We start from the raw sequence: 54,855 nt of genomic DNA on the forward strand, positions 1-54,855 counted from the left end.
GTCGTGAGCTACAACAACGCGACCCGGACAGTGACGCTGAACCCGTCGGTAACCCTGGCGGCGAACCGGACCTACACCATGGCCATATCGTCCGTCCGTGACCTGGCGAACAACCCGTTCCTCTCGCGGAACTGGACCTTCACCACCGGGACGCGGTGATACCTATTAGCCGCTGATCCGAAGTAACCAAGGATGCGGGGACCGCCTGTTGCAGGCGGTCCCCGTTCCGTTGTGCGGTTTGGGGGCCATAATGGCGGTGTGGCTCCCTATCGGCAGAGTCTGAAACTCGCGGCCGCTGCGTCAGTCAGCGCACTGGTGGTTATTGCGTCTGTGGGTTGTGCGCCCTCCCCGGCGGGGGAGCCGCCCTGCTTCCCGCCGGCATACTCGCTGAATCCGTTAGCGGCTAAGCCGGGGGAGAGCGTGACTGTCACAGCGCCGGACGCCGGCTGCAATCCCCGCTACGGCCCTAACGCCCGGATCCAAATCAGCGTGACAGATTCCTCGGGGGCGAAGGTCGTCAACGCCACGTCGGCAATGAACGACGGCGGCGGCTTTTCCTACACGTTCGTCGTCCCCGCCCGGACGGTCGCGGGCGAGGCAGCCGTGACGGCAGTGCCGTACAACATCGACTGGTGCGACGATACCGGCAGGAACAACCGGGCGGCGGGGGCCGCCGTCGATCTCCTGCTGCGGGTCTCGTGTGTATTGCCGGCGAAGGCCTTGACCATAAGCCGCTAGGTCTGCCTCAACTCAACCGGCGGATGGATTCACGCGTGTTTGCGGGCGGATGCTCCTGCCGCTTTGCACTTCGCCCTGATGAAGGACTGGTCCGCCTGTGAAAGCTGGAGTTCGCCGTGCTGGTCCTGGGCGACGTGGCCGCCCGAGACCTGGTGAACCACGTTTGCCACGGTCCGTGGAAGGACAACGCAGCCGGGATTTTCGACGAGCCACTTCCTTGTGGGCTCATCAAGCTCATTCCACCACTGAACAATCGGCCGTTGGGCCATGAGGTGCTCCTCAGATTTGAGACCTTGCATAAATGGACAGCGGCCGCCGGGTTTCGCGCCGTACGGCGCCGCAGGACGTGCAGACATCGGCAAAAAGCATCGCTTACGTACTCATGCCCACCTGCCCTCCATCGCGGCACTGGCCCGTCAACATGTCACTGTCCCGTTCCGGCCACCGCGCTGTGTGGAGGAGGCGTCGACAGGAATTCACGAATTTCTAAAATGGTTAATCAGTAACGAGTGTGGTCCCGATGCCGGGAGGGGTCAAGAGGCATGCGTAACGTCGCGCATCCGCGGCGGCGAAGGCCACTTTCGACGCTCAATCTCTATGCGGGGAACGGCGCGGTGCAGTATCTTTTACAGGCCCGGACGGCCGTGCGGGCGTGCGTTAGCAACGACGCTGCCCCCGCCACAAGGAGTCCCGGATGACACGAAAGGCAATCCGCCCCCTCGTTGATTTCGGTGCCGTAGACCTTGCGACCGCCGGCGGGAAGGGCGCAGCACTGGGTGAACTGCTGCAGCACGGGTTCCCGGTGCCTCCGGGATTCGTCATCACCACGGATGCCTACCGATCGCTGCTCGTCGAGACGGGACTCGGTTCGGCCCTGCACGGCATGGATCACAACATGGCCGACGGCGGCGCCCTCCGCGCGCTGTTCGCCCGCTTTGGCATGCCCGCGGCTTTACGGGCGGAGATTGACGCGGCATACACGGCCCTGGGCAGCGGAGCCGTGGCTGTCCGTTCCAGCGCCACCGCGGAGGATCTGCCCGGGGCAGCGTTCGCCGGCCAGCAGGACACGTTCCTGAACGTCGTCGGCGAGGAGGCCGTGGCCAAGGCGGTCGCGGACTGCTGGGCGTCCCTGTGGACCGACAGGGCCATCGCCTACCGAGGGCGGCAGGGGGACCCGCGGGACCTGGCGATCGCCGTCGTCGTCCAAAAGATGGTGCCGGCCGACGTCGCAGGCGTCATGTTCACGGCGAACCCGGTCACGGGTGAGCGCAGTGAGATCGTTGTGGACGCCAGTTCGGGTCTGGGGGAGGCGGTGGTTTCAGGGAGGGTGACGCCGGAACACTATGTGCTGGCCCGCACGGGCAAGATCCTTAGCTTTGTTCCCGGCGGCGGCGAGGTGGTGATCAGCCCCGACGCAGCCGGCGGCACGCGGGAGCAGCCCGGCAGCCGGAGCGAGGTCCCTTCCCTGACCGCGGACCAACTGAGGGAACTGGCTGGCCTTGCCTGCAGGGCGCAAAAGCATTTTGGCCGGCCGCAGGACATCGAGTGGGCGCTGGCCGGCGGCCGGATCCATGTCCTGCAGTCGAGGCCCATGACGGCGCTGCCGCCGCAGCCGCTGCGGCTCAACGCGGTGCAGCGCCGGGTGGGGCCGTTCTTCGTCGAAATGTTCCAGGAACGGCCCTACCCGTTGGATGTCTCCGGCTGGATGGAGCAGGGGATCCTGGCCATGCTGCACCGGATGGCCGGGAGCGTCGGAGTGCGATTCCCCAGGGTCGAGGAGCTGCTGCCCGAGGAAGACGGCGTGGTGGTCCGGCTGGTGCCGCCCGTTCCCCGCCTCACGGTGCGGACCCTGGCCGCGCCGCTGACCCTGGTCCGCCGTGCGCAGCAGTTCAAGATGGCCGGCTGGAAAAGCGATTCCCGGTTCATCACTTTTCTGGAGCAGGTGGACCGGCTGAACGGACGGGACCCGGAACCCCTGCGCTGGTCAGAGGTTGTGGGCCTTGCGCGGCAATCCTTCACCACGATGCGGGGCATCACCGACCTGCGCAGCGCCTACCTGCCGGGCATCTTCCTGCCGATGCTTCGGCTGCGCCTGATGCTCGTACTGCTGGGCAGGCTGAAGCTGGCCTCCGCCCTGATCGCGGGTGCGGAAACCATGACGAGCCAGGCAAACCGGTCCCTTGAGCAGCTGGCCGCGATGGTTCGTGCGGACCCCGGGCTGGCCAGCGCTTTTGCATCATCCGATGAACCGGCCTTGCTGCAGCTGGTGGAGGCGGATCCGGCACACGCCACGTTCCGTGAGGCGTTCGCTGCGTTCCTGCGCGAATACGGGAACCGTGAAACCGTCAGCGTGGTTCTGAGCAGTTCACCCACCTGGTCCGACGCTCCGGAGGTGGTGCTGGGGCTCGTCAAAGCGCTTCTGGGCCAGCGGCCCCCCACGGCAGACCAGACCGGGGCGGCACTTGCGGAGCTGAAGCGTCATCCGTTCCTTCGCTTCGGGCCCGTCCGGCGGCAGGTGCTGGCCGCCGTCGGCGATGCCCGGGCTGGCATGGCATTCCGCGAGGACAGTCACTTCTACGCCACCAAGGTCATCCCGCCCATGCGCCGCGCGTACCGGGAACTTGGCCGGCGCCTCGTTGCCGCCGGCGTGATTGATGATGCCAGGGACGTCTACCACCTGCGGTTCGAGGAACTGGAGGCAATAACGGACGGCGGTGCGCTGCCGGCTTCCGTCCGGCAGCGTTACCGGCCGCTCGTGCTGGCCAGGGCGGCGAAGCGTAACGAACTCGAGGGCGTTCCGCTGCTGGACACCGCGCTGCTGTTCAGGGACCGCCGTCGCGCAGCCGGCGTCCTGGTCTCCGGCACGCCGGCCAGCCGCGGCCGCGCCGAGGGGCCGGTAAGGATCATCAGGGGACCGGACGAGTTTGGCCGGCTGCGCAGCGGCGACGTCCTCGTTTGTCCGTACACGAACCCGTCCTGGACGCCCCTGTTCCAGCGCGCCGCCGCCGTCGTGGTCGATTTGGGAGGGCTCGGCTCCCATGCGGCAATTGTGGCGAGGGAGTACGGAATCCCAGCGGTGATGGGGACCGGCACGGGGACGGGCATCCTGGCCGAAGGGCAGCGCGTAATCGTGGACGGCAGTGCGGGGACGGTCGTGTCGCCCGGCGCGGACGATTAGGGCCAAAGCTCTGACGAGCCCGCGCGGCGACTACGGCTTGCGTCTGACCAGGTTCGCGGTGCCGTAGGCACGCTGGACCTGGGCCCTGTACTGATAGACCGTGACGCTCTGGACCTCCGGCAGGCCTGGCCACATCGGGGTCAAATCGTACGACTGGGCACCGGTCCGTGCCTTCAGCGGCGCGACCACATACATCTGGGAGGAACTCAGCACCATTTCTCCGGCAGCGTTGGGACCCAACTTGCCGGGGTTGAGGTGCACGTAAAGGTCACCGCCGTCGCCGGTGGAGAAGTCCTCCAGTTCCAACTCCACTTTGGTGGGGGTGACATTCAGGCGAACTGTGCCCTGAGTCGTGGCCGCCTGCGACACGAACTTGCCCGTGAAGATCTGCGACTGCTGGGCGGGCGCTGATGCGGCAGGGGAGGAGGTGGCCGCGGCGGCAGTGGTGCTGGCCCGGCCCTCCGGCTGGTCGGTGTACGTGCACGCTGACAGTGCGACAACCACCAGTAACGAGGACATGGACGATCGAAGCGACTTCATGTTCCCCCAAGAACCGTGTGGCGCCTTCCAAGCCGAACCGGGCCGGGCGCAGTCCTCTGAGTTAACCACACCAACGAAAGCCACTAGCTCGGTGGCGATGCTTGCTAGGGATGTTTAGGGCAGACTGGTGGCGTGAGCGGAATCCCGTGGGTGCTGCACGTCGATCTCGACCAGTTCATCGCGGCGGTCGAAGTGCTCCGGCGGCCGGAGCTTGCGGGCAAGCCGATCATTGTGGGCGGTCGGCGCGACCCCACGGAACGAGCTGTGGTGTCGACCGCATCCTACGAAGCCCGGGCGTTCGGCGTGGGTTCCGGAATGCCCTTGCGCATTGCGGCCCGGAAAGTGCCAGACGCTGTGATTCTCCCCGTCGATCAGGAGGCTTACCTCGCGGCGTCTGAAACGGTGATGGCTACCCTGCGCGCGCAGCCCGGCGCTACGGTGCAGGTGCTGGGTTGGGACGAAGCCTTTGTAGGCACTCAGACAGAGAATCCGGAAGCCTACGCCCGGCAGGTCCAGGCCGCTGTACTGGAGCGAACGGACCTGCATTGCAGCGTCGGCATCGGTGACACCCTGGTCCGGGCCAAGGTCGCCACCGGTTTCGGCAAGCCGGCTGGCGTCTTCCGTCTCACTTCCGGGAACTGGCTCGAGGTCATGGGCAGCCATCCCACCAAGGACCTGTGGGGCGTCGGAGCAAAAGTGTCGGGCCGGCTGGCCAAACTCGGCATCCACACAGTCGCCGAGCTCGCCGCGTCCGACCCCCAGGACCTGGTCCCGGAGTTCGGGCCCAAGATGGGACCTTGGTACGCGGAGCTCGGACGGGGGGATGGAGCCAGCGTTGTGGACGACACCCCGTGGGTTGCCCGCGGGCATAGCAGGGAGACCACCTTCCAGCGGGACCTAACCGAGCCTGCTCAGGTGGACGACGCCGTGAGGGAGCTGACAGCGCGTGTCCTTGAGGATGTTGTGGCCGAGGGACGGCCCGTGGTTGGGCTGACCCTCAAGGTTCGGTACGCGCCGTTCTTCACCAAGACCCACGCGAGGAAGATGCCCGAGACATTCGACCGGAACGTAATCCTCGCGCGGGTCTTAGACCTCGCAACCGGAATCGAAGCGGACCGGCCGATTCGACTCCTAGGCCTGCGGGCCGAAATGGCAATGCCCGACGATGCCCGAAAGGGACACACCCCAACGCGCGGCGGTTGGTGACGGCGTCGCTACGCCTACCGGGTCGGTTGGTTTCGGAGGCGTCAGCGCCAGAGTTCGGTGAGCTGCCCGGCAAGGGCTCTGCCTTGGCTGTAACCAGCTCGGGCGGCGGTCGGACGCAGCGACAGATCCATCGCGTTGGCGCCGAACATGTGCTCGGAATTGCTATCCGGTGAGATCGTTTCGACCCTGCTGCCGCCTGCGCACAGTTCGTCGACCTGCGCTGCAAGCTGCATGCCCCATTCCAGCGGATGCCGTGATCTGCCGCCGAATGGAGACAGCACCAGCACCCGCTCGTAGCCGGCTGCGAGATCCGCATTCTCGTTGCGTCGGTAGCCGCCGTCGATGTATCGACGGCCGCCAATATTGTAGGCGGAGCCACTGGCACAGCTGGCGGCCACGGCGTCCGCCAGGTCGACTCCGCTATGGCGGTCGAACACGACCGGTCCACCGGTAAGGGCATCGACCGCCGTGATAAGCACCGTTCGCTCCGGCCAGTGCTGGCTGGGCAGCCGGGCGGCGACGGTGGCGCGCCACTGCGTTCGCCCGGAGCCGTCCGACGCCGCCTCCATCTCGATTGCCGCCGCACCCATTCTGCGGCGCATGTCGGCCGCATCCTCGGCGGCGGCGATGATTCGGCTCGTTCTCTCCAGATGGTTCGTCGCGGACCTAATCGGAACGCGTCCACCGTCGGAGCCGGCCGGACCAGTTCGCTGCTGGGGCGCAGCGGCAAGGATGGCGGCAAGCAGTTCGGTGGGGGTGACGCTAGCGATCTGGGCCGCGGCAGTCGATCCGGCCGAGGTCCCGATGGTCAGGTCGGCGTCGGTCACGTCCAACCCGGCGTCGAACAGGCCGGCGATGACGCCGATCAGCCACGCGTTGCCTGTCGATCCGCCGCCACCGAGGACCAACGCTCGCCCGCCAGCGGCGCGGATCCGCTTTGTGGCCTCGACCTGCGGCTGATACTGGTCGGACCTCGGCTGGCCAGAGGCTGTCGCCGAGGTGTAGTGCAGAGTTGAAAAAGGTGTTGTGTTCATGGGAGTCGCCTTTCGCGAATTGCCTGTTGGGCGCTCCCGGTGGCGACTAGCTCAGTCGCGCGATCGTGGACTGCAAGGGAGCACCCAGTGCGGATACTACGTTCATGGGTCTCACCTCCTGCCTATGTGTCACGATCGGCAAGACGTTAGCACGCCGGCGGCCAAGTACGCAATCGGTCGGCATCAGCCCACATGTCTCGGGGAGGATCCCCCTGACGGGCGGTCGCCCCGCTCTGTAGCTGAGGCCAACGGTTCGCCGCCGGCCCAAGATGCTTGGGCTTATCCTTCCGCGGCGTCTGCGGCGTTTGGGGAGAATGGAACCATGGAATTCAACCGGCTGATGCAGATCCGGCGCATTTATGCGCAGCGTGCTGCCCTGGAGCTTCCTAGGGGCAAGGAGATCGTCGAACGCTGGCCGGATGCCGACGTCGTGCTTGTCGAGAACCACTGGAACATCCCGGAGTTGCACGGTGATGAAACGAACGTGCCGCGCTGGTCCCGGATCAAGACTGAGGCGCTGGTCCTCGGCGTAAAGAAAGCGCTGACCGTCAAGCCGACCCCAGATCCGCGGACTTCATTGCGCCATCAACCGCCAACGGCTGCGCCATGGCATGCGCCTACTGCTACGTGCCCCGGAACAAGGGGTACAGCAACCCGGTAACCGTGTTCGCGAACATCGAACAGATTACTGGGGCGCTCGAGCGGCACGCCACCCGCCAGGGCCTGAAGCTGGAGCCCAACCAGTGCGACCCTGAACTCTGGGTCTACGACATCGGTGAGAATAGCGACTGCTCCGTCGACGCGCTGATCAGCGACAACGTGGAGGATCTCGTCACGCTCTTCCGCGACTTGCCCACCGCCAAGCTGACAGACGCCGCGAAGGCCCAGCTCGCGGCGGAAGTCATCTTCCTGACCCACAACGAGCGGCTCCACGAGGTAAACCTGGGGTGGCATCCGCAGGCGGAGAAAGTGCTGTGGCGTCCGGACCTCCAGGAATCGAAGGTCTCCTCCAATGGCTTCACTAACGTCCGCTACCCCTCAAGAACCAAGGCGGGCTATGTGCGGCAGCTGACCGCGCTTATTGAGAAGATCGCGCCTTACTGCCGCATCCGCTACGCGTTCTGAGGCGAAGCGTGTCCCCAGCGGGTTACCGTCGACGACAAAGTGCCGGTTGAAAAGCCATGACGCCACGGTAACGCGAGGCCACGAAGAGGAATGAGTGGGGGCGGCGGTGCGTCCCGTCTAGACTTCTGGGCCGCTTCAACAGAAGTGCTCCGCAGGCTAAGGTGACGGAGTGTTAGCTCCCCGAAAAGGACAGGCCTCAGCCGCCAGTCCATTGGCGGCAAAACAGTCCATTTCTCGGATGTTTAGTATCAACGGTAGATGTTCGCTGTTATCATGCCCCACGAGCCGCCCGCGCCCGAAGACCAAAGCGACGCGAACGGCCACCGCGACGTTTGTTGCCGTGGCGGCCCTTTTGGGCCTTATGTCATGCAGTGCAGGAGAGCCCCCCGCAAGCCAACCCGCATCGGTTACTCCACCGGCAGGGCCACCGGCAAAGACAAGCCCGGCCATCCAAGCCAGTACTCCTCTTTCGAACCGGCTTCCGACGGACAGCCCACCGATTACGGGGGAGACAGTTCCATGGACTCTGGTGAGAATCGACAACGAAGCAAACCGCATCTACCTGTCAGTCGGACAGGTTAGCTGTGCTGTTCCGTCTGTGGTCCACCTCCAGGAAACGGCCACGGAGATCATCATCGCGGTCACCGGTGCGCAGTCTTCGGCACCGTTCGGTAGCCCGTGCACCGCGCAGAAAGTGAGCCTCGTCGGATACGTTCAGCTCAACGGGCCGGTCGGCGGACGCCGAATTGTGGGAAACACCGCATAGGAGGCTGTGGCCCTTTCGGCGTCACCGGGATCGATTTAGGTCACCAGTCGCCACGGGAGGACCCGTGGGAAGCTCCGGCCACGTAGGCAAGAGGCCGCGAGCTTCCTGTTTGCCAAGGCGCGGTTTCGGGGTCCGGCTGACGTTGCTTGCAGGGCTGGCAGGCGCGGGCATGGTGGCCGGAGCCTTCGTAGCTGATCGGGGTTGGTCCTCACGTGTCGAGCGTCAGCCTTTCGAGGACGCGGGCGTAGTTTTGTTCCAGCGTTGGATTTGCTACCGCGAGACGTCGGATAGCGACTCGAACTACGTCAACGGCGGACCTGGAGATGCGAACCCGCGGGTGTGCCTCCTCGATCACCTCCCAGTGGGCGCCTGCAATGGTGTGTGTTAGGACATCTCCGTAGAACATGCCGATTGGCCGAACCAATCCAGCCAGTGCATGCTCGCCGCCGTCGTCGTCAATGAGAGCGTCAATGGCTGCGAGACCACGCTCTGTGCGCGGCAGTGCCTGGCCTCCTTCTTGGAAAAGGAAGAGAAGTTCATCGTATCCGCCGACGTTGGTTACCGGGAGAGCAGAGACTTCCGGAGGCTCCGGCATGTACCCGGCGTATCTTCTCGGCATCCCGGTTGGCAGTTTTTGCAGCGGTTCGCTGGGTTCATCAGGGGAACTCATGCGCCTAGCCTAAATCGCCGATCTGTGCTGGCGAATAGCTTCTAGACTCCGGCCCCGGAGGAAGGCTGAGCGGACAGCTTGTACCCAGAGGGGCGTGCGAGCGTAGACAGCACTTACTCCACCGGATAGCTTCAGGTCATGGGCATGCTTCCGCGGCCGGTGCTGACGTCGGCAGTTCGGCGCCCGTTGGCGGTAACGGCGTTGAGTGCTGTGCTGACCCTGGCCGTCGCCGGCTGCGCTTCGGAGCCGGCGGCGCCGTCCACATCGGAAAGTGCGTCACTGCCGGGAAATATCCCGGCCGAGCTCTGGAACCARGGAACTCCGGACCCYCTTCRGCCAGTGGGACTGGCTGGGATMAMGCCAACGGARCCGCTGGTCGCCACRTCCTATGAYGAGGGSACCGACATACCCGTGAGCACCTGCCTGGATGAGCCGCTGGGCGATCGCGAGCTGCTGCACCTCGCCGATCACGGAACAATGCAGATCCTCACGCACGCACAGCGGTCTTCGGGTTCACCCCTGACTCTGGGCAAGGTGGGTGCCCCCCTTGGAAACGGGACCGGGTCCACGACGACGACCTCGCCAATGTCTACCGCCTGTGGCTGACCGAGCAATCAGCCAAAATGAGGCTGATGGCCTAACCAGCAGCAGGTTGTTTAATTCCAAGGCTGTATCAAGTGGGCGCCACCCTCCTATCGGGCGTTTTCCTACCTTTCGAGCCTGATTTCCTCGGGGTGGCGTGCCGCGAGACTTCCGAGCAGGCGGAGAGCGTGGTCAGTGGAGGATCCCGGTTCGGCTGTGAAGCCAACGAATTGGAGCCCCGGATCGGTCATGAGCTGCATGGCTTCGTAACTGAGATCGAGGTCGCCCACCTCCGGGTGGTGGAAGAGTTTCTTGCCGGCAAGGTGTATCCGCACGTCGTGGGCTTCCCAGAGGGCCACGAATTCGCTGCTGCCGTTTGAGAGCTCGTCGATGAGGCTGCGGAGGGCTCGATCGGAGGGCACGCGCCCTGATTCGGCGCGGAGCAGAGCGACAATTTGCTCGGCCGAGTCGTTCCATTCGCGGTAGGCAACCCTGCCCCGGGGATCGAGGAAGAGGAAACGGGCGAAGTTCACGGGCTCATGAGGCTCCACAAACATCTCAGAGAAGAGCGCACGCCCGAGCGTGTTGGTGGCAACGACGTCCGTCCTCCCGTTCTGTACGATCGCGGGAAACGTCATGGCGTCCAGGATCTGCCGGGTGCCGGGACGGATCTGATGGGTGCGGGAGGCGGGCTTTCGTTGCGGTGTCCTCGTGCCCCGGTTCGCGGCGCGGACCAGGTCGTACAGGTGGGCGTGCTCGGCGTCGTCGAGCTTGAGCGCGCGGCTGATGCCGTCAAGGATGGCGTCCGAGATGCCGGATGCGTTGCCCCGTTCAAGGCGCACGTAGTACTCAACGCTCATTCCCGCGAGCAGGGCCACCTCTTCGCGGCGGAGCCCTGGCACACGGCGGCGGCCTCCGAAGTCGGGCAGTCCAGCGTCGGCAGGGGTCAGCCGCGACCGGCGCGTAACAAGGAACTCGCGGATGTTGGCGGCGGTGGTCATGCTTCAAATCTACGTCAGCCCTCCCCTCCGAGGGGGGCCCGCTTATTAACCCTATAGAGCGGGTCTGCCTCCGGCCTGTGGGTTCTCCTTTACTGGATCTATCACCTCATCGGATGGGCGACTTACCACAGCGGGCACTGGCGGACCAGGCCTACGAGACCCCCGCCCGCCGTTCCCGGCTTCGTTCTTCCGCGGCCAGGGACGAAGCCCGGCCTTCGTCGACTATCTCGAAGAATCCCTGGGCTTCGTCGAAGCCCACTAGACAACACCAGAACACCTCTCATCGAAAGGGAACACACAATGAAGACCGCACGCCTTGGAAACCTTGAAGTCTCCGCCATCGGACTCGGTGCCATGACTATGGCCGGCACCTACACCAGCGAGGGCACTCTGGATAACGCGGAGTCAATCCGTACGATCCACCGCGCCCTCGATCTCGGAGTCACCCACATCGACACGGCCGAGATCTATGGACCGTTCCTGAGCGAAGAGATCGTGGGCCAGGCGATCAAGGGACGCCGGGACCAGGTCAAAATCGCCACGAAGTTCGGCCTGGTCTCCCACTTCGACGGCGGCCCCGGCGTGATCGATAGCAGCGCCGCGAACGTCAAAGCCGCCGTCGAGGGCTCCCTGAAGCGCCTGGGCACCGACCACATCGACCTCTACTACCAGCACCGGGTCGACAAGAACACGCCCATCGAGGAAACCGCAGGCGCCGTTGCGGACCTGATCGCTGAGGGCAAGGTGCTGCACTTCGGCCTGTCCGAGGCCTCCCCGGACACCATCCGCCGGGCACACGCCGTCCAGCCGGTCACGGCATTGCAGACGGAGTACTCCCTGTGGACCCGCGACGTGGAGGAAATGATCCTGCCGCTGCTGCGCGAACTCGGCATCGGCTTCGTCCCATATTCACCGCTCGGTCACGGCCTGTTGACCGGTCAAATCCGCTCCGTGGATGACTTCCCCGACGACGACTGGCGCAAGACCAACCCACGCTTCACCGGCGAGAACTTCCACCGGAACCTCGCGATAGTCGACGAGGTGAAGGCCATCGGCGCCGAGGTCGGAGCAACCCCCGCACAGACTGCCCTCGCCTGGCTGCTGACCCGAGGCAACGACATCGCCCCGATCCCCGGCACGCGCCGGGTCACCCGGGTCGAGGAGAACACCGCGGCCGACAGCATCGAACTCACCGCCGACCAGCTGAACCGGCTGAACATGCTCCGGCCGGCCGCCGGAGAACGCCACGACGAGACCAACATGGCCTCGATCGACCGCTGATCCGAAGAGACAGGACACGACCCCCACTGGATTTTTGGGGCTGAACGTCAGCCCCGGTGTGGGATGCCGTCTTTGGACCGCCCATCCAATGTATGCCGACCTGCCCAACGACCTCCAAACCCGAACTGGTCTCAGGGAACCGTGGAAGACCCAGTCGAAGTCCGGTTTGACGACTATAGGAGCATGGTCGGTGGGAGCCGGTGGCCCCCGCGACATCGGCCACTGGCCCCCACCGGCAATCAGCAAGCCTGTAGTAGCTCACGGTAGTTCTGCCATATGGCTGCCAGGTTCTTCTGTGCCAGCGCATGCACCTAGGGCGCTGGATGTGCCATATCCAGATTGTCACCCTCAATCAGGCAATGCCGGAGGTCCTTAGCCGCCAGCTGGGAGTGCAGCTCGTAGGCAACACTGGTCTTACACACCCCGGAGCGGCCTCCTAGGAACAGGACCTCGCTTGGTTCAGTCACCCCTTGAGTATTGACCACGAGAGGAATCAGAGCGAGGTGCGCTATTTGTCACCTCGCAGCCCGCAAGTGGATCGTTTACCGGACGGTCTCTCGACCCCCTTGCCTAACAGTTCAGGCCTATTGGGCCGATTCGGGCGTCAGTCTTTCTTCATTTCCTCGGCGAGCATCACGAGGATTCCGCTGGGACCGCGGAGGTACGTGAGTTTGTAGACGTCAGCGTAGGTCGCGACGCCGCGTAGCGGATAGCATCCGTGCTTTGCAGCTACCTCAAGGGCCTTATCGATGTCGTCTACCGAGAAGGCCACGCGGTGCATGCCAATGTCGTTGGGACGCGTCGGGTGCGACTCGATCGCCTCGGGATGGATGTATTCGAAGAGCTCAAGTCGACCATGACCGTCTGGGGTCTGGAGCATCGCAATTTTGGCGTGGTTTCCATCAAGTCCAACCGCAGTATCAGTCCACTCGCCGCTGACCGTGTCACGGCCGATGACCGTAAGACCGAGATCGGTGAAAAAAGCGATTGCTGCTTCGATGTCGCGAACAGCGATACCCACATTCTCTAATTTGATGGCCATGCGTTGAAAGCTACCAAGGCCGAGCGATTAGCTCCAGTGGCGAGGCGCCGCCGTCGGTTCGTTGGCCGATGGACTACCGGACGTCTGAACTTGTGTCCAGCGGAAGTCGTAGTCCTCGTCCAGGCCGCTTGAAAGCCATATATCCTCGGCGTCCGACTCGCTGAGATCTTTGCTCAGCGCGCTGTCGTCGCCGTTGATGTGGTCCTCACCGATGGTGCAACAGCAGTCCTCGCCGTGCACATCAGATTGCCGACGACCTCGGCGAACGTGAAGGCATGAAGGTCGCCAAGGCAAAGGGTCGGCCGGCTATGCGGGAAGCAGCCCAAACTCCCAATCACTCAGTAAGCACGCCTGGTCAAACTCCATGAAGCCGGCCTTGGCGCGGGCGTAGAGCCCGCTCCCGGCGCCGGAAAAGAATGTTCACCCCGCCGTCGTGCGCGCCCTAATCAGCCCGAGACAGGCCACCGCCGCCGCGACTGACACCACCGTGACGATGCCGAACGGGAGGGCGTTGTCCGCTCCGCCGATACCCACCAGCGGTGCGGCGACGCCGCCGAAGGCGAACCTGGCCAGGCCAAGCAGCGACGACGCGGTGCCGGCAATGTCCGGGTACCCCTTCAGCGCAAGCGAGGTCGCCGGCGGGCTGGCCGCCGCGACACCACCAACCATCGTGAACAGGGACAGGATCACCGCAATCAGGGGCAGGTGCAGGAGCGCAGTGACAAGCAGCCCAAGGGAACCGGCAGTTGCCATTGCCAGTCCGATCACCAGCGTCGCCTTCTCGGACCACCGTTCCGCAAGCCGGCCGCCGAGGAAGCCAAAGATCATGAACCCCAGCGAATTCAGGCCAAACGCAAACGAGTAGCCCTGCGGCGAAAGCCCGTACATGCCCTGCAGGACGAACGTGGCGCCGCTGAGGTAGGCGAAGATCGCCGAGTACGTAAAGCCAGTGATCAGCACAGCGCCGACGAACACTCGGTCCGCAAGCAGGCGCCGGAAATCCTGCAGGGTGTGGGCAAACCCGCCTGCCGCCCTCCGCCGGGCCGGCAGTGTCTCCTTGAAGATCACGAGGCAGGCCACCAGAATGGCCACGCCGACGCCTGCGAGGAACAGGAAGACGCCACGCCAGTCGGTAACGGCGGCCAGCTGGCCGCCGATGACCGGACCAACGATCGCTGCCAGCCCGCCGAGCACAGTCAGGCGGCCGTAGTACCGGAGGAGCTTTGCGCCCTCGTACACGTCCCGGCCTGCTGCCTGCGCAATTACGATGCCCACGGCGCCGGCCAGGCCCTGCACGAACCTGGCTGCGATCAAGGTTTCAACCGTGGGGCTGACTGCACAGAGAACGGAGGTGACCGTGTACGCGGCAACACCGATCAGCAGGGGGATCCGGCGGCCAAATCGGTCCGACAGAGGACCCGCAATCACCTGGCCGATGGCCAGGCCGAGCAGGCAGGCCGTTATGGTCAGCTGCGCCGTGGACGTGGAACTCCGCAGTTCCGCCGTCAGCGCCGGCAGGACCGGCAAATACAGGTCCATGGAAATCGGACCAAAGATAGTCAGCAGGCCAAGGACAATTGCCAATGGCCGTCCGACTGCCTGTTCGCGCGTGGTCACCGGAGCGTCGGTCACAGTCACGCTGCCTCCGTTCAGGGGGTAAGGGGCTGCCGCCAGTTCGACGGCGGGTGATGGGGGTGCGGTTCCACCTAACCAGCGTTTACAAGGCTGTGGGAGTCCCTGCTGGTACCCCCTCCACGAGGGACTCCCACCGCACGGCCTACCCCTGCATCGTGGAAACGGTGTGCTCCCTATAAACAACCTGCTGCAGAGCCTCAAACGGCGAGGCCCAGGCCGCCAGGATCTCCTTTGCGGCAGGGACCGCCCCGAGGGCGAGAGCCTGCCGGTGGGCCTCGTCCAGCACCTCCCGGAGGAGCACCCGCTGCCCGGTCTGCGAAGACTTCACCGCGGCCTCGACCATGGCCAGGCTGAGCACGTTCGCGTGGATTTCACCCGAGGGAACCTCACCGGTCCGCAGGCTCCGGACGAACTCGGCCAGCGCCCCGGCGATCTCCTCCGGGGCCTCAGAATCCGGCAGCCCGCCGTCGTCCTCCACCGCCCCGGCAACATGCTCCGCGACCGGCGCGCCGGCGCCGTCCCACGCCGCGGTTCCATTGGCACCGTTGATCCGCCAGCTGCCGTTCCACGAGGTCTCCAGCCCGTCGGCGCACCAGCTTCCGGTGTAGATGAAGCGCGCACCGCCGTCCATCTCGAAGACGGCCGTGGCAGCCGCGGCCCCGGCATACCAGCTCCAGCCGGGGTTGAACTCCTCGCAGTAAACAGAAACCGGGTTTTCGCCGAGGAGGTACCGGGCGGCGTCGAAAGCGTGGATTGCCATGTCCACCAGCAGCACGTGTTCCATCTCCTCCCGGAAGCCACCGAAATGCGGCGCCTTGAAGAAGTTGCAGGTGAGCAGCCCAATCTCGCCGAGCCGGTCAGCCTGCCGCTTGAAGCCGGCGAGCGTCCGGAAGTAGCGGCGGGACTGGCTGATCATCAGCAGCTGGCCGGTTGCCTCCGCCACCGCGGCGAGGGATAGGGCCTCCGCGACCGTCGGCGCCGCGGGCTTCTCGCACAGCACGGGCAGCCCCAGGAAGTTCGCCTCGACGTTCACCGGATGGTGTGCGGCGGGGACCGTCACGTTGACCACCGCCTGTGCTCCGACGTCGGCCGCCAGCTCGGGCAGGCTCGTCGCCACCGGTACGGAACCGAGGCCCAGGTCGGCCAGCGCGTCCCGTGCCGCCTGCGGGTTGAGGTCCACCACGCCCGCCAGTTCGACGTCGGCCGACTCACCCAGCAGCCGCAGCCAGGCCCGGCCCATCCCGCCGGCCCCCACCTGCACCACTCGGACGGGCGCTGAAGGATCAGGCAAAGTAGCGAAGCGGCTCAATTGGCCATCGCCCCCTCGTAGCTGTGGCCGGTGTAGAACGCCTCGGTTTCGTACCGCAGCAGGACCGGGTCCGTCCGCTCGGGCCGCACCGTCCGGGCCCATTCCACGCCGTTGGCGATGACCCTCCGCACGTCCTTGTGGTGGTAGACCGGGTAGTCCTGGTCGCCGGGGGAGAAGAAGAAGATCTTGCCGTAGCCCCGCTTGAACGTGCACCCGCTGCGGAACACCTCGCCGCCGGAGAAGGTGCTCAGGAAGATCAGCTCATCGGGGGCGGGGATGTCGAAGTGCTCGCCGTACATCTCCTGCTCCGGAATGATGAACGGATGCGGCACGCCCTGTGCGATCGGATGCGTCGGGTCAACGGTCCAGACGATCTCGCGGTCCCGCTCCGAGCGCCAGCGCAGCGTGCAGGTGGTGCCCATGAGCTTTCCGAAAATCTTCGACCAGTGCCCGGAGTGGAGCACCACAAGGCCCATGCCGGCCAACACGTGCCGGTGGACGCGCTCCACCACCTCGTCCGCCACCTCGCCGTGGGCGGCGTGGCCCCACCAGACCAGGACGTCCGTGTTCCGCAGCCGCTCCTCGGTGAGGCCGTGCTCGAAATCATCGAGGGTCACCGTTGCCACCTGGGCCCGCGCGCCGAGGTTCTCCTCGATGCCTTCGCGGATGGTGTTGTGCATGCCGTCCGGGTAGATCTGTGCCACGTGCGGCTGATGCTGTTCGTGGCGGTTTTCGCCCCAGACGGTGACGCGCAGGGGAGTGTGGTTCTCAGTCATGAATGGTTCCTTAGGTTTGAAAGCAGAATGGGTTACTTGACGGCGCCGCCGGTGGCCCCGGCCGCGATGTATTTTTGTGCCAGGACCAGCAGCACGATGGCCGGCAGTGAGGACAGCACCGCCGTCGCCATCACGGCACTCCAGTTGGAAACCTGGGTTCCCAGGTATTGGTAGATGCCCAGCGTCACGGGCCGCACGTCCTCGGTGGTGGTCAGCGTGAGGGCGAACAGGAAGTCGCTCCAGGAGAAAAGGAAGGCGAAGAGGCCCGCGGTGATCAGCGAGTTGCGGCTGATGGGCAGCACGATCGAAACGAACGCCCGGACCAGGCCGGCGCCGTCCACCCTCGCCGCCTCCACGATGCTGGGCGGGATCCGCATCATGAAGGCCCGCATGATCAGGATTACGAAGGGGATGGCGTGGGTCGAGTCGGCCAGGATCAGCCCGGGGATGGAGTTGAGCAGGCCGAGGTCGTTGTAGGCCGCGTAGAGGGCGTTGGCGATCACGATGCCGGGGATCATCTGCGAGATGAGGATCGCCAGCAGCGCGGCGTTGATCCAGCGGAACCGGAACTGCGCCAGCATGTATGCGGCAGGGGCTGCGACGGCCAGGCTGAACACCACCGTTCCGAGCGAGATGGCGAGGCTGGTGAGCAGGTTGGGGCCCTGCTGCGCGATCGCCTTCTCATAGCCCTCAAAACTGGGGTTCAGCGGCAGGAAATCCGCGGTGAGCGTGTTGCCGGACGGCTGCAGCGATGCGTTGACCATCCAGTACACCGGGAAAAGCATCACCGCGAGGAGCAGAAGTCCGACGGCGGTGTGCCCCAGCTTGGGCCGGCTGGCCTTCCGCGGCCGCAGTCCGGCCGCCGCGGAGCGCGCCGTCGTTGTATTCAGGGTTGTCATGGGTCCTCTTACTCGTCGACCGCACGGCGGTTCATGCGGAGGTAGACCACCGCAAACACCAGTGAGATCAGGATCAGGATGTTGCTGAAGGCAGCACCGACGCCGAACTGGAAGTTGACGAACGACTCCTGGTAGGAGCGCACGGCGAGGGTCTGGGTGGCGTTCGCGGGCCCGCCGTTGGTCAGGCCGAGGATGATGTCCAGCACCTTGAGCGTGTAGACAACACCCAGGACCAGGACCACGCTGACCACCGGCCGCAGGTTGGGCCAGGTGATGTGCCAAAACGCCTTCCAGCCCGTCGCGCCGTCAACCGCGCCCGCCTCATACAGCTCCTCCGGAATCTCCTGAAGGCCGCCGTAGAGCAGCGTGACGTTGAAGGGAATCCCCACCCAGACGTTGACCAGAACCACGGCCAGCAGCGCCACCGAGGGGCTGGTCAGCCAGGGGACCGGTTCCTGGATGACGCCGAGGTTCCGCAGGAAGGCGTTGAGGATGCCGCTGTCCTGGTCGAGGATCGAGCGCCAGGTGGCACTGGAGACGATCAGGGGTAGGAGCCACGGCAGCAGCAGCATCGAACGCAGGAACCCGCTCAGCGGGAACCGCCGCTTGAAGAAGCTGGCCAGGGCCAGGCCGATCACAAACTGGCCGGCGATCGAACCCAGCGTGAACAGTGCCGTGTTCAGCATCGCCGGGGCGAAAAGGGTGCTTCCGACGGCGGTCGCATAGTTCGCCAGGCCCACCCAGGGTGCTTCTCCGGTGAAGAAAGTACGGGTGGTGTACTCCTGCAGGCTCATCACGACGTTCTTCACCACGGGGTAGCCGAAGAACAGCAGGAGGAAAAGCCCAGCAGGGGCCAAAAAGAGGGCCTGGACCAGGCGCTCCCGGCGGAAGCCCCGCCGTCGTCCATCCCGTTCCGGTGTGCCCGCGGGGGCGGGGGAGAGCCCTCCCGGCGCCGGGCTGGTTGTCAGGGTCGGCACGTCTCTGCCCCCTCGCCGGACTGCGCGGTGGGTGCTTGACTCATCCCGGGCCTACTTTCCTTCGGCCTTGGTGAAGGCCTCCTGCGGGGACGCCTGGCCGGTAAGCGCCAGCTGGATCGCCGTGTACATGACCGTCGCCGTCTTGGGCCATTCCTTGCCGAGCTTGCCCGTCCGGGACCGGGCGTTTCCCACCTGCTCGGTGAACGCGGCCATCTCCGGAACGGCCTTCACGTACTCACCGGCAAGCGCAGTCTTGGTGGGCACCGTGAAGCGCTCCTTGGCCAGGGCAAGCTGGTTTTCGTCGCTGCTGATGCACTGCACCAGTTCCGCGGACTTGGCCTGCTTGGCCTTATTGCCGGTCTGCGGCACGGTCCAGACCTCGCCGCCCAGCGGGGCAACGGGGGTCTGCCCCTGTTCGTTGACCGGGACCTGGACAGCCTGCCACTTGATGTTCGGCGTCTTCGCCAGCGACGGGATCTGCCACGGGCCGTTGATCATCATGGCGGCCTTGCCTGCGGCGAACTGGTCCCGCACATCGGCTTGGCTCCAGTTCACAACGCTCTTGGATGCTGAGCCCGAGGACACCAGGCCGTTCAGGAAGCTCAGCGCCTCCGCCACCTTGGGGCCCTTCAGGTCGGTTTCCTCCCCGCCGTTGGTCCACATGAAGGGAAGGAACTGCCAGCTGCCTTCATAGGTGGCGATTGCGGAGAACGCCAGTCCGAAGCGGTCGCCGGTGGTCAGCTTTTCTGCCGCCGCCTTCAGCTCATCCCAGGTCTTGGGCGGCTGGATGCCGGCAGCGGCGAGCATGTCCTTGTTGTAGAACAGGCCCAGCGTGTTGGCGGTGGGGGCCAGGCCGTACACCTTGCCCTCGTAGGTGGCGGCATCCAGCATGCCCTGCGCAAAGCCGGAGGTGTCCACGCCGAAGTCGTTCAGCGGGGCCAGTCCGCCGGTCGCGGCGATCTCCTGCACGTCCGGGTTGTCCAGCATCAGCACGTCCGGCAGGGTCCGGGAGCTCGACCGCTGGAGGACCTTCTGGATGAGGTCCTTGCCGGGGACGGTCTCGCGCTTGAGCGTCACGCCCAGCTGCGCGGCGCACTTGTCCAGCGCGCCCTGGATGTGGGTCTTGTCCGGTTCGTTGTTGTAATAGTCCAGGACGGTGAGCGAGTCGACCTTCTGGTTTGCGGCGGCCTGGCTGCTGCCCCCGCCACAGGCGGTGAGGGCAAGGGGTGCGATGGCGGCCATGGCCATCAGGCAGGTAAGTGATGCTTTCTTCATGGGGGCTCCTTTGCCGTGCTGTATTTTCCGGTGTTTGGTTATGGGTATCCCGTGTTGGGCTGGTGCCGGGCGCAAGGGATCGTCCGGGCGGCCCGCGGCCACTAGGTTGGCGGGTCTTCGTGGTTGGTTCTGGTGTCAGGAACGACGGCCGGCTATGCGCCGGCCGGCACGCTCTGCCACTGGGCCCAGATGGCGGCGGAGGACTCCATGGCGAAGACGTAGCCGATAACGGCCTATCCGCAGCTGGGTTCTGCAGTGTGGGACGTCATCGTCCTCCTGTCGAAGGTGAGCCCGGTGGGGAACCGGGCAGTTAAGCGGTTAACTCTTTAGCCAAAGCCCGAAACAGGATCAATGTGCCGGGGGAGGTCGGAACAACTTTGCACGGCACGGCGAGGGGTTGTCAAGGAAAAAGTTAACCGCTTTACTGGAGACCTGTCCGGTTCCCCGAGTCTGAGCTGAAAGAGGCGTGCTGTGCCCACCATGAGAGACGTTGCGAGGCTGGCGGACGTCTCGATCGCCACGGTGTCGTTTGTCATTAACGACTCCAAGCCGGTTGCCCCGGCCACCAGGGCAAGGGTCGAGGAGGCCATGCTGCAGCTCGGCTACCGCCGGAATGCCCTCGGGCGCGCGCTGGCCAGCAAGCGCACCCGGATCATTGCCCTGCTGTACCCGGCGCTTCAGCGGCGGCTCAGCGAGACCGCCGTGAAGTTCTTCACCAGCGCGACTCAGACGGCGAAGGACCTGGGCTATAACCTCGTGCTGTGGCCCATCAGCAATGACGCAGAACAGGTTGACGAGCTTATCTCCAGCGGATTCATCGACGGTGTCCTGCTCATGGAGGTGCAGCTGGACGATGCCCGGGTGGAGCGGCTGCGGCGTTCCACCCTGCCGTTCGCCCTGATTGGGCGCACGCGGCATCCTGAGGAACTGCCATACGTGGACGTTGACTTTGAGAATTCCATGATCGAAGCCGTTACCTACCTGGCGGGGCTGGGCCACCGCCGGTTCTGCTTCGTTGACAGCGGCGGGGCCGAGCATGCCTTGAGTGGCTACGGCCCCGTGGTGCGGACCCGGGCGACGTTTGCCGAGGAAGTGCAGCGCCGGGCGCTGGAATCCATCCACATCTCGTGCGAGGAATCGCCGATATCAGGTCAGGGCGCCGCCGAACGGCTCCTCGAAACAGCCCCCGAAACCACGGCAGTGATCCTCATGAACGACAACGCCTCGTTCGGCTTCATCAATGGCCTGAACAAGCACGGCGTCGACGTGCCCGGCGACATGTCAGTCCTCCTGATCGGCTCAACCCCGGATGTGGCCGCCACGACTGATCCGCGGCTGACCGTGCTCACACTGCCCAGCACGGAGCTGGGGCGCATGGGCGTGGAAACGCTCGTCGACCAGCTCGAGGAACGGGGCGGCCCGATGCGCCAGGCTGTGGTGATCTGCCGCTTCGAAGAAGGTCAGTCGACGGGGCCGGCACAGCGAAAGCCGTCGACGGCGGCGGAAGGGTGAGCCGGGTTCCGCACCGTCACGCAGCTCAGTCCTCCGGCTCGCCCAGCCCGCGGGCGGCCAGTGCCTCGCCTGTATGGCGGGCGTACGCAACGGTGGTGATGAACACCGGCAGGACGAGTGCGCGCGGGTTGCGTTCAAGTCCGCGGGCACGCGCCGAATCCCGGACGTCAGCGAACGCCCCGGCGATAAAGGGAATGCTCCGCAGCATGATGGCGATGGTCAGGGCAAAGCGCTCGGGATCCGCGCCGAAGCGTCGGAACGGGCGGGCCAGCGAAACCACGCCGTCGAGTAGCCGGTGCAGCGGCGTGGTGGCGGTCAGCAGCGAGGCCGCCACGACGCACAGCAGGATGTTCAGGACGATCCGCGCCGCAACGGGCCCGCCCAGTTGCCACCACTGGAACGCGCCGATCACCAGCAAAATGGGAAGCAGCGGGCGGACCGCGCGGAAAAGGCGCACAGGCCCGGCGCCGCTGAGCAGGAACAGCACGCACAGAACGGCGAGGGCCGCGGCAGCCAGCCGCCAGTCGACGATCAGGAACGAGGCCATTCCGCAGGCCAGGACCAGCAGGAATTTCAACCACAGCGGCATGCGGTGGATCAGGGACGCGCCGGGCACGTAGTTAGCGAGCAGGAAGCCGTGGCCCCTCACCGGAAGTCCCCGTCCGGCAGGCTCCGGGCAGAGAGCGAGCGGTAATGCTCGACGGCGGCGGCAGCACCGCCGTCGTACGCTATCCGTCCGGATTCGACCACCAGGACCCGGTCCATGCCCAGCGCGAGTTCCAGGTCATGGGTGGACATGACGATCTGCTGGCTGAGGCCGGCCAGGGTGCGGCGGAGCAGCTCGCGGTTACGGAGGTCCAGGAGCGTGGAGGGCTCGTCCAGCACGAGCACCCCGGGTTCCACGGCCAGCACGGATGCCAGGGCGAGGAGCTGCCGCTCACCGCCGGAGAGTTCATAGATGCTCTGGTCAGCCAGCGGCAGGAGTCCGAAACGGGCCAGCGCGGCGGTGGCCTGCTCGCGGCGTTCCTTGCCGTGCCGCACCGAACGCCGGAGAGACAGCTCCACGTCCTCGCGCCCGGTGGGCATGACCAGCTGGGAGAGCGGATCGGTGAAGACAAACCCCACCTGCTGGCGCACCGCGCGCACGTTCCGCACCGTGTCGGCGCCATTCACGGTCACGGTCCCTTCGGTGGGAGCCACGAGGCCGTTCAGCAGGCGGAGCAGGGTCGACTTGCCGGAACCGTTGGCCCCGATCACGCCGATGCGTTCCTCGGTGAGCTCCAGCGAGATGTCCTGCAGCAGGACCTTGGGGTCAGGGCAGCCATCAACGGCCACGCTGACCCCTGCGTTCCTGAGGGAAATGGTGCTCACTGCTGGGTGGGGGCTTCCGGCGTGAAGGCTTCCGGTGTGGTGGCTTCCGGCGTGGCGGTTTTCCGGGGGAGCGGCCGGACGCGGCGGACGAGGAGGTCGGGGAAGGCCTTGTGCAGGGCGATGGCCACGGTGACGGCGAGGACGTTCTTGATGATGTCGCCCGGGTAGAACGGGAGGTCGGCGAGGAACGCCTTGGAGAAGTCGAGCTTGGCGTTGACCATCATGCCCGCGATGCCGAGCCCGTGGACCAGCACAATGCTGGTGGCCATGGCGGAGACAAACAACAGCGCGGCTCGGAACTTCACTGTGCGGCGGATAACGACGGCGGCCAGCCACCCCACCGCTGCGGCGGCGAGGGGGAAGGCGATGATGTAGCCGGCCGACGGGCCGGCCAAGATGCCCAGGCCGCTGCGGCCGCCGCTGAAGATGGGCAGCCCGGCGAGGCCGAGAAGGGTGTAGAGCCCGACGGCGGCGAAGGCCCGGCCCGGCCCGAGGGCAAGCCCGGTCAGCATCACGGCGAGAGTCTGGAGCGTGATGGGGACGCCGAGGCCGCCAACCGGGATGGCCGCCACCACGGCCGATCCGGCCACCAGCGCGGCGAAGACGGCAATGAGCCCTAGGTCGGTGGCGTTCCAGCGGCTGCGCTTTGCCGGCTGGAGGGTGCCGGCGGAATGGGTCTGGGTCATGGGAGGTCCTGTCGAGGCGGTACAAACAATTATCAGCTGGTCTCGACGTTACTGGCCCGGCTACGGGCGCATTTTGTTGCTGTCCTACAAGGGGAACGGTCCGCCGCCTAGCCCTGGGCACAAATACTCCGGTCCTGCAGGCGGTGAACCCGTGTTCCAGCCGGGTTGCACCGGCCGGTAGACTTGAAAGGGCCGTTCTCCGGCTCGCATCCCCGGTGTTCCGTTTTTTCGCCGGCCGGCATGCACCCCGCCGTGCTGCGGCATTCCCTGTTGTGAAAGGCCTTACCTGCTGTGATTACCGTTCAGGATCTTGAACTCCGCGCCGGCGCCCGCCTGCTCATGGACCAGGTGAGCTTCCGGATCGACAAAGGCGACAAGATCGGCCTGGTGGGCCGCAACGGTGCCGGCAAGACCACGCTGACCCGCGTGCTGGCGGGCGAGGGCCTTCCTGCCGCCGGCAAGGTGACCCGCAGCGGCGAAATCGGCTACCTGCCCCAGGATCCCCGGACGCCGGACATGGAGCAGCTGGCACGGGACAGGATCCTGTCCGCCCGGGGCCTGGACGTCGTCGTCGGAAAGCTGAAGCTGGCCCACGACGAGATGGCGAGCGACGACGCCGCCGTCCAGCGCAAGGCGATGAACCGCTACGACCGGCTCGAATCCGAGTTCCTGGCCGCCGGCGGCTATGCTGCCGAAGCCGAGGCGGCAGCCATCTGCTCGAACCTCGCCCTGCCGGACCGTCTGCTGAACCAGCCCCTCAAGACCTTGTCCGGCGGCCAGCGGCGCCGCGTGGAGCTCGCCCGCATCCTGTACTCGGACGCCGAGACCATGCTGCTCGATGAGCCCACCAACCACCTGGACGCCGATTCCATCGCCTGGCTGCGTGACTTCCTCAAGAACCACCAGGGCGGACTGATCGTGATCAGCCACGACACCGAACTGCTCGAAGCCACCGTTAACAAGGTGTTCCTACTGGACGCCAACCGGGCCCAGATCGACTTCTACAACATGGACTGGAAGCGCTATCTGACTCAGCGCGAAACAGACGAACGCGCCCGCAAGCGGGAACGCGCCAACGCCGAAAAGAAGGCCCAGGTCCTGTTCGACCAGGCCAACAAGATGCGTGCCAAGGCCACCAAAGCCGTTGCTGCGCAAAACATGGCCAAGCGCGCAGAGCGCCTCCTCAGCGGGCTGGAAGCAGTGCGCGAAAACGACCGCGTGGCCGCCCTCCGTTTCCCGGATCCGTCCCCTTGTGGAAAGACCCCGCTCACAGCAGAGGGCCTGAGCAAGTCCTACGGTTCGCTCGAAATCTTCACCGACGTGGACCTCGCCATCGACCGCGGCTCCAAGGTGGTCATCCTCGGCCTCAACGGTGCCGGCAAGACCACCCTGCTGCGGATGCTCGCCGGGGTTGACCGTCCGGACACCGGCGACATCGTTCCCGGGCACGGCCTCAAGGTCGGCTACTACGCCCAGGAACACGAGACTCTGGACGTCGACCGCACCGTCCTGGAAAACATGCGCTCCTCCGCGCCGGACATGAAGGACGCGGAGGTCCGCGGTATCCTGGGCTCGTTCCTGTTCTCCGGCGACGATGTCGACAAGCCCGCCGGCGTGCTCTCCGGAGGTGAGAAGACCCGTTTGGCGCTGGCCACCATCGTGGCCTCCAGCGCGAACGTTCTCCTGCTGGACGAGCCCACCAACAACCTCGACCCCGCCAGCCGCGCGGAAATCCTGGGCGCACTGCGCAACTACACCGGCGCCGTCGTCCTGGTCAGCCACGACGAAGGCGCCGTTGAGGCCCTCAACCCGGAGCGCGTGGTACTGCTGCCCGACGGCGTTGAGGACCTCTGGAACGAGGACTACCTGGACCTCATCACCCTGGCCTAGTAGCACCGTGGCGGCTGGTCGTCGGCGTTGAAGACCCTGGGCAAGCGACTGCCCGGACTTCAGCACGCTGGGTTAATTTCCACCGCGCGGGTGCCTACTTCGCAGGATCTCGGATGTTGCGAACCCGGCACCGAGGACGATGACACTGCCAAGCCATGCGAGGGCCAGATAGAGCATGATGATCCTGTCCGTCGCCTCGAAGGGGGCGAGAGACTGCCCTGCCACGACGACCCTTCCGGCCGATGACCGCGCAACAACCGCCATGCGCAGCCCTGGGTCCGGCTGCCACGTCACGACGTCGGTCCCGGATGCCCTGGCAGTATCCAGCACACCCGGCGGCACGGCCGGAAGCGCCCCGTGAAGGGTGACCGAACCTGCCTCCGGTTTGTCGTCGGAGCCGTACACGATGACGAACACCCCGCTGTCAGTGGTCAGCTCAACCCGCGGGACCGCCGGGGCAGGCACGGAGCCGAGCAACTGCAGCTGGGCAGCGGCAGCCGCCGCGGGAGCCACGTTGGCGGTCCTGCGGCCGGATTGCTGGAACACGACGTACATGCTGCCGAAAATCAGAGTGACGACAACAACTGCAGCGGCCCAGCCGATGATTCTCCTCATACCGGCAATCATGGGACACGCTCAGGGACGGCGGAAGGGATCGGACGGACCTCGCGCAGGCAGGGCGCTTCCGGCCGGGGGCGGCTGCCGGCCGGCGGCTATTCGTAGCGGAGTGAGTCGATCGGGTTCTGCCGGGCAGCCCGCCAGGCCGGCAGGGTTCCGGCGATGAAGGCGATGGCCATGACAAGGAGGATGACTCCGGCGACGGGCCCGGGGGCGAAGCTGAGGATCTGAAGTCCTGCCAGGTCGCTGAGCGGGCCGCGGGCGAGGACGCCGCTGACCGCGGTGCCCAGGCCAATGGCGGCGGCGGATCCGATCAGGCTGCCCAGCAGCCCGATGAATGCCGCCTCGGTGCTGAAGAGGGCGAAAACGGAACCGCTGCCCATGCCCATGGCTTTCATGAGACCGATTTCCCGGGTGCGTTCCTGGACGGACATCAGCAGGGTGTTCACGATGCCGAAGCCCGCGGCGACCAGTGCGATGACCGCGAACGCGTTCAGGACGCCGATGATCCCGCTGATGACTGTCTTGACGGTGCCGATCCGGTCCTCAAGCGTCTGGGCGGTGTAGCCGGCATCGGCCAGCCGGGACTTCATGTCGCTGACCCGGTCCGGTGCGGTCGTGTCGAAGGTTGCCGTAGCCGCCGTCCAAACGTCCTTTGCCGCGGCGGGCGCCCCGACTTCCTGGGCGTCGGCGAGAGCGGCGGAGAGCGCCTTGTTGGCAAACGCGCCGCCACCGCCGAGGAGGGCGCTTTGTTCCACCCCGCTGATGCGTGCGGTGACGGTGTGCATGGTGCCGGCCGCGTCCTGGATCCCGATGCTGATCTCCTGGGCGACGGCCTGGGCGTTGTCGCTGAACCCCAATGGGACGATGTAGCTGGCAGGGAGGATGATCTGGGCCTGCTTGGCGGCGTCGTCCAGGCCGGTACCGGCGTCGAGCTGAGGGTGCGCGCCGGCCAGCGGGCTGACGGAGAGCTGGTACTTCCCGTTGGTGTTCCATTGGATGTACGAGGGGCTGAGCCGGGTCACGGGGGAGACCCCGGTGATCCCGGGAACCGCGGCCACCTTGTCCAGGTCCGCCGGGTTCAGCGCCAGCTGGGTGGACCCGGGCCGGCCGCCGGCGGCCAGCACCTTGACCTCGGGGTCGTATTTCTGTGGGCCGGAACCGGGGCTGGCGTTGGTGCCGGTCTTGGTGATGGTGAAGGCGTTGCCGGGTCCGACGGCCGCGACCTGGGCGTCGATGTACTCGGAGATGCCGGTGCCAAGGCCATTGGTGATGGTCAGGGTGAAGGCCCCGACGAAGATTGCCAGGATGGTCAGCGTGGTGCGCAGCTTGCTGCGGAAGCTGTTGGTAATCGCTGTTTTCAGTGTCTCGAGCGGTTTCATGCCGCGTGCTCCTCGTCGGTGCTGATCAGTTGGCCGTCACGGATGAAGATGCGCCGGTTGAACCGGGCCGCCAGGTCATGGTCGTGAGTGACCGTGATCAGGGTGATGCCGTGGTTCTGGTTCAGGTCGAACAGGATGTCCTCAACGACCCGTCCGGTGGCGGTATCGAGGTTGCCCGTGGGTTCATCGGCGAAAAGGACCTCCGGGTTGTTCGCCAGTGCCCGGGCAATCACCACGCGCTGCTTCTGGCCGCCGGAGAGGTTCCCGGCCTTGTTGCGGGCCTTGTCGGCCAGCTCAAGCTGTTCCAGTACAACCATGCCACGTGCGCGGCGTTCCCGGGCGCCGACGCCGGCGATCTTCAGCGGCAGAACAACGTTCTCCAGAACGCTGGAGGAGTGGTTGAGGAAGAACTGCTGGAACACGAAACCGAACATCCCGTTCCGAAGGGTGTTGAGTTTGCGCCCGCCCAGGTTCCTTGCGTCCACGCCATCAACGCAGACGGCACCTTCCCCCGGGGTGTCCAGCAGCGCGAGCAGGTGCATCAGGGTAGATTTCCCGGACCCGCTTTTGCCCACTATGGCCACTGAATCCCCGCGCTCAATCTCCAGGGAAACGCCCTTGAGGGCATCGAAACGGTCAGGTCCCCGGCCGTAGGTTTTCCTCAGGTCGCGGGCGGACAAGATCGGCACAGTCATAAAGATTCCCATCACGGATCGAAAAAGGGGGGAACAGAACAAGGGACAGGCAGGGCAGGTAAGGCGGACTCTCAGAATCCGGGCGGCAGCAGGCCGGTGGAGATCCGTGCGGCCGCCGCCAGGATGTCCTTCTCGTCGGCGTCGAGGTCACGGGCAGCGATGCCGAGCATGTTGATGCTGAGCAGGGCGAACCGGACGCGCAGCTGGTCCTCCACGCTTGCTCCGGGGGGAGTGAGGATGGCGAACAGTTCGCCGACTGCGGCGGCCATTCCTTCATGCTGGCCCGGTTCTGATTTGATGTCCCTGATCAATCGGTGGTTGGAGCCGAGGAAGCGGAACATGCGCAGGCCCTGGTCCTGCATGATCGCGGTCCACCGGGTGATCACGGTCCGGCGTACCTCCGGACCCGGTTCCTGGGTCCGTGCCCAGGCCAGCAGATCCGTGACCTGCCCGCGCATGGCCTCCATCAGGGCCCGGACAATGTCTTCCTTGCTCTTGAAGTGGTAGTACAGCGCCGCCTTCGTGAAGCCCAGTTCCTCGGCGATCTGCCGCATCGACGTCGACTCATAGCCCTGGTCGGAAAACAGGCGCAGGGCGACCGCCTGGATGTTCTCCCGGGTGCCCCCCGCGGGCGGTACAGCACCACTGTCCGTGAGTGTCATCTGCGCGCGCTCCCTCTCAGCCCGGCCATCTGCGGCCCGGGCCACTTGCTAACTAACCGGCCGGTAAGTACCATGCTAACCGAGCGGTAAGTGACCCGCAAACCAACTTCCAAAGGACCCGCAATGAAAGCTGACCAGGAGCCTGCCCGGCTCTCACCGCGCCAGATCGTCACCGCGATGAGCGGGCTGATCATAGCCATGCTGCTCGCGCAACTGGACAACATGATCGTCGCCCCGGCGCTGCCCACGATCGTAGGTGAGCTGGGCGGCATGGACCACCTTGCCTGGGTCACCACCGGGTATGTCCTCGCCTCGACGGTAGCGACCCCGATTTGGGGAAAGCTCGGCGACATTTTCGGGCACCGCCGCACGTTCATGGCGTCGATCGTGGTGTTCCTTGCCGGGTCTGCCCTGTGCGGGATGAGCCAGGACATGGTGGAACTCATCGGCTTCAGAGCCTTCCAGGGCCTGGGCGCCGGCGGGCTGATGGTGGGCATCATGGCCGCGATCGGGCTCATGGTCCCGCCCCGGGAACGCGGCAAGTACCAGGGGATCATGATGGCCGTCATGCCACTGGCCATGATCGGCGGGCCGTTGCTGGGCGGCTTCATCACAGACCACGCCACCTGGCGCTGGGCCTTCTACGTAAATCTTCCGCTCGGCGTCCTCTCACTGGTCGTGTGCTGGTTCACGCTCAAGCTTCCGCGTCAGCCGCGGACCTCGAAGGTGCGGATCGACTGGTGGGGCTCCGCCGTCCTCACGGTCTGGATCACCTCGCTCGTGCTGATGCTCAGCTGGGGCGGCAGCCAGTATGACTGGAACTCCCCGGAAATCATTGGCCTTGGCGCCACGGCCGCCGTCGGACTGGTCCTCTTCCTAGTCATCGAAAGCCGTACCGCCGAGCCCGTCATTCCGCTGCGCCTGTTCGCCAGCAGCAACTTCTCCCTGGCCAACGCGCTGGGCTTCATCGTCGGTTTCGCCATGTTCGGCGGGATCACCTTCCTGCCCCAGTTCCAGCAGTACGTCCAGGGCCAGTCCGCGACTAGCAGCGGGCTTCTACTGATGCCCATGATGATCGCCGCGATGATCGTCTCGTTGACCGGCGGCCTACTGGTCACCCGCACCGGACACTACAAGACCCTCCCGATCGCCGGGTCCGCCCTCATGGCCGCAGGCCTGTTTCTCTTCTCCACGATGGGTCTGGACACCCCGGCATGGCAGTCGGGGATCTACATGGCAATCCTCGGGGCCGGCATGGGCTGCATGATGCAGACCACCAACCTCATCGCCCAGAACAGCGTGCACATCAAGGACATCGGCGCCGCGACGGGCACCAGCACCTTTGCGCGGAACATGGGCGGTTCCCTCGGGATCTCGGTCCTCGGATCGATCTACGCCAGCCGTCTTGCGGACGCCATGGGCGGAGGAGCAGGCGGCAACGAAAGCCTGCACCAAAGCGGACAGATCACCCCTGCAGCCCTACACTCACTGCCACAGGCGGTCCAGGACCTCTTCAAGCAGGCCGTGACCGATGGCATCCAGGGCGTCTTCCTCTGGGCCTCCGTGATCGCCGCGGCCGGCTTCGTGCTGGCACTGTTCATCCGCCACGTCCCGCTGCGCGGCCACACCACCACCCCCGTCCAGGCCGCAGAAGCAACAGCAGAAGAACTCGCCTTCTAACCCGAGCCATCGCGGGGCCGCCGGAGGGCGCGTTCCGCTCGCCGGGCCCACCGCGGGCCCGGCGGTCAGCAGGGCGCGCACCTCTCCGATGAGCGTGCTGTGGTGCCCCGTCCGCAGTTGCAGTGCCAGCCCCAGCTCGAAATAGGGGAGAGGGAGAGGCTAGTCGCGGCGACAGTCTTGCGGCGGGTCGCTGTTTGTTCTATAACAAATAGAGAAAAGCGGGGTGAATTTAATGCTCCTCAACGTCGACCTGGCCAGCGATGTGCCGATCTACCAGCAGCTTCGCGACCGCATCACGGAGGCGATCGCGGACGGCGTGCTGACCGAGGGCAGCCCCTTGCCAGCCACCAGGACGCTCGCCGCGGACTCCGGGATCAACTTTCACACCGTGAACAAGGCCTACGACCTCCTGCGTCAGCAGGGCCTGATCCGGCTGAACCGCAAGACCGGCGCGGTGGTGACCTCCGCTGTTGCGGACTCGCCGTTCCGCGCGGAGTGGACCGCGAGGGCACGCACCCTGCTGGCCGAGGCCGTCGCCAGGGGGCTGCCGGCCAGCGAGGTTCTCGAAACCTGCCGGTCCCTGCTTGATTCATTTGGTGCTGCACAACCAGAGGACAAGACATGACCGTGGCCATCATCGTGAGCTCCGCGTTATTAGCACTGGTGCTCATACTCGCCCTGGTCCTTCCCTCGATCACCAGTCCGACCGTGCCGTTCGGAGTCCGGGTACCGGCCCAGCGTGCCAGCGACCCAACGGTGGTCAGGCAGACCCGCATCTACCGACGGCGGATAGTCGTCAGCGGGATCCTCGCCGCAGGGGTCGGGATCGTCAGCTATGCCGTGACCGAAGAGGCGTTGCTGCTGCCGTTGCCGGTCCTGGTGCTCCTCGGCGTCTGGTACGGCTGCTTCTTCCTGGCCAACCACGAGATCCGGGCCGCCAAGGCCAACGGGAGCTGGTACGAGGGACTGCATCAGGGCATCGCGGTGGACACCGGACTGCGGACCGATCCGCCGCGCTTTCCGTGGTCCTGGCTGGCTCCGGCGCTGATCGTCACTCTCACCACAGCGGTGATCGGCGTGGTCAGTTACCCCGCAATGCCCGCACTGCTTGTACTGCATTACGGAACGAACGGCGTCCCCGACAGGGTGGCGGCCAAGTCAGTGGGCACCGCCTTTTCCCTGGTGTTCGTGCAGATGGGCGTGACCGCGCTGATGGCAGGTATCGCCGCGGCCATCTTCCGGGGCCGGCCGGACATCGATCCGGCGCACCCGGTCGGTTCCGCGCGCTGGCACCGCCGGTACATCGCACTGGGCGCCAAGTCACTGCTCGGACTGGTGGCGATGATCGACTTGGGAATGCTGGGATCGTCACTGCTGATGTGGACCGGGACAGTCACGCCGTGGGCGCCGCTGGTGATCGTGATCCCGACTCTGTCCGCGGTTGTGGTGGCCGTCGTCGTGTTGGCCAGGCACAACCGCGAGCCTTTCGGGGGCGAGCGGGATACCGGCCTGACCCACCGCGACGACGACAAGTACTGGCGGGGCGGCCTGTTCTACGTCAACCGCGAAGACCACGCGCTGATGGTTCCGCGCCGGTTTGGTCTTGGATGGGCGCTGAACTTTGGCAATCCCAGGGCTGCGATGCTTCTGGCCGGCGTCGTGGCGCTGATCAGCATGGTGGTAATCCTCCGCGCCGGTAGCTAAGGTCTTGCCGCCGTGACAGCTATCCCCAACCCGATCATCCGCACTCGAGGAGAGCACCATGACCGCCATCTACACCTTCGACGTCTTTTCCAGCCTCGATGGCTTCGGCTCCAACAGAGGCAACTGGGGCGGCTACTGGGGCAAGCAGGGCCCAGAACTGCTCGAGCACCGCTTCGCCTTGTATGGCGCGGAGCAGCGGATGGTCTTCGGGGCCAACACGTACCGGGCGTTCGCGCAGATGCTGGCCGCGAACACCGAGGAGTCCGACGTCCGCGACCCATGGGTTACGCGGATGAGGAACCTGCCGGCAACGGTGGTGTCGAGCACGCTGCAAGGACCGCTCGACTGGCCGGACGCTACCGTCGTGAGCGGCGACGCCATCGACGTCGTCGCCCGGCTCAAGGAGGAGTCAGCAGTGCCGCTGCGCTCACACGGCAGCCTGTCGATGAACCGGGCACTCATGGCCGCCGGTCTGGTGGACCGCATCCAGGTGACGGTGTTCCCTGTGATCACCGGCCAGACCGGAGCGGAGCCGATCTTCCAGGGTGTTGCCGACTTCGATCTGGAGCTGATCGAGAGCCGCACGCTCGACTGCCGCACCCAAGAGCTTATCTACCGGCCAACCCGGCACGTCTGACTCACGGGCGAGGACCACTCAAGGACTGAACGGCCCCGGCACTCAGCGCACCCGAAGTGCGTGGGCTTCCGTGATGCGCTGCAGCTCCCCGTAGCTGATGGAAAACATCGAGTGGTGGTCGCCGGCCCCCGCCCAGAGCGTTGCGTGTTCTTCGAGCGAGGCGTCCAGCAGGGTGCGGATCTTTGCCGGATGCCCCACCGGGGCAACCCCGCCCACTTCCTGGCCTGTGTGGTGCAGGACGAAGTCCGGCGCCGCGCGGCGGATCCGGCCGGTGCCCAGCTGGGACGCGACCAGCCGGACGTCCACTTTCGCGGCACCGCTGGCGAGGATCAGCAAGGGAGCGCCGTCCACTTCGAACACCAGGCTGTTGGTGATCGCCGCAACGTCGCAGCCGAGCGCGTCAGCCGCCGCGGCCGCCGTCGGAACGGCGCCGCGAAGAACGGTGACCGTGTCGCGGGCACCCGCTGCAGTCAGGGCGCGGCGCACGTTGGCCACCGGATCGGCAAGCATGTCCCTGCTCGTGTCGTCAGTAGCCCTGGGCATCCAGGATCGCGTCTTCCTCTTCTTCCGCCGTCGCCCGCTTACGCTTCCGGGTCACCGGCGGACGACGGCGGGCTGCCGCGGCGGTGTGGGCAGGCCCGGCGTCGCCGGCCGCCTCTGCGTCTTCGGCGTCCATGGCGGCGTTGCGCGCCTGCTGCCGGGCCGCGTAACCAAAGCCGACGAACATGAGGACACCAAAGGCGAACCACTGCAGCGAGTAGGACAGGTGCGTCCCCTCGTCCACCGAGGGCATGGGGAACGGCTGGGGCATGTCCGCCACCGGCGGCGTCTCGGAGGCGAGCTGCCCGTAGGCGCCGGTCAGGATCGGGTAACCGAGCTCGGCGGAGTAGGTGGGCAAGTCAATGGAGGCCAGCTGGCCCTCCGGCGCGCCGCGCTGCAGCGTCGGTTCCCCGGGTTTGAGCCGCACCACGGCAGTGATGTGCCCGGCCGGCGGCGCCGGAATGGAGTCCGGCCGGCCGGGGGTCTTGTTGCCGATCGGCAACCAGCCGCGGTCAATCACCACGGTCTCGCCCGACACAAGCTTGAACGGCACCACCACCTCGTACCCGGGCTGGCCGTTCAGGGGCCGGTTGCGCACGATCCGCAACCCGTCGACGTCGTAACTGCCCTGCAGCCTGACCTGGGTCCATTCCCTGGCCGGGTCCAACTGGTTGAACTCACTGCGGGCCTGAGCAAACGTAATGGGGGTGGCCGAATAGTTGGACGTGACCCGCTGGATTTCCGCCAGCGTCTCGGCCCGGCGGTCCATCTGCCAGCGGCCAAGGAACACGCAGCCGGTGGCGAAGATCGCGGCCAGCAGGAGGTAGCCCAGCCACTTGCTGGAAAACAGGAACCTGTACATTCAGCTGTTCCCGCCCGTCTCGGCGGCCTCGAGCGGCACGGTTTCCTTCCAGAGCCCGCGCGTCTGCAGGTAGTCCTCCAGCCATGCCTTGTGCTCACCGCACGCCAGCCACACCTTGCGGCGGTCAGCCGTGTGGATCTTGGGATTGTTCCAAAGCAACTGCCAGGACGCGTCGGCCCGGCAGGCTTTGCGGGAGCAGGTGGCCGCGGCCGCCGGCCCCGCAGGATCGCCGCTGCCGGCACCCAGGTTAAAAATGTTCATGAAGCTTTCTGTCCCCGGCCGTCGTCGTCTTCTTCTTCGTCATCAGCAATGAGTTCGCCTTGGAGCACCGTCGGTTCATCGGCTGAGTCGGCGCTTTCCGCGTTCCCGGATTCGCTGGCCGCTCCCAGTTCAGCGTAAGGCGTGTAATCGAGCAGCGCATCGCTGTGGATCTCCGCCTTGTCCGAACCGTTGGCGATCACCACGGCGACCCACGGCAGGAAAACCGCGCCCGCCACCGCAACCAGCTTGAGCCAGCCGTCCACCACGAAGATCAGGATCAGGCATACCATGCGGATACCCATGGCGAGGGCGTACTTGATCATGCGCTCCCGCATATCTTCGGAATGCGCTGCGGCGGCGTCCGTGATGCTGATTACTTCCGGATGGCCGGCGGTGGAGTCAGGCTCCCCGGGGGTCTGCTGTCCGGGCTGGGGTTCGGGTATCACGACTGTCTCATCACGCTCCAATGGCTACCCCAATTCTCTCACCATCCGAAGGTGGCTCCCAATCCGACGATAAGATCGGAAGCAGTTAAAAATCCAGCCACCACAGCGGAGCCAGGCTCCGCGGAAATCCGGAGCACACATGTCTGAAGCAGCAACCACGGCCCGCAGCGTCCTCATCACCGGCGGAAATCGCGGCATCGGCCTGGCCATAGCAGAGGCATTCCTGGCTAACGGGGACAAGGTGGCCGTAACGTACCGCAGCCAATCGAAGCTGCCGGAGGGTGTTCTTGGGGTCAAGGCGGACGTGACCGACGAAGCCTCCGTTGACGCGGCGTTCGCCGAGGTGGAGGCCGCCCACGGCCCCGTCGAGGTACTTGTGGCCAACGCCGGCATCACCAAGGACACGCTGCTGCTGCGCATGAGCGAGGACGACTTCACATCCGTCATCGACACCAACCTGTCCGGGGCCTTCCGTGTCATCAAGCGCGCGTCGAAGGGCATGATCCGGATGCGCCGGGGCCGCGTGGTGCTCATCTCCTCCGTCTCGGGGCTGTACGGCGCGCCGGGGCAGATCAACTACTCAGCCTCCAAGGCCGGGCTCGTGGGTATCGCCCGCTCCCTGACCCGTGAACTCGGTTCCCGCGGAATCACGGCCAACGTGGTGGCTCCCGGGTTCATCAACACGGACATGACCGCCGAACTGCCGGAAGCAACCCAGAAGGGGTACCTGTCCAGCATCCCCGCCGGGCGTTTCGCCGATGCCTCCGAGGTGGCCAACGTGGTGCGCTGGATCTCCAGCGACGAGGCCGCCTACATTTCCGGCGCCGTGATTCCGGTCGACGGCGGCCTGGGCATGGGGCACTAGGAACCCGGAGCATCTGGGTAATTTCCACCCACGGCGTGCCGGCGCGTTCTTTGTCGCGTTCCGACAAAGGAAACAAGTGTGTCCGCTGGCATGATGGACTGCAGGCCATCAGCAATTAGACGTTTTGCACAAATTCCAAGCTTTAGACAAGGGAGCCCACATGGGACAGCTGGACAACAAGACAGCCATCGTCACCGGTTCTTCGCGCGGCATCGGCGCCGAAGTTGCCAAGATCCTCGCCGGCGAGGGTGCCGCCGTCGTCGTTAACTACCGCCAGAAGGCGCCGCGCGCCAATAAGGTGGTGGCCGGGATCGAGGCCGCCGGCGGCCGCGCCGTCGCCGTGGGCGCGGACCTCACCACCCGCGAAGGCGTACAGGCGCTGGCCAGCGCCGCCATGGAGAACTTCGGTTCGCTGGACGTCCTGGTCCTCAACGCCTCGGGCGGCATGGAGTCGGGCGTGGAGGAGGACTACGCCCTCAAGCTCAACCGCGACGCCCAGGTCAACATGCTCAACGCCGCCGCGCCCCTCATGAAGGAGGGATCCCGCGTGGTGTTCGTGACCAGCCATCAGGCCCACTTCATCAACTCGGTCGCCACCATGCCCGAGTACGAGCCGGTGGCCCGCAGCAAGCGCGCCGGCGAGGACGCCCTGCGCGAGCTGCTGCCGAACCTGGCGGACAAGGGCATCTCCCTGGTGGTCGTTTCCGGCGACATGATAGAGGGCACCGTGACCGCCACGCTCCTGGACCGTTCAAACCCCGGCGCCATCGAGGCCCGCCGCGCCGAGGCCGGCAAGCTGTACTCCGTGGAGGAGTTCGCCGCAGTGGTTGCGAGCATGGCCACCGCCGACGTCGAGTCCGGCCACACGGAATATGCCGGCGGCGCTGACTACTTCGGCAAGAACGCCGGCTAGTCACTCCGGCACTTGCCTTCCGTGGGATGTTGACACGGATTCCTGACACGATTCCCCTAGACGAGGGCCCGGTGCATCAGCGCCGGGCCTTCGTCATACCGGAAACCCTTGCTGCCCCGGCGCCCGAGTCAGCCCGCGCAGGCGTTGTGCGGGCTGGCTCGGGCGCCTAGGGTCGTAGCCATGGCAGAGGATGCAGCAGCAACGAAGCGGACCTATCCGGCCGGTGTGCCGTGCTGGGTGGACAGCCAGCAGCCCGATGTGGAGGCTGCCATGGAGTTCTATGGCGGCTTGCTCGGCTGGGAGTTCGACGCCGGTGCGGCGCCTCCCGGGGACACCGGCAGTTACGTGATCGCCCGGCTGGGCGGCCAGGAGACGGGCGCCATTACCGGCTTGGGCACCGGGCCGCACGGCGTGCCCGCCTGGAACACGTACATCGCGGTCGAAGATGCAGAGGCCTCTGTGCGTCACCTGCTGTCGGCCGGCGCAGCCCTGAAATCAGCGCCTGCCGATGCCGGCGTGGGAGGCGTGCGGGCCGCGCTGGCCGATCCCGAAGGGGCGGAGTTCCGCATCTGGCAGCCGGTGGTGAGGCCAGGCGCCCAGGCGGTCAATGTTCCGGGCGGCTGGAACTTCAGCGACCTCCACGCGGTTGACACGGAAGCCGCCGCCGATTTCTACACCCGGGCCTTCGGCTGGCAGTTCAACCGCCTCGACTTCGCCACCATGATCCGCCGTCCCGGGTACGGCGACCATCTGGAAGCGACCGTCGACCCCGATATCAGGGCCCGGCAATCCGGGGACGCCGTCCCGGCCGGCTTCGGGGACGCCGTGGGCTGGCTTGCCCCTGCCGCCCCGGGCGAGCGGCCGCACTGGCATGTCACGTTCACCGTCGCGGACCGGGACCAGGCGGTCCAGGAGGCGGAGCGACTGGGCGGGCACGTGCTGGGACAGGACAACACCGAGTGGACACGGACGGCCCTGATCCGGGACCCCGGCGGGGCGGTCTTCACGGCAAGCCAGTTCACGCCGCCGTCGGGCTTTTAGGTCCGGCCGGGGATCGCGTCCCCCTCGGGCTTCCAGTTCCCGGCGGGTTCGCTGTTTTCGCCTGTTCAGACCCCGGCGATGTGCCGCACTGCGTCCAGGTACGGCATGTTGATGACGGCGTCAGCCACGGCGCGGACTGCGGGCTTGGCGTTGAAAGCCACCCCGATGCCCGCGGCGCCGAGCATGTCAAGATCGTTGGCGCCGTCGCCCACCGCGATGGTGTGCTCCAGCGCGATGCCCTCGGTGGCCGACCATTCGCGGAGGTACTTTTCCTTGGCTGCACGGTCGATCACGTCTCCGAGGACCTTGCCGGTCAGGGTGCCGTCCACGATCTCCAGCTCGTTGGCGATCCAGTAGTCCATGCCAAGGTCCTCGGCGATGGGACGCAGGATCTGGTTGAAGCCGCCGGAGACCACGGCAACAGCGTGGCCGGCGGCCTTGAACGCTGCCACCAGCTCGGCGGCACCCTCGCTCAGCTTCACTTCCGCGCACACCAAGTCGACGACCGAGGCCGGCAGCCCGGCGAGGACGGTCACGCGGGCGTGCAGGCTTTGGGCGAAGTCGAGTTCACCGCGCATGGCGGCTTCCGTTACGGCCGTGACTTCGTCACGCTTTCCGGCGTAGGCGGCGAGGAGCTCGATGACCTCCTGCTGGATCAGGGTGGAGTCGACGTCCATGATGAGCAGCTTGCGCTCCGCGTTCCGCAGTTCCGCAGGGACGATGGCGGTGTCCACGCCGGTCCGCTCCGCGTTCTCCTTCGCTGCGGCAATTACGTGCCGCAGGCCGGCGATGTCCGCAGCGGAGCCCGACGGCACAGAAAAATCCACGGTGCAGACATCGAAGCGTCCGTTGCCTGCGCTGGAGGCTGCCCCAAAGGTGGCGCCGGAGCGGGCCAGCAGGGACCGGAGGCTTTCCGGTTCCGAGGAGGACAGTTTCAGGCCGTAGCTGACCGCAGTCACGTTCGAAGTCATGGCTGCAATCTTATCCAGCGCGGCGCCGCACCCCCGAATCCGTCGCACTGAGTCCATTGCACAACAGCAATCCATCGCACAACAGCAGTACCCAGCCGGCTCCCAGCAAACGTTCGGCCAACCCGGAGGCCGGTCCGGCAGAATGGTCCGATGATCTTTGCCTTGCTTGCCCGCGCCCGTCCTGCGCCTGCCCTGCGACTGACGCAGCAGGCACTTTTCTGCTGGGCAGGGGCTCTCCTGTTGGTGGGTGACGCGGTTTTCTGGCTGATGTTCGCTGCGATCCAGTCAGGGTCGGGGTTGGCCGCGATGGACGGCCCGGTGCACAGCCTGATGGTGGATTCGCGCAGTCCTGCCGCCACTGCGCTTCTGGCATGCCTGACCATTGTCACATCGCCGGAGTGGCTGAGCGTCATTGGCGCAGTGTTTGCGCTGGCATGGGCAGTATGGAAGCGCGAACTCTGGCGCCCGGCCGTGCTCATGGGCGCCATGGTCCTTGCTGTGGTGGCGACCACGCTCATCAAGCACGCCGTGGGACGGTCCCGCCCGCCGTCCACGGATTTCCTCCTCGGCCCCGACGATGCGCTCTCCTTCCCGTCCGGGCACACGGTGGGCATCGGCGTCTTCACCGTTGTGCTCGCCTACCTCTTATTGTCACGAACGGGAACACGCACGACGGCGGTGCTTGGGTTCTCCGGCGCGTTTGCGCTCACCGCTCTGGTCGGCTTGAGCCGGCTGTACCTCGGGTACCACTGGCTAACCGACGTCGTGGCTTCGTGTGGCGTTGCCCTCGCGGTGGCAGCCGTCGCCGTGTTCGTGGATGCAGCCCGGCACGGTTCCTCTAGGCTGCGCCCCCGGGCTCGCTCCGGAATGCGCCCCCATACGGGAGCCGGGCGGACGCCGGACAGCGTGGCGGCTGCCGGCGCGTCAGCGCCGGACACGCAGGCGTAACAACGCCAAGGCAGCGGCTGCAACGACTGCCGCCGCCAAGGCGCTGATGCCGGAATAGCCGGTGAGGCCCATGATGGGCCCAGCCGCCGCGCTGCCCACTGCGCCAGCCAGGGACATGGTGGCGTCGGAGAATCCCTGGACCGGAATGCGCTCGGCAGGGGTCAGGGAGGCGACGAGCAAGGTGGAACCGGCGACGGTTGTTGCCGACCAGTCCAACCCGAGCAGGATCAGGCCGACGGTGACCGACCCCATGCTCTGCGATGCCAATCCCGTCAGCGCCACTGCCGCGATCAAAGTCAGCAAAGCCGGCCAGCGCCATGGTTCGCGGCCCAAGGCGGTCGGTGAGGGCGCCCATCAGTGGTGAAAGCGGATACATCCCCGCGATATGCAGGGAGATGGTCAGGCCGATCAGCGCGATGGTGTCCGAATTCCCGGCCGCGTGTCCGGCGTGATGCTGCATGTGCAGCGGCGTCATGGACATCACGGTGGCCGCGAAGCGGGCCTGCAGGTTCACCGCCGAAGCCAGGCCCACCAGGAATGCCCCGCCGAGCAGGAGCACAAACAGTTCGGTAGTCACGGCGGTGACCATGAGGAAGGTGCCGGCGATCGCGGCGGCCAGGCCGGTGGTGAGGGCGACGCGGCGTCCTTGCCGCAGAGCCAGCCGGGAGAGCGGAATCGCCGTGGCTGCGGTGCCCAGGGTGAGGGCGGTGTTGACAGAGCCGGCCCACGCTTCGTGGCCTGACAGGTCTACGGCCAGGATGGAGCCCAGGCGCCGACACCAGCCACGGCGGAAACCGCACCTATTGCTCAACCCGCTGTGGCAATGCCGACGCAGTCCGGCGCTACCGCAGCCGGGCGCGCTCAAGCTGACGCAGGCACCGGTGTAAGAACCATGTCGTCGAGTTTCGGCAGGGCATGGCGGAGCCGGTGCCCGGCCTCGTGCAGGGTCTGTTCTGCCACGACCAGAGTGGCGTCACCGTCGACGGCGATAGTGGCCGCACCTTGAAGGCGGTGCCCGACCCAACGCAGCTGCACACGTGTCACCTCGATAACGCCAGGCGTGCCCTCAATGGTGCTGCGGGCGCGGTCCACGAGTTCCGGCTCGATCCCGTCCATCAGACGGCGCCCAATGCTGCGCACCGTTCCCCACAGCAGGATGATGATGGCCGCGGAGATAAGCAGGCCAACCAGCGGGTCCGCCAGGGGAAATCCGAGCATGACGCCTCCGGCGCCGAGCACCACGGCCAGGGACGTGAAACCATCCATCCGCGCGTGAACGCCGTCGGCCACCAGCGCAGCCGAGCCGATCCGGCGCCCGATCCTGATGCGGTAGATCGCTACCGCCTCGTTTCCGGCGAATCCGACCAGTCCCGCCCCCATGACCCAGCCCAGGTTCTGGAGCGCCTGCGGGTGGATCAGCCGGTCAACCGACTGCCACGCTGCCAGTACTGCAGAGAGGGCGACGACGGCGACGATGAACAGCCCCGCCAAATCCTCGGCCCTGCCGAAGCCATAGGTGTACCGGCGGGTGGCGGCGCGACGCCCCAGGATGAACGCCACCCACAGGGGAATGGCGGTCAGGGCGTCGGAGAAATTGTGAATGGTGTCGGCCAGCAAGGCGACCGAACCGCTCACCAGAACAACCAGGAACTGCAGGACGGTTGTCCCGAGCAGCATGAACAGGCTGATCTTCAGGGCACGGATGCCCTGCGTGCTCGCCTCAAATGCGTCATCGACCGAGTCGGCCGCATCATGCGTGTGCGGGACGAACAGCTCGAAAAGCCTGCCCTTCAGGCCCCTGTGATGCACATGTGCGTGGCCGTGGGCGTGGTCGTTTCCGTGATCATGGTCGTGGTCATGGTCGTGGTGGTGTCCGTGCTGTGACCTTCCGTGGTCAGCGGCATCACCGCCGGCGGGCACGCCGGTGGTCTGCGTCAGGTCGCTCACAATGCCGCTCCCTTTATGCGGTGGTGGGCCGGCTGCCCACCGAGGGCATGTTCGGCCTGGAAGATCGCATCGGCGACGAGCTGGCGTGCGTGCTCGTTTTCGAGCCGGTACAGGACCCTGGTCCCGTCCTGGCGCGTGGACACCATGCGCGCCAGCCGCATCTTGGCCAGATGCTGGGACACGGCTGCCGGTGACTTCCCGAACACCTCGGCCAAAGCGCCGACGGCCATCTCACCCTCGCGCAGAGCCAGGATGATCCGCACCCTGGTGGCGTCAGCCAGCATGGCGAAGATCTCAACAGCCAACTCCACATACTGGCTGTCGACGTCGAGTCTGCAAACCTGCTTATCCGCGTTCATACGCATATAATGCCATAAACGAGCATGGACCGATGAGGACTGGCTTTACCGGTTATCAGTCGCACCGTGTTTTGTCCTAGTGTCTACTTCTATGAGTGATGTTCTTGAAATGGCCGCCGTCAGCGTTGTGCGCGGAGCCAAAACGCTCCTGAGCAAGGTGGACTGGCAGGTCAGGGAAGGCGAGCGGTGGGTCATCCTCGGCCCCAACGGCGCCGGCAAGACCACTCTGCTGCAGATTGCCGCCGCGAGGCTCCATCCCACCAGCGGCATCGCCGGCATCCTGGATGAAAGCTTGGGAAAGGTGGACGTCTTCGAACTGCGTCCACGGATCGGCCTCTCCTCGGCGGCCCTGGCCAACCAGATCCCCGAATACGAGAAGGTGCTCAACGTCGTCGTCACCGCCGCCTACGGTGTGACCGGCCGGTGGCGCGAGGGCTACGAGAAGGACGACGAACGCCGCGCGTTCGCCCTCCTGAACGATTGGGGCATGGGCCCGCTGCTGAACCGCAAGTTCTCCACGCTCTCCGAGGGTGAACGCAAGCGCGTGCAGATCGCCCGGGCGCTCATGACCGATCCCGAACTGCTGCTGCTCGACGAGCCCGCCGCCGGCCTGGACCTTGGCGGCCGCGAGGACCTCGTGCACCGCCTCAGCCAGCTGGCCATGGACGAGGACGCGCCAGCGATCGTGCTGGTCACCCACCACCTTGAGGAAGTCCCGCCGGGCTTCACCCACGCCATGCTCATGCGCGAGGGTGAAGTGGTGGCCGCCGGGCCGGTGGCAGAAGTCCTCACTTCGGGCAACCTGAGCGAGACCTTCGGCCTGCCCCTGGACGTCTCGGTAAACGCCGGCCGTTACACGGCAACCGCCCGCCGCTAGCAGAGCGGCCGGCACAGCGTGGAGTTTTTCAGCGGCATCCTTGTGTTCTTCGCCGGCCTCTGGGCCGGCACCATCAACAGCGTTGTCGGGTCCGGGACCCTTGTCACCTTCCCGGTGCTGATCGCCCTGGGCATCGCACCGGTGACCGCCTCCATGAGCAACGCCATGGGCCTCGTCGCCGGCGGCGCCGCGGGCGCGTGGGGTTACCGCCGCGAGCTGAAGGGCCGCGGCCGGCAGCTCCTGCGGCTGCTCCCGGCGTCCCTGCTGGGCGGCATCAGCGGAGCCTGGCTCCTGCTCCACCTGCCGGAGAAAGTCTTCCACTACGCGGCGCCGGTGCTTATTGTCGTGGCCCTCCTGATGGTGGTGTTCCAGCCGCGGCTGCAGCGCTGGGTGCGGAACCGCGAAGAAAACCCCGAGCATGCACTGAAGGACAAGCACCACGGCATCCTGCTGGTGGTGCTCGTGTTCCTGGCCGGAGTGTACGGCGGCTACTTCGTGGCGGCACAGGGAATCCTGCTGGTGGGCATCCTCGGCGTGTTCATGACGGGCACTATCCAGAACGCCAACGCCATGAAGAACGTCCTGGTGCTGGGCGTGAACCTGATCGCGGCCGCCTCCTACCTGCTGTTTGCCTTCGACCGGATCAACTGGACAGTGGTGGCCATCATCGCCGTCAGTTCCCTCATGGGCGGCCTCGCCGGCGCCAGGGTGGGCCGCAGGCTGTCACCGCCCATACTGCGTGGCGTCATCTTTGCCCTCGGCCTGGTGGCGCTTGGCTTCCTGGTCGCAAACCTGCTCAAGGGATGACTGAAATGACTGCCCGGTGACTTTCCACTATCTCGAATCGGCCGCGGACCCGCGCGTCGCCGACTACACCCAGCTAACGGACGTCCACCTTCGGAAACTCCGCGAACCCGCGGAGGGCATGTACATCGCCGAATCCTCGCGTGTCCTCCGGCGCGCCCTCGCCGCCGGCCACCGGCCCCGGTCCTTCTTCCTCGCCGAGAAATGGGTTGCGGACCTCGCGGACATCTTCGAGCAGTACCCTGACGTTCCGGCATACATCGGCAGCACCGGCCTGCTGGAGGAAATCACCGGGTTCCACCTGCACCGGGGCGCCATGGCAGCCATGCACCGCCCGGCACCGGTCCCGCTGCCGGAACTCCTGGCAGGCGCCCGTCGCGTGGCAGTGCTGGAGGACATCGTCGACCACACCAACGTGGGGGCCATCTTCCGGTCCGCAGCAGCGCTCGACATCGACGCGGTCCTGGTGTCGCCGCGCTGCGGCGATCCGCTGTACCGCCGCAGCGTCCGCGTCAGCATGGGCACCGTATTCCAGGTGCCGTGGGCCAGGCTTGACACCTGGCCTCAGGACCTCACCCTGCTCAAGGAGCAGGGCTTCACGGTGGCGGCCATGGAGCTCACCGACGACGCCGTGGACCTGGACGAGCTCGCCGCCCGCAACCTGGACCGGCTCGCCCTGGTGCTGGGTACGGAAGGTGCCGGCATGAGCGCGGAGACGCTTGCCGCCGTCGACCTCGCCGTGAAGATCCCGGTGCGAGCCGGCGTGGACTCGCTCAACGTGGCGGCGGCGTCAGCTGTCGCTTTCTGGGAGCTGCGGCCGCGGGCCTGACGGGAGCCTCTATCGGGAAGCTTCGCTTAGCCGCGCACGCCGGCGGATGAAGTACTCGGCCACCGCAAGGTTGATGACCCATGCACTGCCCATGAGCACGGCCCGGGTCGATTCGTCCGGCTGCCCGACCAGAAGCATCCAGGGGATGGAAACGAGCGCCTGGGTTCCTGCTGCGATGCCGATGGCGTAGCCGCGTGCCATCGATGTCCCGTGCCGGACGAAGTCCCGCTGACGGATCGCCAGCACACCCAGGACGATGCTCACCAGCAGGGCCGAGCCGAACACCAGCCGCAGAATGAAGAGCGCTTCGCCGTCGCCTTCCGGAAGGTCATAGAAGGCCGCCATCCACAGACCTGACAGGGCAACGAGCAAGCCTGCGGGAATGAGGATACCGCCCGCCAGCCGGTGCCAGCTGGACTTGCCCCGCCCGCCCCGGCGAAGTGCAGGCACGAACTGGAACGCTCCGAGGAGGCTGTACAGGATGGCTGCAGGAATATGGATCAGCACAGGCAGGGGGGAGTCGAAGAACCGTGCATTTGCCGGCGTTACCGGCCCTCCGCCTCCGAGCTCGCCAAGGCGAAGCGATCCGAAGATCACCGGGATAAGGCTGACGAAGATCAGCGAGGCCCTAAACAAGCACGTCGCGAACAAAGAGGAACTCCTCGACGGCATCGTCGAGGTGATTGTCGGCGAGATCGACCCTCCGGCCCCCGACACGCACTGGAAGGCTGCCGTTCGGCTGCGCGTTCTTTCCGCGCGCCAGCGGCTCCAGCGGCATCCATGGGCACCCAGGTGATCGAAGCCCGCACCGCAAAGACCCCTGCAGTCCTGGACTACATGGACTCCTTCACGGGCATTTTCCTGGCCGGGGGATTCTCGGCCGATCTGGCGCACCACGTCATGCATGCCCTCGGTGGGCGCATGTGGGGATTCACGCAGGAGCTGTTCGACGAGTCAGCAAGCCCAACCAGCCAGAACGCCGATGCGCAGGCGCAGCTAGCCTCCGAGGCGCAAGCCGCGATGCTCCGGCAGATGGCCGAGCGCTATCCGCACATCCTTGCCATAGCCACGTCGTCTGCACATGACGAAGGCTCGGTGGTCGGACACGGCTGCGACGACCAGTTCGAGTTCAAGTTTGCCCTCGATCTCCTCCTCGAGGGCTTTGAGCGGCTGCACGAAGAGGGCTGGAGTTCCCGGCGCGCCAAACTGGAACGAGCCCAGTAGCCTCCCGGTTCGTTACTTTCCTCCACAGTCCGCTATGATAGATAGCTGGTTCCACTGTGTTTTTCGCTGGCCCTTGGCTGGCCAGAACGCGATGAAAGCCATCCCATTCATACCTGGCAACTGGCAAAATCCAGCTGCGTGAACAAAAGGTCCCATTATGAAGTCTGATATCCACCCGAAGTACGAAGCTGTTGTTTTCAACGACCTGGCCTCCGGCACGAAGTTCCTGACCCGCTCCACCGTGTCTTCCTCGAAGACCATCGAGTGGGAAGACGGCAACACCTACCCGGTCATTGACGTCGAAATCTCCTCCGAGTCCCACCCGTTCTACACGGGCAAGCAGCGCATCATGGACTCCGCTGGCCGTGTCGAGCGCTTCAACGCTCGCTTCAAGGGCTTCGGCGGCAAGAAGTAATTCACTTCTCCCCAAGGTTCTTTGGAAAGCCCGCACCGGCAACGGTGCGGGCTTTTCGCGTTTGTGGGGCAGGATGGAAGGCATGACTGCCACGCCAATAACTGCAAGGGGAGGGGCGGCCCCGGGGCTGCACGGTGAGTACAAGGTCCCGGGCGGCAAGCTCGTGGTGGTGGACCTCGACGTCGTGGACGGCGCCTTCACGGACGTTTCCCTCAGCGGCGACTTCTTCCTCGAACCGGATGAGGCCCTCCTGGCCATCAACGCCGCCTTGGGAGGACTGCCGGAAAGTTCTACGGCGGCCGACATCGCCGCCGCCGTGGAGGCCTCCCTCCCGGAGGACGCCGTGCTGTTCGGGTTTTCGGCCGACGCCGTGGCCATCGCCGTCCGCAGGGCCCTGGCCAAGGCCACCGCATGGACGGACCACCACTGGAACGTCATTGCGCCCAGCGTGCTGCCCACCCATCTGAACGTGGCGCTGGACGAGGTGCTCACCGAGGAGGTCGGCGCCGGCCGCCGCAACCCCACCATCCGCTTCTGGGACTGGGAGGAACCGTCGGTGGTGATCGGCAGCTTCCAGTCCTACCGCAATGAGGTACATCCCGACGGCGTGTCCCGGCACGGCATCACCGTGGTCCGGCGCATCAGCGGCGGGGGAGCGATGTTCATGGAGGCCGGCAACTGCATCACCTACTCGCTCTACCTGCCACAGACACTCGTGGACGGCATCAGCTTCGCCGACTCCTACGCTTTCCTCGATGCGTGGGTCATGGCCGCCCTGAAGAAGCTCGGCATCTATGCCTTCTACGTCCCGCTCAACGACATCGCCACCGGCCAGGGCAAGATCGGCGGGGCGGCCCAGAAGCGGCTGGCCAACGGCGGGATGCTCCACCACGTGACCATGAGCTACGACATCGACGCCGACAAGATGGTGGACGTGCTCCGCATCGGCAAGGAGAAGCTCTCGGACAAGGGAACCACCAGCGCAAAAAAACGTGTGGACCCGCTGCGCCGCCAGACAGGCCTGGCCCGGGCGGAGATCGTGGCGGCCATGATGGAGGCGTTCGCGGAGCGCTACGGAGCCACGCCGTCGGAGATCACGGCGCAGGAGCTGGAGACCGCCCGCGAACGTGTCGCATCAAAGTTCGGCAAGGACGCGTGGCTGCACCGGGTTCCGTAAAACCCCATCTTTAGGGCGCCAGCGGAGCACCAGGGGTTGTCACCGATAGTGACTGGGCGGTCAGCGAGCGGTGCAGGTGGCTCCGCTGTTCTATGATGATCCGGCGCAGGGCACGCGGGGCGTCCGGGTGCTCTGCGAGCCAGCGGTCGGTGCGGGCCACCACGGGATGGTCCTCCGGATCTCCGGCCGGGTCCAGGTCCCGGACGGACGGGTAGAGTCCGCGGACGATCCGGCTGGCGATTTCGATGCTCCGCTCAGCCCACACCTTTTCCAGCGACTCGTAGTAGGGCTCCACAAACGGGTCCAGGAGTTCTTCGGAGGCGGTGTTGAACCCTGCGATGGTCGCGCTGAGCAGCTGGTTGGAGAGCTCTGCCCCGCGGACCGCGGCGTCCCAGGCCGCCGCCTTGACGGCCGCGTCAGGCCGGGCCGCCAGCGCCGTGGCATGGCCTGCCCGCCCGGAGGCCGTGGTGTCCCTGGCCAGTTCGGCGTCGAGCTCCTGCTCCGTGGCGAGCCCCCGCGCCGCCAGCGCGTGCCACAGGCTCCAGCGGAGTTCCGCGTCCACGGCCAGTCCCGGCACCCTCTCGCTGCCGTCCAGCAGCCCGCGCAGAAGTCCGGCCCGGCTGCCCTCGGTCCGGCTGACCGTGGCGAGCGTCCTGGCCCAGGCAAGCTGCTGGTCGGAACCGGGCTCCGCCGCGTACAACTCCCGTGCCGCGCCCTCGGCAAAGGACTTCCGCAGGGCTTCGCGTTCCCTGGCCGGCACGTACTGTTCAACGGCCATGGTGGCGTTGCCCAGGATATTCAGCAGAACGCCGATCCCGGACTCGGCGGCAGCAAACCGGAGAACAGCGTCCACATACTCTGAAGCCGGCGCGATGCCGTCCCGGGCCGAATTCCACAGCGCGGACCAGCAGAGGGCGCGGGCCATGGGGTCGCTGATCCGGTCCAGTGAGGCGCGGGCGGTGGCCTCGGAGACCGGATCCAGCCGGACCTTGGCGTAACTCAGGTCGTCGTCATTGACCAGGAGCAGGGCTGGCCGGGCCTTCCCGGACAGGGCCGTGATTGCCTCAGCGGCGCCGGCCAGGTCGGTCTCCACGGAATCAGTCCGGACCAGCCTGCCAGCGGCGTCGAAGTTGTAAAGCCCGATCCGCAGCCGGTGCGGGCGTGGCTCCTGGCGGCCGGTGGCAGGGTCGGTGGCGTCCTGCAGCAGCGCGACCCGCTCGAGGATGGCCGTGCCGTCAGCCGCTTCAGCCGTCTCCAGTTCGGCGCTCAGTGTTGAGATGCCGGACGTCTGAAGCCACTGCCGGGCCCACGTGGTGAGGTCGCGTCCCGAAGAACTGGCCAGGGCTCCGAGCAGGTCCGCCAGCGTGGTGTTGCCGTACTCGTGGTCTCGGAAGTACCGCCGGGAGCCGGCGACGAAGGCATCGAAGCCGACGTACGCCACGAGCTGCTTCAGGACGGACGCGCCCTTCGCATAGGTGATGCCGTCGAAGTTCTGCTTGGCTGCCTCGAGGTCCGGGATGTCGGCGACGATCGGGTGGGTGGTGGGCAGCTGGTCCTGGACGTAGGCCCAGGCCTTCCGGTTGTTCGCGAAGTTGACCCAGGCGGTGTCCCAGTCGGTGGCGCGGTCCACGCCGAGGGTGCCCATGTAGTCCGCGAAGGATTCCTTCAGCCACAGGTCGTCCCACCACTGCATGGTCACAAGGTCGCCGAACCACATGTGCGCCATCTCGTGCAGCAGGGTGTTGGCGCGGCCCTGGTACTGGGAGTCGGCGGCCCGCGAGGTGAACACGTAGTTTTCCGTGAAGGTGACCAGGCCGGGGTTCTCCATCGCGCCCAGGTTGTATTCGGGCACGAAGGCCTGGTCGTACTTGCCCCACGGATAACGGTAGTCAAACAGCTGGTTGAAGAAGTCCAGTCCCTGTTTGGTGAGCCTGAACAGCTCGGCGGCGTCGAACGCGGGCGCCAGCGATGCCCGGCAGTAGAGTGCCAGCGGCACGTCAAGGCGGGTCCCGCCGTCGTCCGTCCTGCTCCAGTGGTCCTCGGCCTTGAAATAGGGACCGGCCAGCACCGAGGTGATGTAGGTGGACATGGGCAGGGTGGGTTCGAAGTCCCAGCGGGCCGCGGCGTCGTCCTCCGCCAGAGGCAGCCGTGCTGCCCCTGCGCCGTTGGAGGCCACCTCCCAGCCGGCCGGGGCGGTGACGGAGAAGGTGAACCGGGCCTTGAGGTCGGGCTGTTCGAAGTTCGCGAACACCCGGCGGGCATCGGCCGGCTCGTACTGGGTGTACAGGTAGCACTGGCCGTCGGCCGGGTCAAAGAACCGGTGCATGCCCTCGCCGGAGCTGCTGTAGAGGGCAGTTCCGGTGACCGTCACCTTGTTCTCACCCTGCAGGTTGTCCAGCCGGATCCGTGCGCCGTCCACCACGTCGGGGACCGGCAGCTCGACGCCGTTCAGGACCACGCTGTGCACCTCGCCGGCGATGAAGTCCAGGAAGGTGGAGGCTCCGGGCCGCGCGGCAGAGAAGGCGATGGTGCTGCGGCTGGTGTACCCCGCCGTGTCCGGATCCGGTGCGCTGCGGACGTCGAGCGAGACATGGTAACTGTGGGTGGTGATCAGGGCGGACCGCTCTGCCGCTTCGTTCCGCTGGAGGTTCTGATTCGACACCAAGCTATTGAATCATGAGGGCCATGGAACAGTGGGCAGCTATTGCACCATGAGCAGCGCGGCGGCCAGCCCGAGAACTGCGATCAGCAGCCACGCCACGAGGGCGGCCAGCACGGCGCGCGCTCCGGTGTGCAGCAGGGTGCGGATACGCACCGCCGAACCGAGGCCGAACAGGGCAGCGCCCAGCAGCACGTCCTGCAGGCCGGCCGCCGCCTCCAGCCAGCCGGCGGAGAGCCAGCCGCTGGAGCGCAGCGCCACCATGACGATGAATCCGACGACGAACAGCGGCACAACCGGCGGACTGCCCGTGGGCAATGCGCCGGACCGGCCGCCTGCCTCCCGGCGGTGCCGGATTCTCTGTTCTGCCCCTGCCAAGGCCACCATCGGCGCCAGCAGGATCACCCGGGTGAGTTTGACGACGACGGCGAGGGCCAGTGCCACCGGACCTGCAGTTTGCGCCGTGGCCACCACCTGCCCGACGTCGTGGACCGAGGCCCCCGTCCACGCGCCGAACGCCTCGGCACTCAGTTGCAGCGGGTGGGCCAGCAGTGGGAGCACGCCGATGGCCAGCGTCCCGCACAGCGTCACGAGCGCCACCGGCAGGACAGTGTCCCGGTGGCTGATCCGCCGCACCGCGGCCATCGCCCCGATCGCCGATGCGCCACAGATGGAAAACCCGGTGGCGATCAGCAACGCCGTGTCGGCCGGCAGCCGGAACAGCCGGGAGATCCCGTAGGTGCCGGCGAAGCTGGCCACCACCACCGCCGCGATGAGCAGCAGGGCCAGCCAGCCGAGGCCCAGCACGTCCGAGATACTCACCTTTAACCCGAGGAGCACGATGCCTCCGCGCATCAGATGCTTGCCGGCGAAGTCCAGCCCCGGCCGGGCACGGCCGGCAGTCCACACTGCCGTGCCCGGAAGGTTGGCTGCCAGCAGGCCCAGCACCACGGCCAGCGTCATGGCCGGCAGCGCGGGCACGGCGGCATGGATTGCGAACGCGAAGGCCAGGGCGACGACGGCGGTCAGCAGGCCGGGCAGAATCCGGGTAAGGTTCTGATGCGTCATCCCGCGCAACTGCAGCAGCAGCGCTGGCGGGAGTCGGAAGTCTGGCACGTCCCAACCTTGCCGGACAGCACCGCCAAAGACCAACCGAGGGTCCCGCCAACACGCCAGGGCGGGACGGAAATGAATTCGCAACAAAAAGGTGGTTGGCTAATGACCATGTCTGACCTATTCCAGGATTACTCCGAGGCTGCCGGCCGCACCGGCGCCTACGACGAGATGTTTGCCCCTGGGCAAAAGGCACGCCAGTCGTATGGCCAGGTAGCGGGCGCCCTCCGGAAGCTGTCCCTGGCAGACGTCAGCGCCCGGGCGGATTCCATGGCCCGCACCTTCCTGGACCGCGGCGTGACCTTTGACTTCGCCGGGGAGGAGCGCCCGTTTCCGCTGGACATCGTGCCGCGCGTCATCCCCGCCGACGAATGGGACGTGCTGGAACGCGGCGTTGCCCAGCGCGTGCGCGCGCTCGAGGCATTTTTGAATGATGTCTACGACAAGATGACCGTGGTGTCCGACGGCGTGATCCCGCGGCAGCTGATCACCACCAGCGCGCACTTCCACCGCGCCGTACACGGCTTTGAGCCGGCCGGCGGGGTCCGGGTGCACATTTCCGGCATCGACGTGGTGCGGGACGGCGCCGGAACGTTCAGGGTCCTGGAGGACAATGTCCGCGTGCCCTCCGGCGTCAGCTACGTGCTGGAAAACCGCCGGGCGATGGCCAAGGGCCTCCCGGAGGCGTTCGGCCAGCAGCTCATCCGCCCGGTGGAGGAGTACCCGCGCCGGCTGCTCTCCGCCCTGCGTAAGACCGCTCCGTCGGGTGTGGACGATCCCACGGTGGTGGTGCTGACCCCCGGCGTCTTCAACAGCGCCTACTTCGAGCACACCCTCCTGGCTGGCCTGATGGGCGTTGAACTCGTGGAGGGCCGTGACCTCATCTGCCGCGGCAACCGGGTGTACATGCGCACCACCGCCGGCGAGCAGCGCGTGGACGTCATCTACAAGCGCATCGACGACGACTTCCTCGACCCCCTGCAGTTCCGGTCCGACTCCATGCTCGGCTGCCCCGGCCTGGTCAACGCCGCCCGCGCCGGTGGCGTCACCATCGCCAACGCGGTGGGCAACGGCGTCGCGGACGACAAGCTCGTCTACAGCTACGTCCCGGACCTTATCCGTTACTACCTCGGCGAGGAACCGGTGATCGCCAACGTGGACACCTTCCGGCTGGAGGAGCGGGAAGCCCGCGAGCACGTCCTGGACCGGCTGGACGAACTCGTGGTCAAGCCCGTGGACGGCTCCGGCGGCAAGGGCCTGGTGATCGGCCCGGATGCTTCAAAGGAAGAGCTCGATGCGCTGCGCAAGCGCATCATCGCGGACCCCCGCGGCTGGATCGCGCAGCCGGTGCTGCAGCTGTCCACTGTGCCCACGCTCAGCGGCGACAAGTTCGGCCCACGGCACGTCGATCTCCGGCCGTTCGCGGTGAACGACGGCGACGACGTCTGGGTGCTGCCCGGCGGGCTCACCCGCGTCGCCCTGAAGGAAGGGTCACTGATCGTGAATTCCAGCCAGGGCGGCGGTTCCAAGGACACGTGGGTGCTGGCGGATTCCCCGCAGGTTCCCGTGGAACGGCTGCCCAGGCAGTCCGTTACCGTCCGCGAGCGGGTCTCGGTGTGGCCGGTCGAAAGCAACTGGCGCGACCGCCAGGCGGAGCAGCAGCAGCAGCAGATTTCTGACGCGCAGGAGGTAACCGCGAATGCTTAGCCGAATTGCCGAGTCCCTGTTTTGGATCGGCCGCTACGTCGAACGGGCGGACGGCACCGCGCGCATCCTCGACGTCCACCTCGAGCGCCTGAACCACCTGCCCACGGACGAGCGGCGCAGCGTTGCCCGTGAGCTGCTGGGGGTCATGGGCGCGCGTCCGCAAAGCGACGACTTCGGGCTGGAGGAGCTGCTCCACGCCCTCGCCTACGACAAGCAGAGCGCCACCTCGATCGCCGGATCCCTCGGTGCCGCCCGCGAGAACGCCCGCAGGGCACGCGAAACGGTGTCCTCGGGGCTGTGGGAGAGCCTGAACACCACCTACTACGGGCTGAACCAGCACCGCAAGGACGTGGTGGGCACCTACCGTTTCTGCCATTGGGTGCTCGAGCGCACCGCCATGGTCAGCGGCCTGGCCGACACTACGGTCAGCCACGATGACAGCTGGCTCTTCCTCGCGCTGGGTCGGTCCCTGGAGCGGGCGGACATGACGGCCCGGATGCTTTCCACACGTGATGTCCTCTCCGCGGGCATGTCCTGGGTGAACATGCTCCGGTGTGCAGGCGCCTACGAATCCTTCCTGCGGACCCGCCGCGCCGCCTTCGGCGACCAGCACGCGGCCGAGTTCCTGCTGCTGGACCGGCTGTTTCCGCGCTCCATTGTCTACGCCCTGCGCGACGCCGACGACTGCCTCGCCAAGCTGGACCCCTCGGCCCAGCGCGTCGGCTTCATCAACGATGCCCGGCGGATCGTGGGCCAGGCACGCACCTTCCTGGAGTTCCACCGCACGGACGACCTCATGTCCGAACTGCCCGAGCACATGGAGCGTGTGCAGAAGGCCGTTTCGCAGGCCTCCGACGCCATTTCCCGTAAGTACTTCAATCAGGCGGATGAACTGGCCTGGGTGGGAGAAGTTTCATGACCCGGCTGAGCATCGTTCACAAGACCGGCTACAAGTACAAGCGGCGCGTCACGCTGTCCTACAACGAGGCCCGGATGACGCCGCTGACGGATCCGCAACAGGTGGTGCTGGAGTCGTCGATGAAGGTCACCCCGTCGCAGGCGGCGGTCAGCAACTACCGCGACTACTGGGGCACGCGGGTCACGGCGTTCGACATGCAGATGCCGCACGAGCACCTCGAAGTCCTCGCCACAACCACGGTGGAGGTCCACCGGGCCGTGCGTGTGCCGTCGGAGGCGGACATTTTGGGCTGGGAGGACCTCGCCTCCCCGGAGACACTCAACCAGTTCAGCGACTGGGTCCCGCAGTCACAGCTGACCGGCCCGGGGGAGGAGGTCCTGGCCATCGTCCCCGGCGTGGTCGAGGGCAAGAACCCGCACGAGGCCGCCATGGCCATCTTCGCCTGGATGCGCGGCGAAATGACCTACATGAAGGGCTCCACCGGCGTGACCACCAACGCCGAGGAGGCCTGGACTCAGCGCCAGGGCGTGTGCCAGGACCTGGCCCACCTCGCCATCGGCGCCCTGCGCAGCTGCGGCATCCCGGCCCGGTACGTCTCCGGCTACCTTCACCCCCGGTCTACGGCGGACATCGGCGAGACGGTGGCAGGCCAGTCCCACGCGTGGCTGGAATGGTGGGACGGTGAATGGCGCAGCTGGGACCCGACCAACCACAAGCCGGCCGGCGACTTCCACGTGACGGTGGCGCGCGGCCGCGACTACCGGGACGTGCCGCCGCTGAAGGGCATCCTCTCCGGCGGCGGCGGCTCGAACCTGAGCGTGAGCGTGGAGATCACCCGCCTGGCCTAGGCCTGCAGCGTTTTATTCCGGTGAGGACTTTGCCGCGCCGCTGAGCTGGGTCCACCAGGTGAGCGGCGCGGTGACCTTGAACCGCCTGCCGGTGATCGAGTCCGGCGTGACGCGGATGAAATGGTCCTTCTGCCCCGCCTGCCACGGGAAGAGGTAAAGCGACGCGGAATCGAGCACCTCCTCGGTGCCGGTGATGGCCGCGGCCTTGCCTTTGACCACCACGCTCCAGGCCAGTCCCGAAACGGCGTCCACGCCGTCG

58 protein-coding genes and 1 pseudogene (1 of these 59 only partly in view) are annotated in these 54,855 nt (G+C 66.2%); 27 read left to right on the forward strand and 32 right to left on the reverse strand.

The genetic code is table 11. From position 1 onward, the window contains the following. The first annotated feature begins 3 nt into the window (after positions 1–3). Positions 4–159: an Ig-like domain-containing domain gene (locus tag AC1DFE_RS08445; RefSeq protein ID WP_476905576.1), complete on the forward strand. Its 156-nt coding sequence runs from the start codon at positions 4–6 to the stop codon at positions 157–159. Between the two features lie 261 nt (positions 160–420). Continuing rightward, the gene (locus tag AC1DFE_RS08450) at positions 421–738 is read left to right on the forward strand and encodes a hypothetical protein (RefSeq protein WP_476905451.1); all 318 of its coding nucleotides are present in this window, start codon (positions 421–423) and stop codon (positions 736–738) included. Positions 739–767: 29 nt separating this feature from the next. Here the strand turns inward: AC1DFE_RS08450 and AC1DFE_RS08455 are convergent, their stop codons facing one another. Then, positions 768–1,007 (reverse strand): hypothetical protein, encoded by a 240-nt coding sequence (locus AC1DFE_RS08455; protein WP_476905452.1) that lies wholly within the window; start codon positions 1,005–1,007, stop codon positions 768–770. A 425-nt stretch (positions 1,008–1,432) separates the two neighbouring features. Here AC1DFE_RS08455 and AC1DFE_RS08460 point away from each other — a divergent pair, with 425 nt between their 5' ends. Continuing rightward, positions 1,433–3,916, forward strand: coding sequence for a PEP/pyruvate-binding domain-containing protein (locus AC1DFE_RS08460; RefSeq protein WP_476905453.1), 2,484 nt, complete (start codon positions 1,433–1,435; stop codon positions 3,914–3,916). Between the two features lie 30 nt (positions 3,917–3,946). On the opposite strand, the gene AC1DFE_RS08465 is transcribed toward AC1DFE_RS08460, so the two are convergent. After that, on the reverse strand, positions 3,947–4,456 hold the full coding sequence (locus tag AC1DFE_RS08465; protein WP_476905454.1) for a DM13 domain-containing protein: 510 nt from the start codon (positions 4,454–4,456) through the stop codon (positions 3,947–3,949). A 132-nt stretch (positions 4,457–4,588) separates the two neighbouring features. On the opposite strand from AC1DFE_RS08465, the gene AC1DFE_RS08470 reads away from it, so the two are divergent. Further along, the gene (locus AC1DFE_RS08470; RefSeq protein WP_476905455.1) at positions 4,589–5,662 is read left to right on the forward strand and encodes a DNA polymerase IV; all 1,074 of its coding nucleotides are present in this window, start codon (positions 4,589–4,591) and stop codon (positions 5,660–5,662) included. Positions 5,663–5,703: 41 nt separating this feature from the next. Here the strand turns inward: AC1DFE_RS08470 and AC1DFE_RS08475 are convergent, their stop codons facing one another. Beyond that, a complete protein-coding gene (locus AC1DFE_RS08475; RefSeq protein ID WP_476905456.1) occupies positions 5,704–6,696 on the reverse strand; it encodes a patatin-like phospholipase family protein in 993 nt (330 codons plus the stop codon). A gap of 322 nt (positions 6,697–7,018) precedes the next feature. Between AC1DFE_RS08475 and AC1DFE_RS08480 the strand changes: the two are divergent. Continuing rightward, positions 7,019–7,821 (forward strand): annotated as a pseudogene (locus AC1DFE_RS08480) (spore photoproduct lyase family protein). Between the two features lie 529 nt (positions 7,822–8,350). Continuing rightward, the gene (locus AC1DFE_RS08485; protein WP_476905457.1) at positions 8,351–8,587 is read left to right on the forward strand and encodes a hypothetical protein; all 237 of its coding nucleotides are present in this window, start codon (positions 8,351–8,353) and stop codon (positions 8,585–8,587) included. A gap of 208 nt (positions 8,588–8,795) precedes the next feature. On the opposite strand, the gene AC1DFE_RS08490 is transcribed toward AC1DFE_RS08485, so the two are convergent. Continuing rightward, positions 8,796–9,257, reverse strand: coding sequence for a DUF6278 family protein (locus AC1DFE_RS08490; RefSeq protein ID WP_476905458.1), 462 nt, complete (start codon positions 9,255–9,257; stop codon positions 8,796–8,798). A 707-nt stretch (positions 9,258–9,964) separates the two neighbouring features. Further along, complete coding sequence (locus AC1DFE_RS08495) at positions 9,965–10,840, reverse strand: helix-turn-helix domain-containing protein (RefSeq protein WP_476905459.1); 876 nt, start codon at positions 10,838–10,840, stop codon at positions 9,965–9,967. Between the two features lie 300 nt (positions 10,841–11,140). On the opposite strand from AC1DFE_RS08495, the gene AC1DFE_RS08500 reads away from it, so the two are divergent. Next, positions 11,141–12,121, forward strand: coding sequence for an aldo/keto reductase (locus AC1DFE_RS08500; protein ID WP_476905460.1), 981 nt, complete (start codon positions 11,141–11,143; stop codon positions 12,119–12,121). Between the two features lie 604 nt (positions 12,122–12,725). Here AC1DFE_RS08500 and AC1DFE_RS08505 read toward each other — a convergent pair. The 7 genes from AC1DFE_RS08505 to AC1DFE_RS08535 form a co-directional block, all read right to left on the reverse strand. After that, entirely contained in the window at positions 12,726–13,163 is a 438-nt protein-coding gene (locus tag AC1DFE_RS08505; RefSeq protein WP_476905461.1) for a VOC family protein, read from the reverse strand. Between the two features lie 420 nt (positions 13,164–13,583). Continuing rightward, positions 13,584–14,795: a multidrug effflux MFS transporter gene (locus tag AC1DFE_RS08510; RefSeq protein ID WP_476905577.1), complete on the reverse strand. Its 1,212-nt coding sequence runs from the start codon at positions 14,793–14,795 to the stop codon at positions 13,584–13,586. Positions 14,796–14,940: 145 nt separating this feature from the next. Continuing rightward, positions 14,941–16,089 (reverse strand): Gfo/Idh/MocA family protein, encoded by a 1,149-nt coding sequence (locus tag AC1DFE_RS08515; protein ID WP_476905462.1) that lies wholly within the window; start codon positions 16,087–16,089, stop codon positions 14,941–14,943. A 14-nt stretch (positions 16,090–16,103) separates the two neighbouring features. Next, positions 16,104–16,883 carry a ThuA domain-containing protein gene (locus AC1DFE_RS08520; protein WP_476905463.1) on the reverse strand — a complete coding sequence of 260 codons (780 nt, stop codon included), beginning with the start codon at positions 16,881–16,883 and terminating at the stop codon, positions 16,104–16,106. A gap of 32 nt (positions 16,884–16,915) precedes the next feature. Then, positions 16,916–17,782: a carbohydrate ABC transporter permease gene (locus AC1DFE_RS08525; RefSeq protein WP_476905464.1), complete on the reverse strand. Its 867-nt coding sequence runs from the start codon at positions 17,780–17,782 to the stop codon at positions 16,916–16,918. 8 nt (positions 17,783–17,790) lie between these two features. Next, positions 17,791–18,759 (reverse strand): carbohydrate ABC transporter permease, encoded by a 969-nt coding sequence (locus tag AC1DFE_RS08530; RefSeq protein ID WP_476905465.1) that lies wholly within the window; start codon positions 18,757–18,759, stop codon positions 17,791–17,793. Positions 18,760–18,810: 51 nt separating this feature from the next. Beyond that, on the reverse strand, positions 18,811–20,034 hold the full coding sequence (locus tag AC1DFE_RS08535) for a sugar ABC transporter substrate-binding protein (RefSeq protein WP_476905466.1): 1,224 nt from the start codon (positions 20,032–20,034) through the stop codon (positions 18,811–18,813). Between the two features lie 480 nt (positions 20,035–20,514). Between AC1DFE_RS08535 and AC1DFE_RS08540 the strand changes: the two genes are divergently transcribed. Continuing rightward, positions 20,515–21,546: a LacI family DNA-binding transcriptional regulator gene (locus AC1DFE_RS08540; RefSeq protein ID WP_476905578.1), complete on the forward strand. Its 1,032-nt coding sequence runs from the start codon at positions 20,515–20,517 to the stop codon at positions 21,544–21,546. 25 nt (positions 21,547–21,571) lie between these two features. On the opposite strand, the gene AC1DFE_RS08545 is transcribed toward AC1DFE_RS08540, so the two are convergent. The 3 genes from AC1DFE_RS08545 to AC1DFE_RS08555 are packed head-to-tail and all read right to left on the reverse strand — an operon-like array spanning position 21,572 to position 23,603. Beyond that, positions 21,572–22,195 (reverse strand): energy-coupling factor transporter transmembrane component T family protein, encoded by a 624-nt coding sequence (locus tag AC1DFE_RS08545; RefSeq protein WP_476905467.1) that lies wholly within the window; start codon positions 22,193–22,195, stop codon positions 21,572–21,574. Then, positions 22,192–22,917 (reverse strand): energy-coupling factor ABC transporter ATP-binding protein, encoded by a 726-nt coding sequence (locus tag AC1DFE_RS08550; protein ID WP_476905468.1) that lies wholly within the window; start codon positions 22,915–22,917, stop codon positions 22,192–22,194. Before AC1DFE_RS08550 ends, AC1DFE_RS08545 begins: the two co-directional genes overlap by 4 nt. Then, complete coding sequence (locus AC1DFE_RS08555; RefSeq protein ID WP_476905469.1) at positions 22,914–23,603, reverse strand: biotin transporter BioY; 690 nt, start codon at positions 23,601–23,603, stop codon at positions 22,914–22,916. Before AC1DFE_RS08555 ends, AC1DFE_RS08550 begins: the two co-directional genes overlap by 4 nt. A gap of 291 nt (positions 23,604–23,894) precedes the next feature. Between AC1DFE_RS08555 and AC1DFE_RS08560 the strand changes: the two genes are divergently transcribed. Beyond that, positions 23,895–25,493: an ABC-F family ATP-binding cassette domain-containing protein gene (locus AC1DFE_RS08560; protein WP_476905470.1), complete on the forward strand. Its 1,599-nt coding sequence runs from the start codon at positions 23,895–23,897 to the stop codon at positions 25,491–25,493. Positions 25,494–25,565: 72 nt separating this feature from the next. Here AC1DFE_RS08560 and AC1DFE_RS08565 read toward each other — a convergent pair whose 3' ends face one another. The 4 genes from AC1DFE_RS08565 to AC1DFE_RS08580 form a co-directional block, all read right to left on the reverse strand. After that, positions 25,566–26,108 (reverse strand): hypothetical protein, encoded by a 543-nt coding sequence (locus tag AC1DFE_RS08565; protein WP_476905471.1) that lies wholly within the window; start codon positions 26,106–26,108, stop codon positions 25,566–25,568. 98 nt (positions 26,109–26,206) lie between these two features. After that, positions 26,207–27,493, reverse strand: coding sequence for an ABC transporter permease (locus AC1DFE_RS08570; protein WP_476905472.1), 1,287 nt, complete (start codon positions 27,491–27,493; stop codon positions 26,207–26,209). After that, positions 27,490–28,188, reverse strand: a complete 699-nt coding sequence (locus tag AC1DFE_RS08575; protein ID WP_476905473.1) for an ABC transporter ATP-binding protein — start codon at positions 28,186–28,188, stop codon at positions 27,490–27,492. The genes AC1DFE_RS08570 and AC1DFE_RS08575 overlap by 4 nt, the downstream gene beginning before the upstream one ends. A gap of 71 nt (positions 28,189–28,259) precedes the next feature. Continuing rightward, positions 28,260–28,850: a TetR/AcrR family transcriptional regulator gene (locus AC1DFE_RS08580; protein WP_476905474.1), complete on the reverse strand. Its 591-nt coding sequence runs from the start codon at positions 28,848–28,850 to the stop codon at positions 28,260–28,262. 123 nt (positions 28,851–28,973) lie between these two features. On the opposite strand from AC1DFE_RS08580, the gene AC1DFE_RS08585 reads away from it, so the two are divergent. The 4 genes from AC1DFE_RS08585 to AC1DFE_RS08600 all read left to right on the forward strand — a co-directional run bounded on the left by AC1DFE_RS08585 (position 28,974) and on the right by AC1DFE_RS08600 (position 32,871). Then, positions 28,974–30,530, forward strand: a complete 1,557-nt coding sequence (locus AC1DFE_RS08585; protein ID WP_476905475.1) for an MDR family MFS transporter — start codon at positions 28,974–28,976, stop codon at positions 30,528–30,530. Between the two features lie 232 nt (positions 30,531–30,762). After that, positions 30,763–31,155 (forward strand): GntR family transcriptional regulator, encoded by a 393-nt coding sequence (locus AC1DFE_RS08590; protein ID WP_476905579.1) that lies wholly within the window; start codon positions 30,763–30,765, stop codon positions 31,153–31,155. Further along, positions 31,152–32,234: a DUF1648 domain-containing protein gene (locus AC1DFE_RS08595; RefSeq protein ID WP_476905476.1), complete on the forward strand. Its 1,083-nt coding sequence runs from the start codon at positions 31,152–31,154 to the stop codon at positions 32,232–32,234. Before AC1DFE_RS08590 ends, AC1DFE_RS08595 begins: the two co-directional genes overlap by 4 nt. Before the next feature lie 58 nt (positions 32,235–32,292). Continuing rightward, complete coding sequence (locus tag AC1DFE_RS08600; protein WP_476905477.1) at positions 32,293–32,871, forward strand: dihydrofolate reductase family protein; 579 nt, start codon at positions 32,293–32,295, stop codon at positions 32,869–32,871. A 42-nt stretch (positions 32,872–32,913) separates the two neighbouring features. On the opposite strand, the gene AC1DFE_RS08605 is transcribed toward AC1DFE_RS08600, so the two are convergent. From AC1DFE_RS08605 to AC1DFE_RS08620, 4 genes are read right to left on the reverse strand one after another with little or no spacing between them, the layout of a single operon-like run. After that, positions 32,914–33,414, reverse strand: coding sequence for a YbaK/EbsC family protein (locus tag AC1DFE_RS08605; RefSeq protein ID WP_476905478.1), 501 nt, complete (start codon positions 33,412–33,414; stop codon positions 32,914–32,916). Next, positions 33,398–34,273 (reverse strand): SURF1 family cytochrome oxidase biogenesis protein, encoded by an 876-nt coding sequence (locus tag AC1DFE_RS08610; RefSeq protein WP_476905479.1) that lies wholly within the window; start codon positions 34,271–34,273, stop codon positions 33,398–33,400. Before AC1DFE_RS08610 ends, AC1DFE_RS08605 begins: the two co-directional genes overlap by 17 nt. Continuing rightward, positions 34,274–34,534 carry a hypothetical protein gene (locus tag AC1DFE_RS08615; protein WP_476905480.1) on the reverse strand — a complete coding sequence of 87 codons (261 nt, stop codon included), beginning with the start codon at positions 34,532–34,534 and terminating at the stop codon, positions 34,274–34,276. Then, the gene (locus AC1DFE_RS08620; protein WP_476905481.1) at positions 34,531–35,001 is read right to left on the reverse strand and encodes a DUF3099 domain-containing protein; all 471 of its coding nucleotides are present in this window, start codon (positions 34,999–35,001) and stop codon (positions 34,531–34,533) included. The genes AC1DFE_RS08615 and AC1DFE_RS08620 overlap by 4 nt, the downstream gene beginning before the upstream one ends. Before the next feature lie 118 nt (positions 35,002–35,119). Here AC1DFE_RS08620 and fabG point away from each other — a divergent pair, with 118 nt between their 5' ends. From fabG to AC1DFE_RS08635, 3 genes are all read left to right on the forward strand, one after another. After that, the gene (gene fabG / locus AC1DFE_RS08625) at positions 35,120–35,845 is read left to right on the forward strand and encodes a 3-oxoacyl-ACP reductase FabG (protein WP_476905482.1); all 726 of its coding nucleotides are present in this window, start codon (positions 35,120–35,122) and stop codon (positions 35,843–35,845) included. Between the two features lie 160 nt (positions 35,846–36,005). After that, positions 36,006–36,758 carry an SDR family oxidoreductase gene (locus AC1DFE_RS08630; RefSeq protein ID WP_476905483.1) on the forward strand — a complete coding sequence of 251 codons (753 nt, stop codon included), beginning with the start codon at positions 36,006–36,008 and terminating at the stop codon, positions 36,756–36,758. 180 nt (positions 36,759–36,938) lie between these two features. Next, positions 36,939–37,799, forward strand: coding sequence for a VOC family protein (locus AC1DFE_RS08635; RefSeq protein WP_476905484.1), 861 nt, complete (start codon positions 36,939–36,941; stop codon positions 37,797–37,799). Positions 37,800–37,864: 65 nt separating this feature from the next. Here the strand turns inward: AC1DFE_RS08635 and serB are convergent, their stop codons facing one another. Next, positions 37,865–38,770 (reverse strand): phosphoserine phosphatase SerB, encoded by a 906-nt coding sequence (gene serB, locus AC1DFE_RS08640; protein WP_476905485.1) that lies wholly within the window; start codon positions 38,768–38,770, stop codon positions 37,865–37,867. 150 nt (positions 38,771–38,920) lie between these two features. On the opposite strand from serB, the gene AC1DFE_RS08645 reads away from it, so the two are divergent. Then, on the forward strand, positions 38,921–39,718 hold the full coding sequence (locus AC1DFE_RS08645) for a phosphatase PAP2 family protein (RefSeq protein WP_476905486.1): 798 nt from the start codon (positions 38,921–38,923) through the stop codon (positions 39,716–39,718). Here AC1DFE_RS08645 and AC1DFE_RS08650 read toward each other — a convergent pair. After that, positions 39,695–40,021, reverse strand: coding sequence for an MFS transporter (locus AC1DFE_RS08650; RefSeq protein ID WP_476905487.1), 327 nt, complete (start codon positions 40,019–40,021; stop codon positions 39,695–39,697). The two genes, AC1DFE_RS08645 and AC1DFE_RS08650, sit on opposite strands and share 24 nt — an antisense overlap. Positions 40,022–40,456: 435 nt before the next feature. On the opposite strand from AC1DFE_RS08650, the gene AC1DFE_RS08655 reads away from it, so the two are divergent. Further along, positions 40,457–40,588 carry a CGNR zinc finger domain-containing protein gene (locus AC1DFE_RS08655; RefSeq protein ID WP_476905580.1) on the forward strand — a complete coding sequence of 44 codons (132 nt, stop codon included), beginning with the start codon at positions 40,457–40,459 and terminating at the stop codon, positions 40,586–40,588. Here the strand turns inward: AC1DFE_RS08655 and AC1DFE_RS08660 are convergent. Together AC1DFE_RS08660 and AC1DFE_RS08665 are read right to left on the reverse strand one after the other, a co-directional pair. Next, positions 40,580–41,665: a cation diffusion facilitator family transporter gene (locus AC1DFE_RS08660; protein ID WP_476905488.1), complete on the reverse strand. Its 1,086-nt coding sequence runs from the start codon at positions 41,663–41,665 to the stop codon at positions 40,580–40,582. The two genes, AC1DFE_RS08655 and AC1DFE_RS08660, sit on opposite strands and share 9 nt — an antisense overlap. Continuing rightward, on the reverse strand, positions 41,662–42,024 hold the full coding sequence (locus AC1DFE_RS08665; protein WP_476905489.1) for an ArsR/SmtB family transcription factor: 363 nt from the start codon (positions 42,022–42,024) through the stop codon (positions 41,662–41,664). Before AC1DFE_RS08665 ends, AC1DFE_RS08660 begins: the two co-directional genes overlap by 4 nt. Before the next feature lie 91 nt (positions 42,025–42,115). Between AC1DFE_RS08665 and AC1DFE_RS08670 the strand changes: the two genes are divergently transcribed. Genes AC1DFE_RS08670 through AC1DFE_RS08680 form a run of 3 tightly spaced genes read left to right on the forward strand, consistent with a single transcriptional unit; the run spans position 42,116 to position 44,534 of the window. Continuing rightward, entirely contained in the window at positions 42,116–42,901 is a 786-nt protein-coding gene (locus tag AC1DFE_RS08670; RefSeq protein ID WP_476905490.1) for an ABC transporter ATP-binding protein, read from the forward strand. 18 nt (positions 42,902–42,919) lie between these two features. After that, positions 42,920–43,708, forward strand: coding sequence for a sulfite exporter TauE/SafE family protein (locus AC1DFE_RS08675; RefSeq protein ID WP_476905491.1), 789 nt, complete (start codon positions 42,920–42,922; stop codon positions 43,706–43,708). A 16-nt stretch (positions 43,709–43,724) separates the two neighbouring features. Further along, complete coding sequence (locus tag AC1DFE_RS08680) at positions 43,725–44,534, forward strand: TrmH family RNA methyltransferase (RefSeq protein ID WP_476905492.1); 810 nt, start codon at positions 43,725–43,727, stop codon at positions 44,532–44,534. A 9-nt stretch (positions 44,535–44,543) separates the two neighbouring features. Here the strand turns inward: AC1DFE_RS08680 and AC1DFE_RS08685 are convergent, their stop codons facing one another. After that, complete coding sequence (locus AC1DFE_RS08685; protein WP_476905493.1) at positions 44,544–45,185, reverse strand: DUF2306 domain-containing protein; 642 nt, start codon at positions 45,183–45,185, stop codon at positions 44,544–44,546. Then, complete coding sequence (locus AC1DFE_RS08690; RefSeq protein WP_476905494.1) at positions 45,163–45,312, reverse strand: hypothetical protein; 150 nt, start codon at positions 45,310–45,312, stop codon at positions 45,163–45,165. The genes AC1DFE_RS08685 and AC1DFE_RS08690 overlap by 23 nt, the downstream gene beginning before the upstream one ends. Before the next feature lie 2 nt (positions 45,313–45,314). Between AC1DFE_RS08690 and AC1DFE_RS08695 the strand changes: the two genes are divergently transcribed. From AC1DFE_RS08695 to AC1DFE_RS08705, 3 genes are all read left to right on the forward strand, one after another. Next, complete coding sequence (locus AC1DFE_RS08695; protein ID WP_476905495.1) at positions 45,315–45,758, forward strand: TetR/AcrR family transcriptional regulator C-terminal domain-containing protein; 444 nt, start codon at positions 45,315–45,317, stop codon at positions 45,756–45,758. A gap of 157 nt (positions 45,759–45,915) precedes the next feature. Then, positions 45,916–46,173 (forward strand): type B 50S ribosomal protein L31, encoded by a 258-nt coding sequence (locus AC1DFE_RS08700; RefSeq protein ID WP_003802336.1) that lies wholly within the window; start codon positions 45,916–45,918, stop codon positions 46,171–46,173. A gap of 82 nt (positions 46,174–46,255) precedes the next feature. Beyond that, complete coding sequence (locus AC1DFE_RS08705; protein WP_476905496.1) at positions 46,256–47,350, forward strand: lipoate--protein ligase family protein; 1,095 nt, start codon at positions 46,256–46,258, stop codon at positions 47,348–47,350. A gap of 10 nt (positions 47,351–47,360) precedes the next feature. On the opposite strand, the gene pepN is transcribed toward AC1DFE_RS08705, so the two are convergent. Both pepN and AC1DFE_RS08715 read right to left on the reverse strand, forming a co-directional pair. Further along, positions 47,361–50,012, reverse strand: coding sequence for an aminopeptidase N (gene pepN / locus AC1DFE_RS08710; protein WP_476905497.1), 2,652 nt, complete (start codon positions 50,010–50,012; stop codon positions 47,361–47,363). 39 nt (positions 50,013–50,051) lie between these two features. Continuing rightward, positions 50,052–51,077, reverse strand: a complete 1,026-nt coding sequence (locus tag AC1DFE_RS08715) for a YeiH family protein (protein ID WP_476905581.1) — start codon at positions 51,075–51,077, stop codon at positions 50,052–50,054. 156 nt (positions 51,078–51,233) lie between these two features. On the opposite strand from AC1DFE_RS08715, the gene AC1DFE_RS08720 reads away from it, so the two are divergent. From AC1DFE_RS08720 to AC1DFE_RS08730, 3 genes are read left to right on the forward strand one after another with little or no spacing between them, the layout of a single operon-like run. Beyond that, positions 51,234–52,829, forward strand: a complete 1,596-nt coding sequence (locus AC1DFE_RS08720) for a circularly permuted type 2 ATP-grasp protein (protein ID WP_476905582.1) — start codon at positions 51,234–51,236, stop codon at positions 52,827–52,829. Continuing rightward, the gene (locus AC1DFE_RS08725) at positions 52,822–53,748 is read left to right on the forward strand and encodes an alpha-E domain-containing protein (protein WP_476905498.1); all 927 of its coding nucleotides are present in this window, start codon (positions 52,822–52,824) and stop codon (positions 53,746–53,748) included. The genes AC1DFE_RS08720 and AC1DFE_RS08725 overlap by 8 nt, the downstream gene beginning before the upstream one ends. Then, complete coding sequence (locus AC1DFE_RS08730) at positions 53,745–54,596, forward strand: transglutaminase family protein (RefSeq protein ID WP_476905499.1); 852 nt, start codon at positions 53,745–53,747, stop codon at positions 54,594–54,596. The genes AC1DFE_RS08725 and AC1DFE_RS08730 overlap by 4 nt, the downstream gene beginning before the upstream one ends. Positions 54,597–54,608: 12 nt before the next feature. Here the strand turns inward: AC1DFE_RS08730 and AC1DFE_RS08735 are convergent, their stop codons facing one another. After that, positions 54,609–54,855, reverse strand: the 3' portion of a protein-coding gene (locus AC1DFE_RS08735; RefSeq protein ID WP_476905500.1) for a pyridoxamine 5'-phosphate oxidase family protein. It continues 236 nt past the right edge of the window; only the last 247 of its 483 coding nucleotides appear in the window; its start codon lies beyond the right edge, outside the window — the gene reads right to left on this strand; its stop codon occupies positions 54,609–54,611.

The sequence above is a fragment of the Arthrobacter sp. 05T423 genome, assembly GCF_056396245.1.

Bases quoted from the DNA above. Each gene is read 5' to 3' on its own strand.
- AC1DFE_RS08455 (WP_476905452.1), bottom strand. From the start codon at position 1,007: ATGGCCCAACGGCCGATTGTTCAGTGGTGGAATGAGCTTGATGAGCCC.
- AC1DFE_RS08460 (WP_476905453.1), top strand. From the start codon at position 1,433: ATGACACGAAAGGCAATCCGCCCCCTCGTTGATTTCGGTGCCGTAGAC.
- AC1DFE_RS08465 (WP_476905454.1), bottom strand. From the start codon at position 4,456: ATGAAGTCGCTTCGATCGTCCATGTCCTCGTTACTGGTGGTTGTCGCA.
- AC1DFE_RS08475 (WP_476905456.1), bottom strand. From the start codon at position 6,696: ATGAACACAACACCTTTTTCAACTCTGCACTACACCTCGGCGACAGCC.
- AC1DFE_RS08490 (WP_476905458.1), bottom strand. From the start codon at position 9,257: ATGAGTTCCCCTGATGAACCCAGCGAACCGCTGCAAAAACTGCCAACC.
- AC1DFE_RS08495 (WP_476905459.1), bottom strand. From the start codon at position 10,840: ATGACCACCGCCGCCAACATCCGCGAGTTCCTTGTTACGCGCCGGTCG.
- AC1DFE_RS08500 (WP_476905460.1), top strand. From the start codon at position 11,141: ATGAAGACCGCACGCCTTGGAAACCTTGAAGTCTCCGCCATCGGACTC.
- AC1DFE_RS08505 (WP_476905461.1), bottom strand. From the start codon at position 13,163: ATGGCCATCAAATTAGAGAATGTGGGTATCGCTGTTCGCGACATCGAA.
- AC1DFE_RS08520 (WP_476905463.1), bottom strand. From the start codon at position 16,883: ATGACTGAGAACCACACTCCCCTGCGCGTCACCGTCTGGGGCGAAAAC.
- AC1DFE_RS08525 (WP_476905464.1), bottom strand. From the start codon at position 17,782: ATGACAACCCTGAATACAACGACGGCGCGCTCCGCGGCGGCCGGACTG.
- AC1DFE_RS08535 (WP_476905466.1), bottom strand. From the start codon at position 20,034: ATGAAGAAAGCATCACTTACCTGCCTGATGGCCATGGCCGCCATCGCA.
- AC1DFE_RS08540 (WP_476905578.1), top strand. From the start codon at position 20,515: ATGAGAGACGTTGCGAGGCTGGCGGACGTCTCGATCGCCACGGTGTCG.
- AC1DFE_RS08555 (WP_476905469.1), bottom strand. From the start codon at position 23,603: ATGACCCAGACCCATTCCGCCGGCACCCTCCAGCCGGCAAAGCGCAGC.
- AC1DFE_RS08565 (WP_476905471.1), bottom strand. From the start codon at position 26,108: ATGAGGAGAATCATCGGCTGGGCCGCTGCAGTTGTTGTCGTCACTCTG.
- AC1DFE_RS08570 (WP_476905472.1), bottom strand. From the start codon at position 27,493: ATGAAACCGCTCGAGACACTGAAAACAGCGATTACCAACAGCTTCCGC.
- AC1DFE_RS08575 (WP_476905473.1), bottom strand. From the start codon at position 28,188: ATGACTGTGCCGATCTTGTCCGCCCGCGACCTGAGGAAAACCTACGGC.
- AC1DFE_RS08580 (WP_476905474.1), bottom strand. From the start codon at position 28,850: ATGACACTCACGGACAGTGGTGCTGTACCGCCCGCGGGGGGCACCCGG.
- AC1DFE_RS08585 (WP_476905475.1), top strand. From the start codon at position 28,974: ATGAAAGCTGACCAGGAGCCTGCCCGGCTCTCACCGCGCCAGATCGTC.
- AC1DFE_RS08590 (WP_476905579.1), top strand. From the start codon at position 30,763: ATGCTCCTCAACGTCGACCTGGCCAGCGATGTGCCGATCTACCAGCAG.
- AC1DFE_RS08595 (WP_476905476.1), top strand. From the start codon at position 31,152: ATGACCGTGGCCATCATCGTGAGCTCCGCGTTATTAGCACTGGTGCTC.
- AC1DFE_RS08600 (WP_476905477.1), top strand. From the start codon at position 32,293: ATGACCGCCATCTACACCTTCGACGTCTTTTCCAGCCTCGATGGCTTC.
- AC1DFE_RS08605 (WP_476905478.1), bottom strand. From the start codon at position 33,414: ATGCCCAGGGCTACTGACGACACGAGCAGGGACATGCTTGCCGATCCG.
- AC1DFE_RS08610 (WP_476905479.1), bottom strand. From the start codon at position 34,273: ATGTACAGGTTCCTGTTTTCCAGCAAGTGGCTGGGCTACCTCCTGCTG.
- AC1DFE_RS08615 (WP_476905480.1), bottom strand. From the start codon at position 34,534: ATGAACATTTTTAACCTGGGTGCCGGCAGCGGCGATCCTGCGGGGCCG.
- fabG (WP_476905482.1), top strand. From the start codon at position 35,120: ATGTCTGAAGCAGCAACCACGGCCCGCAGCGTCCTCATCACCGGCGGA.
- AC1DFE_RS08630 (WP_476905483.1), top strand. From the start codon at position 36,006: ATGGGACAGCTGGACAACAAGACAGCCATCGTCACCGGTTCTTCGCGC.
- AC1DFE_RS08635 (WP_476905484.1), top strand. From the start codon at position 36,939: ATGGCAGAGGATGCAGCAGCAACGAAGCGGACCTATCCGGCCGGTGTG.
- serB (WP_476905485.1), bottom strand. From the start codon at position 38,770: ATGACTTCGAACGTGACTGCGGTCAGCTACGGCCTGAAACTGTCCTCC.
- AC1DFE_RS08645 (WP_476905486.1), top strand. From the start codon at position 38,921: ATGATCTTTGCCTTGCTTGCCCGCGCCCGTCCTGCGCCTGCCCTGCGA.
- AC1DFE_RS08665 (WP_476905489.1), bottom strand. From the start codon at position 42,024: ATGAACGCGGATAAGCAGGTTTGCAGACTCGACGTCGACAGCCAGTAT.
- AC1DFE_RS08670 (WP_476905490.1), top strand. From the start codon at position 42,116: ATGAGTGATGTTCTTGAAATGGCCGCCGTCAGCGTTGTGCGCGGAGCC.
- AC1DFE_RS08690 (WP_476905494.1), bottom strand. From the start codon at position 45,312: ATGCCGCTGGAGCCGCTGGCGCGCGGAAAGAACGCGCAGCCGAACGGC.
- AC1DFE_RS08695 (WP_476905495.1), top strand. From the start codon at position 45,315: ATGGGCACCCAGGTGATCGAAGCCCGCACCGCAAAGACCCCTGCAGTC.
- AC1DFE_RS08700 (WP_003802336.1), top strand. From the start codon at position 45,916: ATGAAGTCTGATATCCACCCGAAGTACGAAGCTGTTGTTTTCAACGAC.
- AC1DFE_RS08705 (WP_476905496.1), top strand. From the start codon at position 46,256: ATGACTGCCACGCCAATAACTGCAAGGGGAGGGGCGGCCCCGGGGCTG.
- AC1DFE_RS08715 (WP_476905581.1), bottom strand. From the start codon at position 51,077: ATGACGCATCAGAACCTTACCCGGATTCTGCCCGGCCTGCTGACCGCC.
- AC1DFE_RS08720 (WP_476905582.1), top strand. From the start codon at position 51,234: ATGTCTGACCTATTCCAGGATTACTCCGAGGCTGCCGGCCGCACCGGC.
- AC1DFE_RS08725 (WP_476905498.1), top strand. From the start codon at position 52,822: ATGCTTAGCCGAATTGCCGAGTCCCTGTTTTGGATCGGCCGCTACGTC.
- AC1DFE_RS08730 (WP_476905499.1), top strand. From the start codon at position 53,745: ATGACCCGGCTGAGCATCGTTCACAAGACCGGCTACAAGTACAAGCGG.